Source organism: Bradyrhizobium sp. USDA 4510 (assembly GCF_054059095.1).
On record NZ_JBSSBT010000001.1, the window covers coordinates 5,105,787 to 5,163,457 of the forward strand.

The window sequence follows — 57,671 nt, forward strand, 5'->3', positions numbered from 1 at the left end:
GTCTCGATCAGGCTAAGCCCGTGACGGCCGATCTCGCGGTTGATCTCGACATCCTCATCGGCGATCTCGCGCGCGCGGGCATAGGCCGCCCCGGCGCGGGCCGAAGCCGCGAGCGGCGCCAGCGCGCGCTGCATCTCGTCAACGGCCCATTTCAGATTGATCGCGGTCGGCCGGGTCGCCAGCAACATCTTGCCGGCGCGCTCGAGCGCCGCATCCGAGGCATCGGCGCGCATCGCGAGCGCCATGCCGTAGGCGGCGGTGGCGCCGATCAGCGGCGCGCCGCGGACCAGCATCGAGCGGATCGCCTCGCCGGCCTCGTCCGCAGTGGTGAGCTTGGCGACGATGAATTCATGCGGCAACCGGCGCTGATCGATCGCGCCGACCGACCAGCCGTCGGGCTCGAGCCAGATGCTGCGAAAATGTCGTCCATCGACTTTCATGTCCTACGCCCTTCGCGTCGCGCGCTGGCTAGAGGACTTGCTCACGACCGTAACACCCGTCCGGCGACGGCATCGAGCTTGGCCAGCAGCTGCGGATCGCGGGCCCCGGGCGCCGTGATCAGCGCGGTATCAAGTGCCCGATCCGAACCGACCGGGCACGGCTCGTGCTCGCGAGGGAAATCCCGCGCCAGCCGCGCGACAAGCGCCTTTGCTTTCTCGGCGTTCGAATTCAGCACACGGATGATATCCTGCACCGTCACGGCATCATGCGCCGGATGCCAGCAATCGAAATCGGTGACCATCGCCACGCTGGCGTAGCAGATCTCGGCCTCGCGGGCGAGCTTGGCTTCCGGCATGTTGGTCATGCCGATCACCGAATAGCCCTGCGCCTTGTAGGTCAGGCTTTCGGCGAGCGAGGAGAACTGCGGCCCCTCCATGCAGAGGTAGGTGCCGCCGCGGGCGAACGCGATGTCTTCGGCCTCGGCAGCGGCGGCGAGATGCCTCGCCAGCAACGGCGAAACCGGATGCGCCATCGAGACATGCGCGACGCAGCCCTTGCCGAAGAACGAGCTCTCGCGCTTGTGGGTGCGATCGACGAACTGGTCGACCAATACAAACGTGCCCGGCGGCAGCTCTTCCTTGAACGAGCCGCACGCGGACAGCGCGACGAGGTCGGTGACCCCTGCCCGCTTCAGCACATCGACATTGGCGCGATAGTTGATGTCGGACGGCGACAGGGCGTGTCCATGGCCGTGGCGCGGCAGGAACACGATCGGCAGCCCCGCCATCTCGCCGCGTCGGAGCGGCGCCGACGGCTCGCCCCAGGGGCTTGTGATCGCCTCCTCGCGGACATTTTCCAGGCCCGGCAGATCGTAGATGCCGGATCCACCGATGATCCCCAACACGGCTTTGGTCATGATCGCTCCTCACGGTCCCGCAACGGCGCCGGAGGGGTGACCCAGCCCGATCGGGCTCGCCGGACGTTCGGCCATACTGCGGCGCAGTAATCACTGCGCCGCTGCCGCTTGCAAGGCAATTCCAAGTTAAGAGGAAAGCAGCCGGCCCAGTCATTCCGGGGCACCCGAAGGGTGAACCCGGAATCTCGAGATTCCCCGATGCGCACCGGAATGACGGCGGATCCGCTACTTCGCGACGAACCCTGCCGCGTTCATCAGCGACGCATTCTGCTTGTCGTCATCCTCGAGGAACTCGACCATGTCCTTGCCGGTGAGGAAGATCGGCTTCAGCGCCTGCTTCTCCATGTAGTCCTTGTATTCAGCCGTCTGCGTCACCTTCTGAAACAGGTCGACATAGAACGCCTGCTGCTCCTGCGTGACCTTGCCCGGCAGGAACATCGCACGCAGCATCAGATACTGCACGTCGAGTCCCTCCTCCTTGCAGGTCGGGATGTCGTTCCAGGATTGCGTGTCGGTGACCTTGGTCTTGTAGGAGATTCGCTCCTTGTCGAACACGCAGAGCGCGCGAACCTGTCCGGCGCGCCAGACTTCGAGGTTCTCGCTGGGATTGTTGACGTTGGACTCGGTGTGGCCGCCGACCAGCTGGGTCGCAGCCTCGCCGCCGGACTTGTACGGCAGGTAGGAGAACTTTGCGCCGGTCTTCTGCTCCATGAACACGGTCAGCACGTGATCCTCGCGCTTGGAGCCCGTGCCGCCCATCTTGAACGGCGCGCTCGCCGCTTTCGCGGCAGCGATGAACTCCTTCACGGTCTTCGGACCGGAGGCGTTGTCCCACAACACGAACTGGTCGAGCGCGATCACCGACACCGGGGTGAGGTCGCGCCAGTTGAACGGAATCTTGGCCGACAGCGGCAGCATGTAGATCAGCGAATAGGCGATCAGCACCTTGTTGGGATCACCCTCGCTGGACTTCATGTACATCAGCGCTTCCGCACCCGAGGCGCCGCCCTTCAGCGACACCACCATCGGCTGCTTCATCAGATTGTTCTTCTGGATCGCCGCCTGCATCATGCGCGCCATCTGGTCGGAGGCGCCGCCGGCACCGGCCGCGACCACGATTTCGACCGGCTTGCTCGGCTCCCAGCCGGCAAAGGCCGGCGTGCTCAGCAAGAGGGCCGCGATTGCAGCCGCGGTTTTTACAATCTGTCCCACGTGTTTCTTCCCTATCTATTTGTTCGGCTTGGCAAAACCTGCGAGGTGGCGGGTGCGGTCATTGTGCCGAGAATGAAGGTGAGTTCAAGCCGCGAACTGCCGCATGGCCTATGACTTTGGAATGAGGCGGGTGTCGTTTGCGAGCCACCGGATGCGCCACGTTGACCAGGATGGTTGAACTTGCGATTTCTCCAATCGTCGTCCCGGCGAAGGCCGGGACCCAACTCCGCGGCGGATGTTGTGAGTGGGACTCGTCGTGCAATAGCGCTTAACGATTGACATCGGTGGTTATGGGTCCCGGCTTTCGCCTGGCGAAAGCCGGGACGACGTCGAGCTTGCTGCGCGATCGATGAATCGCACATCCACGCTCTCGCGACATGATCTGTCCGAGCTTTGCATCTCATTCCGCCCTCTTCGAACAGAGGGCGCAGCCACGCACAGCGTCCACCGCATCTCAACCCACGTTCGTGACGACCGCGAAGCGCCCCTCGATCGGGTGAGACGGGCAATTCATAACACTGAGTTGACCTTCCGGTAAACCGAAATATTTTCTGCAAAAGGGGCTTGCGCCGTCGGGCAACCCAGTGGCACGCGCGCGAACCCCTGGCCCATCCGTCATTCCGGGGTGCGCCAACGGGTCGGCGCAAAGCGCCGCCCGGTGACAGACTCCGCGAGAGCCCGGAATGACGATGAGACCTCGGTTCGGCGAGCCCGCGGTCCTCCGCCGCCCAGCCGCCGTTACTTGCCTTTGAAGTTGGGCGCGCGCTTGTTGAGGAAGGCGTCCATGCCCTCGCGGAAATCCTCGCTCATATAGGCGCGCAGGATCAGGTCCTCGCCCTCCTCGCGCGACAGCGTGCGGCGGATGCGGCGGACCGCTTCCTTGGTCACTTCGAGCGTGATCGGCGCGTGGCCTGCGACAAGCTTCGCCGTCTCGTTGGCGCGGCGCTGCAACGTCTCCACATCGGGGACGACTTCGTTCAGGAGCCCGAGCGCCAGCGCTTCCGGCGCCTCGACGAGGCGCGCCTTGAAGATCAGATCCTTGGTCCGCGCCGGACCGATCAGCGACACCAGCCGCGAGATGTTGGACATCGAGAGGCAGTTGCCGAGCGTGCGCGCGATCGGGAAGCCGATCCGCGTCGCCTCGGTGCCGATCCGGATATCGCAGCAGGCGGCGATGCCGGCGCCGCCGCCGGTGCAGGCGCCGGCGATCGCCGCGATCACGGGCACGCGGCACTGCTCGAGCGTGCCCAGCACGCGGTCGATCCGCGCCTCATAGTCGAGCGCATCCTGGGCAGTCTTGAAGGCCCGGAACTGCGAGATGTCGGTGCCCGAGGCGAACGCCTTGTCGCCCGTGCCGGTCATGATCAGCGCCTTGATGGAGTGATCCTGATTGATGTTCTCACAGATCGCGGCCATCTGCTCGTACATCGCAAAGGTCAGCGCATTGCGCGCCTGCGGCCGGTTGAACGTGATGCGCGCGATCCCGTCCTCGACGGAGTAGATCAGGTCTTCGGTCGAAGTGACGGGCGCGTTCATGTCTCGCTCTTTCTGTTGTTTGCGATTCGGTTTCAGGCGACAGCCTTTTTAAGCGACAGCCTTCGACTGCGCGGCGTCGTGGCCCTTCAGGACCTCCATCGCCGCCAGCACGCCGCCGCTGCGATGCGGCACCTTGGCCAGATCGAGCCCCATCTCGACGCCGCACAGCGTGCCCATCAGCATCAGGTCGTTGAAGTGCCCGATATGGCCGATCCGGAACACCTTGCCCTTGACCTTGTTGAGCCCGGTGCCGAGCGACATGTCGAAATTCTCCAGCACGACCTTGCGGAAGTGGTCGGCGTCGTGGCCATCGGGCACCCGCACCGCGGTCAGCGCCGGCGAGTGTGCGCCCTGCTCCTGGCACTGCGTTTCGAGGCCCCAGACCTTGATCGCCGCGCGGGTCGCTTCGCTGTGGCGCTTGTGGCGGGTGAAGACGTTCTCGAGGCCCTCCTCCTCCAGCATCTTCACGGCCTCGCGCAGGCCGAACAGGAGGTTGGTCGCGGGCGTATAGGGCCAGGTGCCGGCCTTGTTGATGTTGATGACTTCCTGCCAGTCCCAATAGGAGCGCATGCCCGGATTGGCCTTGGCCACGGCGAGCGCCTTCTCCGACACGGCGTTGAAGCCGAGGCCGGGCGGCAACATCAGCCCCTTCTGGGAGCCGGCGATGGAAACATCGATGCCCCAGGCATCATGCTCATATTCCAGCGAGCCGAGGCCGGAGATGGTGTCGACCATCAAGAGCGCCGGATGCTTCAGCGTGTCGAGGATCTTGCGGACGTCGCGCGGATAGGTGACGCAAGCGGTCGAAGTCTCGTTATGGACCACGCAGACCGCCTTGATCTTGTGCGCCTTGTCGGCGGACAGCCTGGCCTCGATCTGCTCGAGGTCGGCGCCGTGGCGCCAGTCGCCCGAGATGAAATCGACGTCGAGCTTGAACTTGTCGGCAATGCCATGCCACAGCACCGCGAACTGCCCGGTCTCGCACATCAGAACCTTGTCGCCGGGCTGCAGCGTGTTGACGATCGCGGCCTCCCAGGCGCCGGTCCCCGACGACGGGTAGATGATCACGGGCTGCTTGGTCCGGAACACACGCTGCATCGCAGAAAGCACAGCAAAACCGATCTCGGCGAACTCGGGACCGCGATGGTCCATGGTCGGCATATCCATGGCCCGCAGCACCCGGTCCGGCACGTTGGTCGGTCCCGGAATCTGCAGAAAATGCCTTCCAGTATGCACGGTCATGAGCGTCTTTCCCGGTCTCGTCTTGGTCGTGGTGAGCCGCTCGCATATCACTATTCGCCGGGTTTGTCCTAGGCCCGGCGGGGGTCCGTCATGCATATCTGACGGCGCTCAGCCGGGCCGACAGCGCCTCATTCGGCGGCCACCACCTTGCCCGGCGCCGCCAGTTCGCCGGTCTCCTCGAACGGCCGCTCGGGGTGCATCAGAAACGCCGAGAAGCCGCCGACCAGCAGGAGGCCCATCGACATCAGGAACGGCAGGTACCAGTTTCCGGTGGCGTCGATGACGAAACCGGCGACCAACGGCGAGACGATGGCCGCGAAAGCCGAGCCGGTGTTCATGATCCCGGCGGCGGTGCCGGAATATTTCGCCGCGATGTCCATCGGGATCGACCACATCGGCCCGATCACGAGCTCGGCGCAGAAGAAGCCGGCCGACAGGCAGAGCGCCACCACCGTGATGTCGTGGACGAACAGGATCGGCATCAGCGACAGCAGCGCGCCGGCGAAGCCCACGACCGTCACGCTGAGTCGCGCCAGCCGTACATTGCCGGTGCGCTCGAGAATGCGGTCGGAGATGACGCCGCCGATGCTGTCCCCGACGACGCCGGCAAAGAACACGCCGGATGCGAACAGCGCCGAGTTCTTCAGATCGAGGCTGTAGTTGTTCTTGAAGAACAGCGGCAGCCAGTTGAGATAAAGCCACAGGCACCAGCCGTAGCAGAAATAGGTCAGCGTCACCGGCCACATCCGCTGCAGCAGCGGTCCCCACGGCACCTTCGGCCGCTCGCCTTTCGGCCGCGGCGGCAATGTCGCAAGCTCGGCCGCGGTGATCGAGCCATGGTCCCGCGGCTCGTTGCGGAAGTACCAGACCCACGCGATGCCCCAGATCAGGCTGACGACGCCGAGCACGACGAACGCGCCGCGCCAGGTCAGCCAGAGGATCAGCAGCGCGACCACCGGCGGGGTGATGGCATTGCCGAGCCGCGCGAATGAATGCGTCAGGCCTTGCGCGAAGCCGCGGCGGTTCGCCGGCGTCCAGTACTGCATCGCGCGCGTCGCGGTCGGAAACGTCGCGCCTTCGCCGAACCCCAGCGCCAAACGCGCGACAAACAGCGCGGCAAGGCCATGGACAAAGCCGGTCATGATGGTCGCCGCGGCCCAGATCATGCCGCACCAGAACAAGGTCTGGCGCGGCCCAAAGCGATCGCCGACCCAGCCGCCGATCACCTGAAACAGCAGGTACGGATAGGCGAATGCCGAGAACACCAGGCCGAGCTCGGTATTGGACAGGCCGAGCTCCTTCTGGATCTCGCCGGCCGCGGTGCCGATGTTCACGCGGTCCACATAGGTGATGAAGTACATCACGCAAAGCATGGCCAACACGACATGGGTGGCCTTGAACCGAAGCCTCATATCCCCTCCCCCGCGATTTTTTTTGAGTTTGTTGACGCGCTGGCTGCTAGGTGCCGACGACTTTCAGATGCGGCGGTGTATTGCGCTGGTCGCGCTGTTCGAGAAGCTTCATCGCCGCCTCGACGCCGCCCGAGCGGTGCGGCACACCGGCGACCGACAATCCCATCTCGACTCCGGTCAGCGCGCCAAGCAGCGTCAGCTCGTTGCACTCGCCGAGATGACCGATGCGGAACACCTTGCCCGCGACCTTCGACAGGCCGGCACCGAGCGACATGTTGAAATTGTCGAGCACGACCTTGCGGAACTGATCGGCATCATGGCCGGGCGGCATCATCACCGCGGTCAGCACCGGCGAGAATTCCGAGGGCTCCTGGCACAGCACCTCGAGCCCCCACTGATTGACGGCGGCGCGCGTGGCGGCGGCCAGCCGCTGATGGCGGGCGAACACGTTGTCGAGCCCCTCCTCCAGCAGCATCGCGATCGCCTCGCGCAGCCCGTAGAGCAGGTTCGTCGCCGGCGTATAGGGGAAGAAGCCCTTGGCGTTCGGCTTCAGCATTTCCTCCCAGTCGAAATAGGAGCGCGGCATCCGGTTGGTGCGCGACGCGGCGCGCGCCTTCTCCGAGATGGCGTTGAAGCCGAGGCCGGGCGGCAGCATGAAGCCCTTCTGCGAGCAGCTGACGCTGACGTCGACCTTCCACTCGTCGTGCCGGTAATCGACCGAGCCCAGCGAGGAGATGGTGTCGACCATCAGGAGCGCCGGATGCGCGGTGCGGTCGATGGCGGCGCGGATGTCCGCGATCCGGCTGGTCGCGCCGGTCGAGGTCTCGTTGTGGACGACCATCACCGCCTTGATGCTGTGCGTCGTGTCCGCGGCGAGCCTTGCTTCGATCTGGGCGGGGTCGGCGCCGCGGCGCCAGTCGCCGGCCATGAAATCCACCTCGATGCCGAAGCGGCCGGCCATTTGCCGCCACAGGGTGGCGAAGTGGCCGGTCTCGACCATCAGGACCTTGTCGCCCGGCGACAGGGTGTTGACGATCGCGGCTTCCCAGGCGCCGGTCCCGGATGACGGGAAGATCACCACCGGACCCCTGGTCTGAAACACCTTCTGGCTGCCCTCGAGGACGGCACGGCCGAGCGCGGCGAATTCGGCGCTGCGGTGGTCGATGACCGGCATATCCATCGCGCGAAGAATGCGATCCGGGACTGGGCTCGGCCCTGGAATCTGCAGAAAATGACGCCCTTGATGCATGAGAACCTCCCAATCGCCGGATTTCGGCTCCTCAGCGAGCTATTTTGCATTCATTTTTTGTCTTTTCAATCCAATTTTGGTATTCGATCGAGAGCATCGACGCGACCGCGCCGGCAAATTATTGTTCAGAATATGAAATCCGCGATTCCCGAAGCCGGGGTTCCAATCACCCCGCCCGCCGCCGGCAATGGCAGCGACCGCCAGGAGGCCTCGCTTCACGGCGAAATCCTGCTGCGGCTCCGCGACTATGTGGTGGAGGGCAACATTCCCGAGGGCGCCCGCGTTCCCGAGCGGCAGCTCTGCGAGATGCTGGGGATCTCAAGGACGCCGCTGCGCGAGGCGCTCAAGGTGCTGGCCGCCGAGGGCCTGATCGAGCTCTTGCCCAACCGCGGCGCGCGGGTGCGCCGGCTCAGCCGGCGCGACCTCGAGGAACTGTTCGACGTCATGGCCGGGCTCGAGAGCCTCGCCGGACGGCTGGCATGCGAGATCATCACCGACGAGGAAATCGCCGCGATCGAGCGCCTGCATTACGAGATGTACGGCCATTATCTGCACCGCAACATGCACGGCTATTTCCAGACCAACCAGCAAATCCACGAGAGCATCGTTGCGGCCGCGCGCAACGAGACGCTGAAGGCCACCTACGCCAACTTCGCCGGCCGGATCCGCCGCGTGCGCTATTCCGCCAATTTCGCCCGCAAGCGGCAGCGCTGGGCCGAGGCGATGCGCGAACACGAGGCGATCCTCGATGCGCTGCGCCGGCGCGCGGCAAGCGAGCTCAGCGACATCCTGTTCCAGCACCTGCGCAACAAGCGCGCAGCCGCCATCGATCACCTCGCGGAGGGGCCGGACAGCGGCCTGGAGACGACACTCCAGAACGACTAAAGGGGCCAACACAAGGACGGCTGGAGGGTAGCTATCCTTGCCATTATGAATTCATAATGTAATTCTCACGTCGAGAGAATGCATAATCCATGAGCAAACCCTTTGTTGCGTCATGGATCACATCGGATCTGGGATGAAGAACGCCTCCTCGCTCGAACAGCGCCTGCGGTCCGAACTGGCCGGCGACGTGTTTTTCGACGCCTTCAACCGCGGCCGCTACGCGACCGACGCCTCGTTCTACCAGATCGTGCCGGCCGGCGTGGTGGTGCCGCGAACCGTCGACGAGGCGCTGCGGACGCTCGCGATCGTCCGCGACGCCGGGCGGATCGTCACCCCGCGCGGCGGCGGCACCTCGCAATGCGGCCAGACCGTCAATGACGGCATCGTGGTCGACCTGTCCAAGCACCTGAACCGGGTCCTCTCGCTCGACGTCGAGAATCGGACCTGCGTGGTCGAGCCCGGCATCGTGCTCGACGATCTCAACCGGCAACTCAGGAAGCACGGGCTGTGGTTTCCGGTCGACGTCTCGACCGCGTCGCGCGCCACGATCGGCGGCATGGCCGGCAACAATTCCTGCGGCGGTCGCTCGCTGCGCTACGGCACAATGCGCGACAACACGCTGTCGATGGATGCCGCGCTCGCCGACGGCACGCTGCTGCATTTCGGCGAGGTGCCGCGCGACCTGACGCGGATCAACGGCTCCGACAGCGGACTGAAGCTATTTCGCGACATGCTCGATCTCGGCGAGCGCGAGGCGCTCGAAATCGCCGACAAATTCCCCAAGGTGCAGCGCCGCGTCGGTGGCTATAACCTCGACGCGCTGGTGCCACGCAACGCGCCGAACAATCTGGCGCATCTGTTGGTCGGCTCGGAAGGCACCCTCGCCTTCACCACGCAGGTCGAGCTGAAGCTGTGGCCGGTGATCCGCAACAAGGCGCTCGGCGTCTGCCATTTCGGCAGCTTCTACGAGGCGATGGACGCGGCCCAGCATCTGGTCAAGCTGCGACCCATTGCCGTGGAGCTGGTCGACCGCACCATGATCGCACTCGGCCGCGAGATCGCGATGTTCCAGCCGATCATCTCGGCAGCCGTGCGCGGCGATCCGGACGCCATCCTGGTGGTCGAGTTCGCCGAGGAAGACCAGGCCGACAATCTCGCCCGCCTCAGGCAGCTCGGCGAGCTGATGGGTGATCTCGGCTTCGGCTGGGACAAGCCGCAGCGCAAATGGGGCGGCGTGGTCGAGATCGTCGAGCCCGCGCTGCAGACTGGCATCGCTGATTTCCGCGCCGCCGGCCTCAACGTCATGATGTCGATGAAGCAGGAGGGCAAGCCGGTCTCGTTCGTCGAGGATTGCGCGGTGCCGCTGCCGCATCTCGCCGACTACACCGAGCGGCTCAATGCCGTGTTCGCCAGGCACGGCACCCGCGGCACGATGTATGCGCATGCCTCCGAAGGCTGCCTGCATGTGCGCCCGGTGCTCAATCTCAAGCTCGAGAAGGACGTCAAGGCCATGCGCGCCATTGCCGAGGAAGCCTTCGCGATGGTGCGCGAATACAAGGGCTCGCATTCGGGCGAGCACGGCGACGGCCTGGTGCGCTCGGAATTCCACGAAGCGATGTTCGGGCAGCGCATCGTGGCCGATTTCCGCGAGGTCAAGCAGCGCTTCGATCCGACCAACACGCTCAACCCGGGCAAGATCGTCGATCCGCCCAGGATGGACGACCGTTCGCTGTTTCGTTTTTCGCCGGATTATCGCGTCGGCGAATTGAAGACGGTGCTGGACTGGTCGGCCTATCCCGGCGCCGGCGGCGGCTTCCAGGGTGCCGTCGAGATGTGCAACAACAACGGCGCCTGCCGGAAGCTCGAAGGCGGCGTGATGTGCCCGTCGTATCGTGCCACGCGCAATGAGAAGGACGTCACCCGCGGCCGCGCCAATACGTTGCGGCTCGCGATCTCAGGCCAGCTGGGTGCGGACGCGCTCGCCTCCGACGAGATGATGGAGACGCTAAAACTCTGCGTTTCCTGCAAGGCGTGCCGCCATGAATGCCCGACCGGCGTCGACATGGCCAAGATGAAGATCGAGGTGCTGGCGGCGCGCGCGGCGACCCATGGTCTAACGCTGCGCGACCGGCTGGTCGGCTATCTGCCGCGCTATGTCGATCTCGCCTCGCGCTTTGCGCCGATCGCGAACTGGCGCAACCGCAGCCCACTGTTGCGCAGCCTGTTCGAGAGGCTCGCCGGGATCAGCGCTAAGCGCGCGCTGCCGGCGTTTCGCCGCGACACCTTCCGGCCGGACGCCGAGGTGCTGGGTCCAGCCGACGGCCGCGAAGTGGTGCTGTTCGCCGATACGTTCAACCGCGGCTATGAGCGGGAAAATCTCGACGCCGCGATCGAAATCCTGGTCGCCGGCGGCTATCGCGTGCATCTGCCGAGGCCATCGGACGGCGGGCGGCCGCCGTGCTGCGGGCGAACGTTCCTGTCGGCCGGACTGGTTGAGCAGGCTCGCGCCGAGCTTGACCGGCTGGTTGCGACCTATGTCCCGTTCGCGGCCCGCGGCGTGCCGATCATTGGTCTCGAGCCAAGCTGCCTGCTGACCCTGCGCGACGAGCTGCTGTCGCTGCGTTCGGATGAGGCCGCCAAGACCGTCAGCGCGCACGCGCTGCTGTTCGAGGAATTTCTGGTGCGCGAGGCCGAGGCCGGGCGGCTCGCTTTGCCGCTCGGCGCGGTCGCCGGCAAGGCCGTGGTGCACGGTCATTGCCACCAAAAATCCTTCGGCGCGTTCAAGCCGGTGGAGAAGGTGCTGCGCCTGGTACCGGGCCTCGACGTCAAGACCATCGAGTCGAGCTGCTGCGGCATGGCCGGCGCGTTCGGCTACGGCGCAGACACCTTTCAGGCCTCGATCGAGATGGCCGAGCTGTCGCTACTGCCAAATGTTCGCAGCGCCGATCCGGACACCCTGATCGTGGCCGACGGCACCTCCTGTCGGCACCAGATCAAGGACGGCAGCGGGCGCACGCCGCTGCATGTCGCCAGCGTATTGGCGATGAGCCTGAAACGTGCGAAATCGCAATCCGATCAATCATTGCCGACAAAGGAAAAGGCCCATGGCTGAGCTCACTCTCGAAACTGCCCGCAAGATTCTGGATGCCGCGCTGGCCAAGGGGGTCGAGAAGAAGTTCAAGCCGCTGGTCGTCACCATCCTCGACGCGCGCGGCGCGGTGAAGGTGACGGCGGCACAGGACGGCACCAGCCTGATGCGGGCCGAGATCGCCCATGGCAAGGCCTATGGCGCGCTGGCGCTCGGGATGGGATCGCGGGCGCTGTTTCAGCGCGCCCAGGAGCAGGCCTATTTCATCGATTCCGTGAACACGCTGGCGCAGGGCCGGCTGGTGCCGGTCCCCGGCGGCGTGCTGATCATGGACGGTTCTTCCCTGCTCGGCGCCGTCGGCGTCAGCGGCGACACCTCGGACAATGACGAGATCTGCGCCGTAGCTGGCATCGAAGCTGCCGGCCTGAAGGCCAACATCGGATGACAACAACTGTTTGGTCTTCGCCGCTCTCGCCGCTTGGTTCAAACAAGTACAGCTTCAATTTTAGGACGATGACCGACCGGATCGTCAATCCGGTTCCACGGGAGAAGTCCTCCTGGTGCCGGGAACTCTCCGCGCACCGATGACCTATCCACAGGGGCTGCGATGCCGGGCTCGATCCGATCGGATAGACTTGCGAGCTATCAAACAAGCTCAATCTTCTCACACGGCCCAATATGACCGTTCAACCGACTCTTGCCGAGATCGCTGGCATGCTGGAGCAGTCACCCGATTACCGGGTGCTGCGGCGGCTGGTTCCCCGCTCCGAATTTGCTCCAAGCGACGGGCAATCGACCAAGATCGCAATCCTGCTCGATGTCGAAACCACCGGACTCGATACGGCCAAAGACGAGATCATCGAGCTCGGGATGGTCAAGTTCACCTATCTTTCCGACGGAAGGATCGGCCGGGTCATCGATACTTTCAGTTGCTTCAATCAGCCGTCGATCGCAATTCCCATCGAGATCACTGCGCTGACCGGTATCACCGACGAGATGGTCAAGGACCACGGCCTCGATAAGGAGCGCATCAACGCCTTCGTCTCCGATGCGGTCGTGGTCATCGCCCACAATGCCGGCTTCGACCGCAAGTTCATGGAGCGCTATGCACCCCTGTTCACGCACAAGGCCTGGGCCTGCTCGGTGAGCGAGGTCGAATGGCGCGGCCTTGGCTTCGAGGGATCGCGCCTGTCCTATCTCCTGATGAAAGCCGGGCTGTTTCACGAGGCGCACCGGGCGGTCGACGATTGCCTGGCGCTGCTCGAAATCCTCGCCATGACCCTGCCCCAGCTCGATCGCACCGTGCTCTCCCTGCTGCTCGAGCGAGCCCGCCGCAAGACGATCCGGATCTGGGCTGAGCAGTCGCCGTTCGAGCTCAAGGACGAGCTCAAGCGCCGCGGCTATCGCTGGAGCGACGGCGCCGATGGCCGGCCGCGGTCCTGGTACATTGACGTCGATGAGCCCAATCAGACAGCCGAGATCGAATATCTGCAGAGCACGATCTATCAAAAGGAAGTTGAGGTGCGGATCCAGACACTCACCGCATTCGACCGCTTTTCGGCGAGGGCATAGGGCGCTTTCGAGCTCAAAGAAAACGCTCCAGCCCGAACGTTGACCATGTGGGAGTTATCAGGCGAAGCGCTATCGGATGCCCTTCCAGGGGCCGCCGGCGCCTGGGGTGGCAGCGACGGCTTCGGTCGATGTCCGGCGCGCAACGGGCTTCGCTGGAGGGCGTGCCGGGGTGGCAGGAGCCACCGCCTGCGAAAGATCCGTCAGTGCCAACATAAGGCCCCGCAAGCTCGCCATTATCGTGATGGGCTTGCCAACTCGCTCGAACACGATCGTGGCGCGGTCCTCACGTCCCAGCAACGAGATCAAAGCGGCGTCCGCGGGAAACGTTGCGGCGCATAGCGCCTGGTCGCAGATCAGCGGCTTGATGACGCGCGTGAAGCCGCCAAAGGAGACCGTGGCGCCGACCTCCACACTGCTGTCGCGTGGCAGCATGATCAGCGCCATCGATCGTCCATCCTTGGTGAGCGCGATACGCCAGTCCAATCGCGCGGCATCACCGTGCGAGATCGTTTCCAGATAGCAGATGCGCCGCGCGTTGCGGACCTCATCGCAAACCTGGATCCAATCGAGGAAAGGCCTGATCGTGCGGGTGTAATCGCCCGCCGCGGCCGATTTTCCTGGCGCGAAGACGCTCGCCCACTCGAATCCAAGCGAAGTTGCCTTTGTCGGCTCGGATACAATGCTGGCAGGGGCCGCTCCAGTCAGGCTCGAAGGCCGGGGTGCAGGGTCGGACGCGATCGCCGCCGACAAGCCGGCCAAGGCCAATGGCAAGAGCCAAGCAGCAACACGAGGCAAGCGTGATCTGGGCATGGCTTGTTTCCGGATTGATGGCGGCGGATTCAAGCGACAATGGCGCTGCGCGGAGGAAGTCAGAATCTGACGCCGATTGAACCGGAGGCTCCAACGTCACCCGTGTCCGGCGTGTAGGACACACTTGCCTTGAGGCGCACCGCATCGCTCGCGCGGTAGGCAAGGCCTCCCGCCAACGAGACCGAGTGCCGGAACGTGCCGACCGCGATTGCTACGGAGCGGTCGCCTTTGGCCTCATCCGAGAAGGCGAGTCCCGCCGCCGCCATCGCTGCCGAACCAGCCGCTCGCGCGCGCCGGTCCACCGCCGCCACCTTTCGATCTGTATACATCCGGTCTTCAATGCCCAGCGCGGCGAGACCATCATTCAGTTGCTTCAGGTTGGTCGCATCGTTCGCCGCAGTACCCGCGGCCACATTGTGCAGCGCTACAGCGCCGGGAGAGCCGCCCTGCAGAGTTACCGAATTCAGGCGATGACCGTCTGCTGCGACGTCATATCGAATGCTGTTCACAGACGCAGCATTCAAGGCAGAGGCGACGTCATGATAGGTGCTCCCGAGGATCGTATACGAGGGCTGCGACACGGTTCCGTCGGAATTGACGTGCGAGCCCCCGCCAAGCCAGGTCGCGACCGAATCGGCCGACCGGTACAGCTGCTGCCCCGTGAGCGCATCAGACGATTGCGCTGAGACAATGCCATTTGTGATGCCCGTCAAGGTCCGACGGCCGTCGCTGCCGCTCAGATCGACGCGCTTGCCACCCGTCTTGGCAGCTATGGTCACGGCCGCTGTTGGGTCCGTCTGCCGGACCAGCCCGACCGCGCCGCTTCCGATGTCGTTGATCATGGAGGAGCTCATCGTGGCAATCTGCTGCTCGATCGCTTCGAGCGCGCCGCCGACATTGGTGGAGGGCATTCCGTTCACGAGTGTCGAAAAGTGAGTAACCTGCCCGGTCGTGGGGTCAAAGATGGCCCCTCCTCCGAAGGTCGAAGCTGTCGATCTGCCGAGATTATCATTATTGGACATGACAATGTCCTTCGGGCTTGGAGGTTGGATCACCGGCTGCGGCGTCGACACCGGCTGCGGGGCCGGGATCGATTGTGCAGTCGCGGGTGGGGCCGGCACCGGCACCGGCTTCTGTTCGGCGCAGTCCAGTTCGCCGCCCATCGCCTTCCACTGCTGCCTGAGCTGGTCTGTGCAGCCGCCGGGCGGCCGAAATTTCTGCACTGCCGGTGTTACCACGCCGTGTTGGACCTGCGCCATTGCCGGTGCAGAAATTTCTTCGAGCCACCAACGTGGGCTCGCAATGAAGGCTGCCCTGTCACAGCTGAAGCACTGGGAGAAGACTATGCAACTGACCGGGTCACCGGAGGCGGTCGCCCGCCCCCGGTTCCCACAGAACGTGGCGTGCGGATTTCCCGCACCGACGCTCTTCGACAGTTGGTTCACAGCACTGCAAGCGCTTGCAGCTCCCGATAAGGGAGGCGCAGCTTAGGCTTCAGCAACGGTGTCCGTTCTTTGATTTGGTTGAAGGCGTCCCAAGTGAGGCGTCGGCCTGCCCAGCTGCGGCTGCGCAGCATTCCGCGCCAGTAACGCTCCACGGCCCGATAGACTTTTACGAGGCTCCGGAGATTTCCGGCGACGCCGTAATAGCCATAGTGGCCGCGCAGGACGAGGTTGATTTCATCGGCCTGGTCACTGATCTTGTAATGCCGTATTTGCCGCATCAGCTCCTGCAGAGACATAAGGCTGCGCTTTAGCCGAGATTTCTCGGTGCGCATCCCAACCTTGAAGTTGCCTTTTTGGTTTCGCGTGCAATAGAGCGTCAGCCCCAGAAAGTAGATTGTTTCCGGGCGGTTTCTGCCGCGTTTGCCCGCATGTCTTTGCGCGAACCGACCAAACTCGACCAACTTGGTCTTGGTCGGCTCTAGAGTGAGGCCGAACTTCCCCAACCGAAGACGCAAGGCCTCCTGTACGCGGGTGGCGTCCGATCGATATTGGAAGCAGATCACAAAGTCGTCGATATAGCGCACCAGTCGGGCTTCGCCCCGCAACCGACCCTTCACCACGCGTTCGAACCAGAGGTCGAGAACGTAATGAAGGTAGAGGTTGCTCAAAAGCACACTGATCGATCCGCCTTGTGGCGTTCCTTGTTCGCTCGGGTGCACCGCTCCGTCTTCCAGGATGCCCGCTTTCAACCAGCGCCGGATCAAGCTGATCAGGCGCGGATCACCGACTCGATGTTCGACAAACCGGAGGACCCGATCATGATCGAGACTCCCGAAGAAGTTCTTCAAATCCGCCTCCAACACCCAGCTGATCATGCCGCCGGCGATCACCTCATTGAGGGTCGCCAAGGCATGATGGGCGCTGAGCTTCGGCCTGCCGCCGAACGAGCAGGGTAAGAAGTCCTGCTCGTAAATAGCGGCCAGCACCTCAGCCGTGCTGCGCTGGAGCGCCCGGTCGGCGACAGTTGGAACCCCGAGGGGGCGCTTCTCCGTCTTACCGGGCTTGGGGATATAGACCCGCCGAATGTTCGGCGCCCGATATCCCTGGCGATGGATGGATTGGAGCATTGGCCCTATCCAGTCCTCGAAGCTCTCCTTCGCCGCCTCCACCGTCTGTCCGTCCACCCCGGCGGCGGAGCGCTTCGGAATCTGTAATAGATTCTTTTGCACTCGGTCGCGCGTGATGTGATGGGCCAACGAGGTGAAGCGAAGATTTGTCTCGCGCCGAGCTTTCACTGCTATTTGTTCAAGTTTCGTTTCCATGGTCAGCTGATCTTCTCTTTGCATAGAAGGCCGTAACTCCCGTTGAATGGAGCCCATGTCGCCCAAGAACAATTCAACTACCGCTGACCGCTTCCCCATGTGGCCGGCTCTCCCGTCCTCGGAGTACTATCGGTCAGTCTGACTTCCACCCGGTCGTCAGACCCTTCTCACCTCAGCGGCTTGGCAGGTCTTACAAGCTTGCGCTTGAACCGGATGGATCTCCCTTGTTCACGCTGCTTCCTTTGATTGCATGCTGGCGGTACGAACCCCGGGAGCACCTCTGACCGCTCGCGTTGTCGCGGCCTGCGGTTCCGCCTTCCCCTTTGAGAGACAGGGTCGGCTACTCCGATCACGTTCGATTTCGGGGCTATTTTCCCGTTCACTTCATTCCGGCCTACAACCTCCCTGTCTACGCTTCGCAACGGCCGTTACCGGACGCCACGCAAGACTCGGTTCGCGGCTGCTCGCTAGGCTTTGCCGCGGCCGTCATCTCAGACGGCAGACTTCAACGCGCTTGCAAGGCGCAACTCTCAACAGAACCAAGAATATTCTGCTGCCTGCCTTCGACAGCTGGCGTTCGGGCGGATTGACCGACATGGTCCCGGCGTCTCCCGTGCCTGGCACTTTTGATTGGCTTGTCGGCGTTTTCAAAGCCAACCACCGATGGCGTGAAATCGATTTCAAGACCCAACGCTTATACGACCAAGGCCTGGCGCTATTCGCCAACCACGAATTGAACGACGGTAGCCGCGCGGGCTCGAAACAGATTGCTGATTTTTCCAAAGCATTTGTCGATGCGGTTTATGCAAATCTGCTCGTCGTTCAATACAAGGACGCGGACGGAAACATCGTCAAGCGCGAACGTCGGCGTTTCGCAAACGCTGCCATGACCGCATGCAGGCGCGCCTGGTTCGTTGGTCAGCGCGCCCAGGAAACGAAAGTGCCAGCCATCAACCCATTCTCGCGGATGGGCTTGAAATCGCGGGCCCCTGGTCAGGCCCTGCGAGAGACGCCTACCGCAACCTGGGAAGAGCTTGTCGCCTTCAGGCAAGCCGCAAAGAGGCTGGGGTACCACTCGGTCGCAACCGCTGCATTGCTGACCTGGGAGTGGCTGCAGCGCGAGGAACATATATTCGGAGTCTTCGAAATTGAGCACTATCGACCGAAAGAACGCCCCAACAGCGTGAGGATTATGCACCCCAAGAATGGCGAAGAAGCCTGGTGGCCTTTGGTCGATGAGAACAGTGTGCTGCTCTTCCCCGAGTTGATGGCGGAGCTTGATGCTCTCAAAGACTCAGTCGCTTCAGGACTGGCGTTTCGCCGCGATCATGCTCATCGCAGGTCGCCTACTCCTCTGCCGTGGATCACCGAGCGCAAGGATCTGCGCTACCTTCGGCATGTCGTTAAAAAGATAATCATAGCAGCGGGACTTCGGAACGAGCTCTCATTTACGTCCTTTCGCCACGGCGGCTTCACCGAAGGCGCAGACAGCGATCTTACGGACGCTGAACTGCGTGCCGCCGGCCGCCATCGCTCGAGACTACAACTACCCACCTACGCCAAACGCACGCGGAAGCAATTGATCGTGGCCGCCAAGAAGCGCCGCGAGGAGCGAGCCAGGACGACCCTCTTGTCAGAAGGCGTGCTCGCGCCTCATTCTTCAATCGTTTCGAGCAATCGACACGCTTGATTTTCATAATTCACGCCGGCGCGAGATACCGGGCGGAAGACCAGGATTAGGTTTCCACCTAACGCCCGGTCCATGTCGGCTTGCGCTTCTCGCCGAAGGCCTTGAGGCCTTCCTTGGCGTCCTCGGTCATCGCGAGCAGCGCGATCTGGCTTTCGGTGTAGGCGATGCTCTCGTCGAACGACATCGAGGCGATCGCCCGCATCGCGTATTTGCCGCGGCGGATCGCCGTCGGCGACTTGTCGGCGATGCGGCCGATCAGCCAATCGACCTTGGCATCGAGCTCGGCTGCCGGCACGACGTAGTTGAGAAGACCCGCAGCCTTGGCCGTCGCGGCATCGAACGGCTCGCCGGTCAGCGCCCATTCGTTGACGAGGCGCGGCGGGGCGATCGATTGCAGCAGGCTCAGCACCTGCATCGGGAACACGCCGACCTTCACCTCAGGCAGACCGAAGATCACGCCATCGCCGGCGACCGCCATGTCGGTCATGCACAACAGTCCCATGCCGCCGGCCATGCAGACGCCGCCGACCCGCGCGATCGCGGGCTTGGTCGCATTCTGCGACAGCCGCAGCAGATCGGCGTAGTCGACATTGGGGCGCGAGAAATCCATCGAGAACGCCGCGCCGCTGTTCTGCAGATCAGCGCCGGCGCAGAACGCCTTGTCGCCCGCACCGGTCAGCACGATGACGCGCACGTCCTTGTCGTCATGCGCCTCGCGATAGCCCTTCGCGATGCCGGCGATCACGCCGGCATTGAGCGCGTTGCGCTTGTCCGGGCGATTGATCGTGATCCAGAACGCCTGCCCGCGCTTTTCGAGAAGAACGCTGTTGTCGGTCATGTGTCCTGCCTGTTTTCTTGGCCAATGTGCCGTGGTCAGCCGACATTGCGGCAGGATCGGCGCCGACTGCAAGCAGGATTTATGCGGCCATCGATACCTTCCGGATCCAGACCTTGTTGTCGTGGAACGCGGCGCCGCCAAGCGGCGCGACGGCCTCCGCCCCAGTCAGCATGTTGATGCCGCGCCCGCCGATATGGGACTTGTTCGGATGGATCGACTCGGCGATCAGCACGCCGCGGCGAACGCCATCGAACAGTTTCGCGGTCAGCGTGGTCTCGCCGCGCATGTTGCCGAGCGTCACCGCGTCGCCATCGGCGATCAAGAGCGTCGCCGCATCGTCGGGATGAATCATCACGGTCGGCGCGCCCTCGCGGGCTTGCGACGACGGCGTTTCGTTGAAGCTGGTGTTCAGGAAGCTGCGCGAGGGTGACGTCGCGAGCCGGAACGGATGCTGTGCGTCCGCCTCCTCGATGATGGTCCAATGGTCGGGCAGCGAGGGCATCTTGTCCCACGCCCCCATCAGCCCGCCGCTGCCGACGGGCACCTTGCCCCAATCGACCTTGAAGTGGAACTTCTTGTCGGCATGGGCAAAGCCGTCGAGATAATGCGAGGTGCGGAAATCAGGCTGCAGGTCGCGCCACAGCTCGGCTTCGAGCGTGTCGATATCGCCGTGCCCGCTCTTCTTCAGCGTCGCATCGATCAGCTGGCGCGGCGTCATGTTGAAGCCGGGATGCACGGCGTTGAGCCTGCGGCCGAGCCCCTGCATCACCTCGTGATTGGAACGGCACTCGCCGGGCGGATCGATCAGCTTCGGGCCGACCGAGATGTGCTGATGACCGCCGCCGTAATAGAGGTCGTCGTGCTCCATGAACATCGTCGCCGGCAGCACGATATCGGCCATCTGCGCCGTCTCGGTCATGAACTGCTCGTGCACCGCGACGAACAGATCCTCGCGAGCAAAGCCCTGGCGTACCAGCGCCTGCTCGGGCGCGACCGTCATCGGATTGGTGTTCTGGATCAGCATCGCCTTGACCGGCCCGCCGCCGCGGAGCGCCTCGGCATCGCCGGTCAGGATGCGGCCGATCTTGGACTGATCGAGCACCCGCGTCGAGGGATCGATCGCGTCGTGGCCTTCGATGATCGATTCGTCGAAACGCCAGATTGCGGCATTGTTGAAGAACGCGCCGCCGCCCTCATATTGCCAGGCGCCGGTGACCGCGGGGATGCACGAGGCAGCGTGCATCTGGGCGGCACCGTTGCGGCTGCGGGTGAAGCCGTAGCCAAGACGGAAGAACGAGCGCTTGGTCTGTCCGACCAGCCGCGCGAACGCCTCGATCTCCTCGACTGGCACGCCCGAGATCACTGAGGCCCATTCCGGCGTGCGGGTCTTCAGATGCGCTTCCAGCTCGTCGGGGCAATCGGTATAGCGCGCGAGATATTCGCGATCGGCAAATCCCTCGCGGAACAGCACGTGCATCACGGCGCAGGCAAACGCGCCATCGGTGCCCGGCCGCAGCAGGATCTTGATGTCGGCCTGCTTCATGGTCTCGTTGTTGTAGACGTCGACCGCCGCGATCTTCGCGCCGCGCTCCTTCCGCGCGCGCGATGCATGCGTCATTACATTGACCTGGGTGTTCACCGGATTGGTGCCCCAGATCACGACGAGGTCCGAGACGCCCATCTCGCGGGGATCGACACCGGCGATCTTGCCGGTCCCGGCCGCAAAGCCGATACGCGCGATGGTTGCGCAGATCGTGCCGTAGAAGCGCGAATACTTCTTCACATGCGACAGCCGGTTGAGGCCGTCGCGCATCACGAGCCCCATAGTGCCGGCGTAGTAATAGGGCCAGACCGACTCGGCGCCGAATTCCCGCTCGGCCGCATCGAACCGCGCCGCGATCTCGTCCAGCGCCTCATCCCAGGAGATCCGCGCGAACTGGCCGGAGCCCTTCGGCCCGGTCCGGCGCAGCGGGACCATCAGCCGCTCGGCATGATGAATCCGCTCGGCATACCGCGCGACCTTGGCGCAGACCACGCCGGCGGTGTAGGTCTGCTGTTTGGAGCCCCTGACGCGGCCGATCGAGCGTCCCTCGATCACCTCGACGTCGAGCGCACATGCCGACGGGCAGTCGTGCGGACAGGTGGAATGGCGGATGTCGACCTTGGCATGCTGGTTCATGGCCAAATTGGTAACATCAAATATCCCCCGCGCCGAGGGGCATTATTGACCCAGCCAGCGCGAAATCTGCTCACGTGCCATGCGGCAGGCGCCGGGACGGGCAGCTATTGGCCTGAGCCGTCCCATCAGACGCGGAAGATGCGGGTGTAGTGCGATTTGATCGATTCCCCTTCCCGCTCCACCGCCACCGGATCGTCCTTCATCGTCTTGATGTCCTTTAGCGGCCTGCGTCCAGCCTTCTCCTTGGCCTGTGCATGGACGGATCTGAGGCCGCCGATCTCGACATTGAGCTGCTGGCCCTCACGCCCGAGCGCGAAGGACTGGAACAGCCTCGCGGCATTCGGATGCGGAGCGTCCTTGAAGATCCCGTTCGGGCCGACAATGATCGGCGACCCCTCGGTGGCATAGACCGGCTCGACCGGGCGGCCGGCCTCCTTCATCTGAAAGATGTTGTATTCGTTGCCGTCGGCCATCACAGCACGCTCGCCGAGATCGAGCTTCTTGGGTGGATCCGTCGAGGATTGCACCTGCATGATGTTCTGCTTGGCGAGTTGCTCGAAAAAGCTCCAGCCGAGATCGCGCTGCATCTGATAGGTCGCGGTCATGATGGTGCCGCTATAGCCGGGATGCGCCTTCACGATTTTGCCCTTCCATTTCGGATCGAGCAGATCGGCAAAGCTCTTCGGCGCCTCCTCGGCCTTCACGAGATTGGTGTTGTAGGCAATGATCGAAAGCCAGACCCGGAAGCTTGCGAATTGCCCGTCCGCGTCGCGATGCTCCTCGGGGTAATATTTTGCGACCTCCTCCGGAACATAGGGCGCGAGAATACCGTCGCGCTTCCACACGATGAAATGCGCGGCGTCGGACGAGTTGACGACGTCGACGGCATGAATGTTGCTGGCGTATTCCTGGCCGACCCGCTGGAACACGCGCTCCGCGCCGGTGCGTTCGACGCGCACCGTGATATCGGGATATTTCGCTTCGAACGCCCTCGCCAGCTTCTCCGCGACCGGCAGATCGGTGGAGGTGTAATAGACGACCTGTCCCTCTTTCTTCGCTGCCTCGATCAGCGTCGGCGTCACCGGTTCCGCCGGTGGCGCGGCGGCCGTCACGCGCGTTGAAAGGGCGGCCCCGGTGAGCACGGCGCCCGAGCCCTTCAGCATGTCGCGGCGCGATAGCCCAGGATGTTTCCTCATATGATTCCCCGCACGCGATGGCGAAGTTGTACACCGTCCTCCCGCTCTTATTCCAATGCGCGAAAACGGAGTCTGTCGTCGACAGAGGCTTCAGGTTGCAGCTAGACTTCTGATCAAGAAACAAGACTAAACTTGGGGGATTCAGTCAATGGCAAGCCTGCGATACGCCTTGGTGTTTGTCGCGGCGTTGCTGACCGTGTCCATGTCAGGCTCATATGCTGACGCCGAAGACTATCCCGCGCGGCCGGTCAGGATCATCGTTCCCTTCGGTCCCGGCGGTCCGGCCGACGTCGTCGCGCGACAGATCGGCGGCATCTTGCAGGAAAGCCTCGGCCAGCCCTTCGTGGTGGAGAACCGCACCGGCGCCGGCGGCGTGATCGGCACCCTCGAGGTCGCCAAGGCGCCGGCCGACGGCTACACCCTCCTGATGATGTCGAACACCCAGACCGCGAACGAATCGCTGGTGCCGCAGCGCAAATATGCGCTGATGCGCGACCTGACGCCGATCGCGTCGTTGAATACCTCGGATCTCGTGATCGTGGTCCACCCCGCCGTGCAGGCAAAGACCTTGCAGGAGTTCATCGCCCTCGCAAAGGCGCAGCCCGGACAGCTGAACTATGCCTCGTCAGGTCAGGGCACGCCGTATCACATGGCGGGCGAGCTGTTCAAAGCCATGGCCGGCATCGACGTCGTGCACGTGCCCTATCGCAACAGCGGCGAAGCCCGCGGCGGCGTCATCGGCGGCCAGGTCCAGATGATGATCGATGCCGTTCCGGCGATGGCGCCGAATGTCGCCGAAAACCGGGTGCGCGCACTCGCAACGACCGGCAAGATTCGTTCGACGGTGCTGCCCAACGTTCCGACGGTGACCGAGGCGGGCGTGTTCGGCTATGAGGCAACGATCTGGCTCGGCCTGATGGCCCCGGCGGACACGCCGACGCCGATCATCGACAAGCTCAACGCGGCAGTGAACGCCGCAATCAAGCGGCCAGAGGTCGAGAAGCTCTGGGCCGCGCAGGGCGCGGCGCCGATGACCATGACGCCGGCGGCGTTCGACGCATTCCTGCGCGCCGATATCGTGAAGTGGGCAGACGTCGTCAAGAGATTGGACAAGCCCCAATAGGCACGCACCGGCGAGTCCGCGAGTGAAGGAACAGTGCGCATGAAGACGTTGAACATCCTGAGCGGCGGTGCGGCGCAGGGCCTGGTGCGCAGCCTCGTGCCAGCATTTGAAGCTGAGACCGGGCTCAGCATTGCCGGCGATTTTGGCGCGGTCGGCGCCATGGCCGACAAGTTACGCACTGGCGCTGCAACCGACATTGTCATCCTGACCGCCGCTCTGATCGCGAAGCTGGCCGACGAAGGGCTGGTTTTGCGCAGCTCGATCACGGACATCGGCCGGGTTGAAACCGCCCTCGCCGTCCGGGCCGGCGATCCATTGGTCAGCGCCAACGACGCGGCCAGCCTGCGTGCGGCGCTGCTCGCGGCGGACGCGATCTTCGTGCCCGATACGAAGGCGTCGACGGCCGGAATTCATGTCGGCAGGGTGCTCGCGCAGCTCGACATCGCTGATGTCGTCGCGGACCGCCTGAAGATCTTTCCAAACGGTACGACGGCCATGCGACATCTGGCCGAATCCGGAGATCGGCGGCCGATCGGCTGTACGCAATCGACCGAGATCATCAGCACCAAGGGCATCGTGCTGTCGGGCAGCCTGCCGCCGGAGTGCGGGCTCGCGACGATGTATACGGCGGCCATTCCGACACAGGCATCGTCGGCGTCGCAGGCGCAACGCCTGATCGCATTGCTGACGTCGCCGGAAACATCTGCGCTACGCAGCCAGACTGGCTTTGTTTCTGGCCTGACGTCGTAGATGAGACCAGACCACCTAAAGTGCGATGAAATATGTTCAACCGTTATCGCTAGGTCGACAGAATGCATCAGCACGATGCATCGCCTATGGATGCATAAGAGGACCTGCAAATTCGCTGCAATCACATTCTTAAGAAGAATTGCGTCGTCGACATCCAGAGGCAATTGTCGTGAAAGCAGTCTGCGGGTCACCCTGCACGCTGCTCGCGTTGATACAGTAGTCATTGGTTGCAGAGCGATAGCCAACGAATCCCAGATGGATCCTATCTGCGGCCGCCGCAGCGGACCCATGTGCAACGGTCGCCGCGGCCCCCACAACAAGAGCGCGAAGCCGCGACGACCACTGTCCGGTCATCGGCCTCAAGTACGGATGCAGCCGATTGGATTCGACTAACCATGATTAAAGACCGAAACCAACGGGCGCCGACGGCTGCGGAGCGCGAAGCAAACAAAGCATTCAAAACTGTCAGGCCGACGGAAGCCATGACGGATTACGCCAAAGCGCAAAAAGCGATCCACGATAATCGGGAGCGCCTAAAAGCCGAACGGCTGGCGCCGGAGGCCGAAGCGGCCAACTGCACCAAAGGAGGTTGAGCGTCCCATGTGGACGATCGCGGACGACCAAAGTTTGTGGCGGGTGATATGGCCCTGCACTTTCGCCGAGTCGATACTGAACTGGAGATATGGATCGCAAGCAGCGGCGACTGTTCATTCGTCATCAGCAACGAGAGTGTCAAGCGCCATCCGGAACTGCCCCCCTTTTGCGTCATGAAGAACTGCCCCCACCGTCTGGATTATGATCTTGGTTGAAGGTTGTTTCCGACGTTAATGGGCCGGAGGGAGGCGGAGCCGACCGGAGCCGTCACCGTCGGGCGGCGGCTTGATGAGGCCGGTCTTGCGCTTGGCGCGGAGACGATAGCTGTCGCCGCGGATCGTCAGCACGTGGCTGTGGTGCAGGAGCCGATCGAGGATGGCGGTGGCGACCACGGGATCGGCGAACACGGCGCCCCATTCGGCAACACTACGGTTCGACGTGATCAGCATGGCGCCGGTTTCGTAGCGGCGGCAAGGACGACGCGATCGGTGGGCTCGGAACATGGCCGCGTCTCCGGAGTTGCCATTGGCGTGAATAAATAAGGGTGGACGAGGCGTTTTGCTTTGGCTTTTGGGCGTGCCAATTCCTGTGATCATCCTGCTGTGGTTGTTTTTTGGGCACTGACTACGGCGTAATTGCCGGGCGACGTACACCAACGCAGTCTGCCGGCGCAGCTAATTAGGATCCATTTCGGGCGGCACGTCGAGCGATCGAATGATCGAGCCCTGCAAGGCCGTGCAATTAAATCAAGATCGGATAGACACATCCCGTCGTGCTATCGCTGCGCCTAGCCGGACATTGTGGGAGCGCCGATAATCTTTGCAGAGAACAATGTGCGAGTTGCGCCTGCTTGTCGCATTTTGCCGAGCGTGATTTTGGTCGGATCGTCCTTCATACGCGTGATTTCACCGCTCGCTGCGCCCCGCGATCCCGCAAGCGTTAGCGCAAGGATGGCAGCTTGGCGCACAAGACGTCGGTCAAAACCCATCATTGCACTCGCACCGGCGATGCGGGCCAATAAGATTTCAGCCATCGCCTATCCGTCAAAACATGGCGGCTGGAAGAGCGGGAGCTTCTGCATGCCTCCGCCGCAGTAATCCGTTTGGAAGATGAACCATGGCACCCACGCCGGCTGCGCGTATTTTAAACTTGGCAGTGTTGTCGTAATTTCATGCCAATGCCATGCCGATCAACCGAAAGCTGCTGGAAATCCCGCCCGAGGTCGCCCACCGGTTCGCCGCGGACATGAAGGGTTATCACGCAGAACAGGACAACATCTAACGCGATCGGGTCGCGGTCGGCACGAAGCATATGCTGCTGGGGCAGATGCCGTGGGGCACCAAGCTGCGGGTTGACCGAGGTCAAGGATTATTTGAGTTGATGCGATGAAAACTGTCTGGATCTACACGGACACGGCCAAGAAAATCGGCGACGAGGACCACATCAAGGTCTTCGCTTCGATCGAGGCCGCCGAGAAATGGTTCGAGGAAAACGCCCCCGAGGGCGTGGCATTTGAGTACGCTGTCCTGGAGTGAAAATGGCAAAGGCCTTGCTGCTCTCATTGCAATTGCCGCATTGGCTGATAATCGCAGGGGCCGCGCTGATAGCGGTCGGCCTGATTGGCCTTGTGATTAGCCGCCGGCGCCGGACCAATGTCCAGGACGAAGCAACCACAGAGCCAAGTTCCGAGCCACGCCCCCAACTGTCACCGCTGCCGGATCTTCTTAACTCACGACCACGAAAGGATCGGCGTGAGATCTAAGGGTCGCACGAGCGAAAAAGATGGAGGTGTGGCAGGATCACTGGCTTGTAGCTAGCCACCGTCGGCGCATAGTCAACAAATGATCGAGCAGCGACCAGCTTTCATGGCTTGCAAAAATCCCGGCCCCGGCTGGAGGATCGACATTCTGTGGCCCGATGGCGAAACGGAAGTCATCAAGGGTTTTACTACTGAGCACGACGCCGCGAAGTGGATTTCAGAGCACTCGAAGACGTGGCAAGAAATCCCTGACCAACCGCGCTAGAGCGGTTCGCTGGCGTCCACTCATCGCGACGTCTAGCGGCTTCTCAGCGTGCGACGGCCCGATTGATCGAGGCACGCCCTGACGTCCGTCATTTCGCGTCGCCGCTTTGGCTTCAAAAGAGCGGACCCTGCTTTTGCGTCGGAATGAAGCCTCGTCCGCGTTGGTAGAGGTTTCTCGCTCGGACCTCCCTCCCCTATTGAGCAAGCCGGCGTTCGCGGGCTCGGCGGCGCATCCGTCCACGGATCGCGACCTTAACGTTAAACCGAAAAACGATGAGCGCGCCCGGCGTGGCAGTCTCTGAGATATTTCATTCTCTCTTCGTCAAAAGCCAATTTCAAAGTTCAGCGATTTGAATCGATGATCCTGGAATTCGGTATCGTGACCACGATCGTGGGATCTATGCTCGCCTTGTATGCAAGCCGGCGTCGTTCGATCATCCTGGAGGCGTGCGCAGGCGTGCTGCTGATTGCTGGCCTTAGCTGCCTTGGCGCGGGGCTCCCGCGTGTTTGACCGCTTCGCAGACTGGAGCGCGCCGCGCTCAAGCCATCGGATATGCCTTCGTGGCCTGGGCCCGAGCGCTAGATGCTCTGGGAATTGCGATGGAGCTATTTCTTTGACGCAGGACCATATTTCGCAATCCGAACAACTGGCGAGCGTCGCAGCTCTGACGCCGAAGGCGGTTGACTTGCTAAATCTTCAAAAGAGGATTTCCGCTGTCCGGTTCGGTTAGGATCGCGGTGTCACTCGATGGCTGCGAGGCGGATACCTTCGACGAGAAGCACATAACCGTCAGGCCGCATCCACGGTCGCTTTTCCGGCCAACGCTCAAGCTGCTCCAGCGACTGGGCGCGCCTCGTCAAACGCCCAGGATAAGCGGCGCGGCAATGGATTGGAAGGTAACTACATAACCCGGATGCAGGCGAGCAACTTGGCGCATTGCCTGCAGCGCAGGCCCGTGGAAGGAACTGCAAGAGCCCACGCCAGATCAACCAAGGCCACATCAGCAGATCGTGCGGGCTGGCACGGATCGCCTGCTACAATCTTTCGAGTGCTCTCTCGATATCCGCCGCCCCTCAGCAACCTCTATTACTTTCCGCGCGTGGAACAAAAACATCGGCAGGAGAAACGGGCCTCAGCGAGGATACCGAGCTTGCCGCTTTCCCCGGATTCCTACGGACGCGTTAACCACTTGCTGTTCGCAGCCTAAGCAACTCGTTAACAGGGAGGTGCGATTATGCGGTCTTTGAGCGGAGAAATAGTGAAATGCCCAAGGGCATGGTCAAGCTGTTTAAGGAAGACAAAGGCTTCGGATTCATAAAGCCGGATACCGGTGGGGAAGATATCTTCTTCCATGTCACGTCCCTTCTGCCTGGAGTAACACCTAGGCCAGGTGATCGTGTTACTTTCGAACTCGGGGTTGATCGAAGAACCGGACGTAGCCGGGCCGACAAGGTTATGATGGGCTAAGACCCTCACTCCAATGCGAACAACCGATCTGCGCAAAAATCGAAAGTCTCTACCAAAACTTGCCGTACCCATTTCACGACTCGGGGATGCGCACCCTTCTCTCCCATGAGTGCGCATGGGCAGCCCCGCCCGCACAAGACATTGATTTCATTTCGGATAACACGCCCCTAAAAACGCAAAATTTGGCAGTTCGGACCACATCAAGCTGACGATCGGCTGTCCTCCGAACGCGCAATGAGGCCGCGCCAGCGAAGTCGCGCGGTGAGCCCGTCAAGAGGGACGGGTTTGAAGTTCGGTCACTCAGCGCCGCTCGAATCGTGACTGATCACGAGTTCATAACCCGGCAGGGTCTGCCGGCTGACGACATGGCGCAGGTCGTACGCAAACTGTTTGAGCAGCGAGAGCAGCCATTCTTCGTCGGCGACTGCTATTCCTGGCGGCTGGGTGGACCGGTCGTGGCCGAGACATTTCCGCAGTTCGCGCAGAAGCCGGTCGAGGTGAAGCAGAGTTCGTGAGCCGCTAGCGCTCGCGCCAAGCGCGCATCAGCTGATCGGAGAACGGCTTGAAGAGGTAAGACATCACTGTGCGCTGCCCGGTCTGAATAAAGGCTTCGACTGGCATGCCCGCGATCAGCTTCACGTCGCCGAGGCGGGCCATCTCCGCCTCCGTCACCGCAATGCGGGTGACATAGAAGCTGGTTCCAGTCTTTTGGTCGTTCGTGACATCAGCGGACACGTGGTTCACTTCACCGTTGAGCTGCGGCGTGGTCCGCTGGTTGAAGGCGGTGAAGCGCAGCAGCACCGGCTGGCCGACCGATACGCGATCGATCTCATGCGGGGCGATGCGCACTTCGACGACCAGCAGGTCGTGGGCGGGGACGATCAGCATGATCGGCTCGCCGGCGGTGACGACGCCGCCTATCGTGTGCAGCGCGAGCTGCTGCACGGTGCCATCCTGCGGCGCCCGGATATCGATGCGCTTGAGCTGATCGTCGGCGGCCACCCGCTTCTCGACCAGTTCCGAGGTCTTCGCGCGAATCTCGGCAAGCTCCTTTCCCACCTCGGTGCGGAGATCCTGATCGACCTGAATGATTTGCAGCGCGGTCTCGGTGATCCGGCCCCTCGCTTCGGCAATGGAGGCGACCAGAGCGCCGCGTTCGCCGTGCAGGCGCACCGCATCGCGCTCAAGTGTGGTCACGCGCGTGATCTGGACCAGGTTCTTGCGCCACAGATCGCGCACGCCGACGAGCTCCTGGTCGACAAACCTCGTCTCGCCGTCTTTCGCGGCGATCTGCTCTTCCAAACCGCCGATCTGCTCTCGCAATTGGCCGATGCGCTCGTTGAGCTGGGCCTTCTTGCCTGCTCGGGCGGTGCCGCGGAGCTCGAACAGCTTGTGCTCGCCGACGAGCACGCGCGCCACATCCGTGTCGGAGATACGCGCGATGAGGTCCGCCGGAAAGTCGACGCGCTTTTGGTCGTCGCGCTCCGCCTCGAGCCGGGCCTGGCGCGCCGCTAACTCGTCGAGGCTCTTGAGAATGACCAGAAGGTTGGCCCGCGTCACCGTCTCGTCGAGGCGCAGCAGCACGTCTCCAGCCTTCACCCTCGAGCCCTCTCGGACATTGAGTTCGCCCACCACGCCGCCGGTCGGGTGCTGCACCTTCTTGCTGTAGCTGTCGACCACCAGCGTACCTGCGCCGATGACGGCGCCCGCGAGTTCCGTCGTGGCAGCCCAGCCGCCGACGGCGCCGGCGAGAAGGATGACACCCACCAGTCCCGCGCCGAGGTGCCGGCGGATCGAGAGCGGCACGACGTTGACCGGCTCGCGGTTCATGGGCTCGTTCATGGGCTCGCTCCCTCGCTCACGACCTTGAGCGGTACCGGAGCCGGCCGCGGCTGCATCATCTTGGCCAGCAGCGCATCCTTCGGCCCGAGCGCCTGCACACGTCCCTGCGACATCACCATCAACTGGTCGACGCCGGAAAGCGCGCTGGTTCGGTGCGCGACGACGATGACAATGCCGCCGCGTGCGCGCACGCCCATGATGGCTTGCGTCAGGGCCTGGTCGCCCTCCATGTCCAGGTTGGAGTTGGGCTCATCGAGAACCACCAGGAACGGATCGCGGTATAGCGCACGGGCGAGCGCGATGCGCTGGCGCTGCCCGGCCGAGAGCGCCGCTCCAGCCTCGCCGATCTGCGTGTCGTAGCCATCAGGCAGTTGCAGGATTGTTTCATGCACACCGGCCGCTGTCGCGGCGGCGATGGTCGCCGGCACGTCGGGTTCGGGATCAAATCGGGCGATGTTCTGGGCCACCGTGCCGGCGAACAGCTCGACATCCTGTGGCAGATAGCCGATGTGCCTGCCGAGTGCTTCCGAATTCCATTGTTCGAGGGCGGCACCGTCGAGCCGCACCTTGCCGCTTGCCGGCGTCCACACACCGACGATGGCGCGCACCAGCGATGATTTACCCGACGCACTCGGGCCGACAATCCCTAGCCCTTGTCCGGGCTTTAGCGTGAAGGAAACCTCGAGCACCACCGCGCGCCGATCGCCCGGCGGCGCCACGGAGATGGTCTCGACCGCGAGGCCCTTGCACGGCGGCGGCAGCGGAGTCTTCTCCGACTCGTCCGGGAGCTGCGCCCAGTATTGCTGCAGACGTTTCCAGCTCTGCCGGGCGGCGACCAGGCTTTTCCAGTGCGCGATGGCGAGCTCGACCGGAGCGAGCGCGCGCGACGTGAGGATGGCGCCGGCAATGATGATCCCGCCACTCGCCTCCTGTCGGATGACCAGATAGCCACCGACGCCGAGCACCGCCGATTGCAAGGCCATGCGCAGCACCTTGGAGGCGGAGCCGAAGCCGCCGGCGATGTCGGCGGCGCGCCTCTGGCTGGCCATGTAACCGTCGTTGGCCGCCGCCCAACGCGCGGCGAGGCGCCCACGCATGCCCATGGCGTGCAACACCTCGGCATTGCGGCGGCTGGCCTCGGCCAGGGCATTGCGCTGTGCTACCCGCCCGGTGATGTCCCTGGCGTGCGCACGCGTCAGCCGATCGGTGACTAGCGTCAGCAAAACGAGCAGCAGCGCGCCGATCAACGCGGTGAGCCCCAGCAGCGGGTGGAACAGGTAACAGATTGTGAGATAGAACGGGATCCACGGCAGGTCGAACAACGCGGTCGGCCCGAGCCCCGAGAGATAGCTGCGGACCTGATCGAGGTCGCGCATCGGCTGCAGCCCGTCGCCGCTGATGCGCGCCCGCAGCGGCCAGCGGGCAACAATGTCATAAGCCCGCTCCGAGAATGCGCGATCGAGCCAGTCGCCGATGCGGATCAGGATGCGCCCGCGCAAGATGTCAAGGAATGCATGGAAGAGGTAGAGGCCGCAGGCCAGGACGACGAGGCCGACGAGCGTCGGCACGCTGTGGCTCGGCACCACGCGGTCATAGACTTCCAGCATGAAGAACGAACTGGTGAGATATAGCACGTTCAGCATGGCCGTGATCAAGCCGATGCCGATCAGCACGCCGCGGCAGGCCCGGAGCAGCGACGGAAGATCGTGTGCGGTCGGTGACCCGTCGTGATCGCCGGCGGGAGCAGGCCGCGCGCGCCCCCGCCGCCTTCGCGCCAGCCGGAGAAGGATGATTGCCGCCACGATAGGCAGCGCCGCGCGGAGCATGAAATCGCGCGGCCCGTCGAGAGCCGGGCCGAACCAGGCTTGCGCGTTGGCGGCGACTTGAGACCAGCACTCCGAGAGAATGTCCAACACGCGTATCGATTCCTAGGGGCTCTCGACCTCACGAGACTTTGGCGCGGAGGCGCATCCATGTCGGATGCGTCTCCGCGCGACGGAACTAGGCCAACGGCCAGTGGCTCACGGTCGTCGAGTCCGGGTTGTCCACCAGCACGTTGAAGGTGGCCTTGGCGGTATCGCCATCGGCGTCGGTGTTGACGATCCGGAACTGGATGTCCTGATCGTTCACCGGGGCGGCCACCTGGGTGGTGAAGTTGATGATGCGGACACCCGCATTGGTGTCGACCGGGGTGAAGAAGAACCGGATGTAGCCGGTCGAGAATGTTTCTCCGGCGGCATCGTGATTGCTGCCGGGCACGATAGTATTGCCCAAGTCCGCAACGGTGACGTGGACGTTGCCTTGCTTGAGACCGCTGATGGTTGGGTTCTCGTAGTCGATCAAATCGCCGGCGGAGTTGAACAGCCAATACTCCGCCTTGATGCTGGTGACGTTGCCGATTCCCGCCACGTCGAAGGCCAGATTCTTGAGGTTGAGGCCGCTGCCTTCATTGAAGAAGAAGCCCTCGTTCATGTTGATCTGCGACGCCTGCCCGTTCTTCACTCCGAATCCGATATTGTCGGGGTTGAGGTCGTCGGCCGGGTTCGAGGTGCCGAGATCCGCGGTCAGCAACTGGGCCTGGGTTTGCAGTCCGAGGGCACCTGTATCGGCGGCGGGGAACAGCAGTCCGTTGAAGACGATGTTGTGGCCGCCGCTGGTGCTGACATTGAGCGTCTCGACCGGGCTCCCCGACTTGATGGCGCTGAAGTTGAGCGTCTCCGGCGGGTTGGCGAGCGTCTGCAGCACCGTGAAGGTGTAACCTGTGTCGGATACGCTCAGCTGGTAGACACCGTTGCCGCCGGAATCCTTGTAGGTCAGGACTGTATGATCGGTGTTGTATGACTGCGTGAGCCCGGTGATGGCAGCGGCGGCATCGATCGTGACCTTGGCCCCGTCGGCGCCGTCGGGTGACGTGAACGAGTCCGATCCCGAGGAGCCGGCAGTGAAGCCGACGGCCGGATGCTGGGCGTCCTGCCCGGAGAGGCTCTGCACCCCGCTGAGGCTTGGACCATCGTCGAGCAGCTGGAACTTGTTTCCGATGTTAGCCGCCGCGGCGGCGCTCGTGTCACCGTCCTTGTCGGTGGCAGTGGCCGAGAGCGTGATCAGGTCCGCGGCCATGCTGGCGCTGGCTTCGGAACTGTCGCCGACCGCCCCATCAGTGCTGGTGGTATCGGCGGTCGCTTCCTTGACGGCCCGAAACTCCGAGAACGTGACGGTTCCTGCCGAATCGACGTGAACACCGAAAACGAGATCACCACCCGAGCTCGTCTTGCCGACAACGTCCCCGGTGACGATGTTGTGGCTGGGGTCGTTGGCACTCGCAATGCTGAGCAGAACAGCCTGTCCAGACAGCGAATCGACCAGCCCGGAATCGACATTGGCAGACTTGACGCCGAGCGTATAGCCGCCGACGGATCCAGCCCCGTCGGCGCCGTAATTGGGCGTGAACAGGCCGCTGAAGCTGCCAGACGTGCTGGTGTTCGCCGGGGTGGGGGTTGAGCCGGCCGCGAGATAGCTCTCGTCGAGCTGCAGCGCGGTGGCGGTGCCGTTCGCAAGCAGAGTCGGACCGTCATCCTCAAACAACAGGTTGCCGCCGACGCCGGTGTGCTCCGTCCCACTGGTCGTGTTCGCCACAGTGAATAAGAAATTGCCGAGATCGAAGGTGACGTTGGAGCCGGCCCCGCTCACCGGTTGATTGTTCTTGACCACGAAGCGGTCCATGTGACTGCTTTCCGCGACCGTGAATTCGACGGTGTAATCGTCCTTCAGGCCGGAAATGATGTAGGATCCGTCACTCTGCTGAGTGGGATTGTTGATGGTTTGGACCACGGTCGTTTTGGTCAGGTCCGAATACACCTTGATCGAGGTGATTGGCAGCTTGGTCTGGTTGCCGCTCAAACCGTCGGCACCGAGGTTCGTCGTTGAGAAAAAGGCTGCGTTTTGAGCGTCCGCCGTATCGTCGAGGGCCCACAGTTTCAGGCTTGTGGTGGTGTCCGCGTTGCCCGGATTCACCTGTACCAGCGAAAAGCTCGCCTTAACGACCGAGGTAACGTGCTTCTCAGTGTTAGCATCCGAGCCGTCACTGTAGCTGAGCGCGGCTTGATCATGCACGTCCGTACTGGTTAGCGGGAAGTGCGGATAGTTCACGTGATCAACCAAGTCGACTCGCAGCCCCTCCCCGGGATCGATGTGCTGCGCATTGTTGCCCAAGCCGGTTGTAGAGACATTGACCGTTGACCCCGGCAGCAAGCCGCTGACGATGATATCGGGATCGTTGGTGTCCGTCCCTGCGGTCACAGTCTGCTCGATCGCCGCCCAGGCGTCCTGCCCGGAGGGCACGTTGCCGAAATTGCTGAAGGCGACTTCCGTCGTTGTTGTGAAGAAGGCCTTGACATCGACAAGGCCGGAAAGGTTAAGCGTATCGGCGTCGTCGATCCCGCTGGTGTTGGTGTGCTTCAGCGCCTCGTACTGGATGGTCCAGACGTTGCCGCCTGTCACGTTGCCGGAGGTGATGGTCTCGTCCAGCACGATAGCGAAGGCGACGGTGCCTGTGGAACTGGCTTGCCAGGTCTGGCCACCGTCCGACGTTGTGCCCTCGCGCCCGAGCAGGATGTGGCTGTTGGAATCGGTGTAGAGGAAGATCTGCGCGCCGTCGCCGGTGGCGAAAATCTGGGTCGGCGTGCCGTTGGTGATCGTCCCCCCCGTGGAGTTCGAGAATTGCAGGTCGGTGACGGTGGTCGTGCCGAGCTGGATGAAATCGGTGCCGGCACTGCCGATCGTCCGCGCCGCAGCTTGCGGAAACACCACGCTCGTATCACCCGACTCTTCGCCGGCGGAGCCAGCCACAATGCCCAGACTGGTCTTGAGAGCCGCGCTCATGTTCGCAAGCAGGAAAGACCAGGCAACTTCGTTGTCGGGCCCCGCCTGAACACCCGTGTCATTGTCAGTGCCGCTGGTCTGCAAGCTCGCGGCTTCGTCGATGATGAGATTGCCGTTGATGGTCAATACTGATGCCATGATTTCCTCCCTTCGAAAGGCGGCGCTCGTTCGTACCTTCTTCGGAACAGGCGGTCGCCGCCCGGGCTCGCAATCGCCCAACGGTTTCGCTGCAAAACAATGCGCAATCCAAGCGTCAGCTCTTCGGCGATCTGTGGCGCTCGCCGGGAGGGGACGTCAGTTTCTGGAAGTCCGTTAAGATGGGGCGCAGCGGAAGCCTGTCGTTACTTCGCGCACGCCCCTCCGACGCTGCCTGAATAATCAGTCGCGGAGAGAAGTACCTGCAATCGAATGATCGGATGCTTTTGCATGCTATTCTCCCTCGATCTGCTGCAAACTGCTGCGAACGCAAGTGGAGAAGCAAACACCGTCCAACAAATTTCGAGGCCATGCCTCCCAATGGAACTTTGCCAGTAAAGGAGTGAGAAAATTCAAGGTAAAGGGTGAAGAAGCAGTACCACCTATGGGGTAACGCGCATCCCGCACACCTATTTTGATAGGACAATGACAATATCGCCCTTTACGTGTGGACACGGCGGGGATGCTGCCAAGAGCGTGCGGACAAGCCGGCGCGATGATCATGCAAGAAGTGCTCTGGAAGCTGGGCCGGAAGGTCAGCTCCTAACGCTGGACGACTCCTCCACAGGCACGAGAGTGCCAAGGAGTGGGCGCCGTTTGAGGTTCCCACGATTCGGACTAGCAGCCTATGCAGTCAATTTCGACGATCGGTCTGGATATCGCGAAGTCGGTCTTCCAAGTGCACGGCGTTGATGCAGCCGGCCAGGTGGTCATACGCCGACAGTTGAAGCGCCGGCACGTCCTGACATTTTTCCAGAAGCTGCCGCCACGCCTGGTGGGGATCGAGGCTTGCGCATCATTGCATCATTGGTCACGCGAGCTGCGGACGATGGGGCATGCGGTGCGGTTGATGGCTCAGGCCTATGTGAAGCCCTACGTCAAGCGGCAGAGCCTTTCGCTCGATCCGGGACCGGGTAGTAAGACGGCATGTGATCGAAGCCGTCGAGGCGATGGCGGATCGCCGCGAGGCTCCCGACGACAATGCCGACACGGTGAACATCGCGGACAACCAAGATCGAGCCACCATCCGGCCAGAACACGGCCATGAAGGCGAACAATGATCGCGATGTCAGCAGCGGCGAGGCAGCGCGATCTCGGCCTGGTTGACCCCTATCCCCAAGGTCGAGATCGCACCTTCGTAATGCCAGGATCAGTTGTCGTACCATTCACTGGAATTCCCCGCGTGTTCTTTGCGTCGCTCGAGGGTGGCGGCATGAGTATGTTTCTTGTTTTCGGACATGCCTTCAGCGCGTCCATTGAGCCGAAGATCGTGCATCTTCTGCACGATCGCGAGGCCTTTAAGAAGGCATTCGTGGCTGGGTTTGAGGAGGCAGCTGCTGCCGGATTTGATGCCGTGGATAAATTGCCGGTCGTGCTCGATGACACGCTGATCAGAACAACCTTCCAAGTGCTGGAAGATAAGTTCAATCGATCAAACGACACATCGGAGCGGCGTAAAATCGTCGCCGAAATACTAAATCTGGCAGAGTTGGCAAAATGATCGCCCCTCGACATCGAATTGCGCGCCCTCTTGCTGCCCGAATCGGAGCCGCTCATGGCGCGGCCGGAAACTCACACTTCGGCATGTCCTGACGGCCCGGCCCACCCCAGAGCTACCCCAAGGCCGGGCCGCTTTTTTCTAATTTTCAGCAGGAATATTACAGCGCATTGGGGCGCACGACTTCGCCCACCGATCATATCCCATCTCAAAGCTAATGTTGCCGCGGAGCGCAGCCGACCAACAGTGGTGTCGGGCTGGACCATTTCCGCTATTCACGACTTAGGGAATACGCCAGCGCGGAGCGCAAGTCCCTGATGCTTCTCCGCCAACTCCGAATATCAGGGACCGCGTAGTTTGCGCCGGTTTGCGGAAACGGCTTGGTATGATCCAAACGATTTAGCAATCTACGGCTTCAGAGCACTGCTCATGCTCTCTCTGCTTGAGGGATGAGTTGGATTTTCCGAGCGACGACTGAGCATTGTTGCTGCGTCCGGCAAGACCTTTGTCAGTACCGCTGTTTCTCACACTATCGGCGTCTATCAGGCGGGACCACGGGCCACGGCTGGGACCTTGGTTAGAAAAAACGAGTTTGGCTTCAAGAGGGGTCTAAGAAAAATTCTGGGTTCGATGCAGAAATTTCTGCGTCGGGCGCTTACCAAGCACCTAGAAGAGGGAGCCCCACCACGGTGCGCCCCGAAACCCTATTTTTGAAATGCGTGGGAGCGCTTCAGGCGGCGTCGCGAATCTCCGTGTCTTCGGCGAACGAGCTGGCGTCAGCACACGCGTCTTCTGATGCCTTTGTAGTTAATGACGTTGAACGCAGGCGAGCAGTTTCAAATGCGGAGATATGTCGTGCCGCGCAGTTGGCTCCTGCCGCGGCCATGCTGTTCGCGCCATCAGACAAAGAATGAATGGCGTTAGCATCGTACAGTCAAGCGCCTGAGCCGAAAGTGTGCTTACCGTTCCTTCGAATGTTGTCTGGACTTTTCAGACAGGCTCCTCCTGCCAGCATCGCGGACTGTACCTTTTCAAATGACCGTTGCTCGATTTGGCGGACGCGCTCGCGCGATATTTCGTACTCCAAGGCGAGCGCTTCGAGCTTCGGGGGATCTTCACTCAAATAGCGTGCTGTGAAGATATGCCTTTCACGGGGGCTTAGCTTCTCAATGGCTGCTGTCAATGCTTGGCGCCGTTGAGCCAGTTCCTGGTGCTCGGCCAACGTCACGTCATGAGTAGGCGACGGATCTACCAGTCGTTCGAGGGCATCGCCGACGTCGCCGGCATCGTTGTGTCGTAAATTCAGGGACAGGTCGCCACGCAGGCGGCGGTCCATATTCACGACTTCACGTTCGGGTACCTTGAGGTGAGTGGCGATCGTCTTGACCTGTTCTGGCCTCAGATCCCCGTCCTCCAAGGCGGCGATCGCACTCTTCGATTGCCTCAGTTTGAAGAATAACTTCTTCTGGGCAGCGTCCGCCGTGATCTTCACCAGCGACCAGGAGCGAAGAACAAAATCCTGGATCGTTGCCTTGATCCACCACATGGCATAGGTGGAAAGGCGGATGCCCCGCTCCGGATCGAATCGCCGCACGGCCTGCATCAGGCCGACATTGCCCTCGGAAATGATATCGGCAATGGGTAAGCCATAACCTCGATATCGCATGGCGATTTTCGCAACCAGACGCAGGTGGCTTGTCACCAGGCGATAAGCCGCTTCACGATCGCCGTGGTTTCGCCATCGCCGACCAAGGGTGGTCTCTTCCTCCTGAGTGAGAATCGGAAATTGTCTAATTTCCGTTAAATACTTCGTCAGCCCGGTGCCGAGCGACGGCAATTTCTGAGAGACAGTTTGAGACATTTCCCCCTCGCAGCGCTCAACAAAGTCCCGCCTCTGCCGCGCTCGTCAGAGTCGCGGCAGAGCAACAAAAGCATCGGTCTACAGGGCGGGACTATCGTCCGCCTCATGGCTGCCAAAACGTCGGCCTTTTCGGTTGGACCCATCGGTCCTTCGATCCGAATCGGACTCCAGAAGGCACAGGGCATCCACGATGTCGTCGAAGCTCACGGCTCCATCGATTGTCTGGTTCAATTCTGGATCGTCTTTCACGGCGCAAGCATCCGCGGCCCAAAGCGATAGAATGGCCCGTTTCTCGTACGATGTGAGGTCGAAATCTTCGACAACGTCCATTGGATGAGCGAACGCCTCGGCTGGATGCAGCAGCCCGGCCATCTCCAGGTTCGTTGTTCGTCGGCGATCCGTCTGCAGCGAGAGGCGATCGGGAAACGTCTCGTGCAAAAGAGCCTCCACGGAACGCTGCTCTTCGCTCATCCGGCGTGCGATATACGCTCGCTCCAGGTCCGACAGCCGCGTCTCGAGGAGCCTGCGGTAGCGCCGAATATTGGCGCAATGGGCACGCAGGCGTTCAAGATTTCCCTCGATCATCATTCGTCCCCTTCCGGCTCAGGCGGCCAAGGCACGCTCGGTTGAGCGCAACCGACAAGGCTTTCCACCCGGAGGATTCCGGGGTCCGCCGTCGAGTTCGCACAGGGCCTCGAGGATTTCGTCGATCGATACGGGCTTCTTCAGTCCGGCGGGCGAGCGGAGCGACGGGCATGATGTTATCGCCGATGCGTCGGACGCCCAGGATGCCAGAATTGCCCGCTTCTCGGCCGTCGTCAGGCCGGCGTGGCACACGACATCCCTGGGATGTTCGAAAGCGGTGCCGGGATGCAGGAGCGCGTTGAAGTCAAGCACGTTGTCGTCAGCGGTCGTCGGCCGCATGGTATCCTCCTTTGCATTGACGACGAGCGGCAGCCGCGCGAAGCCTCGCGCGGCGCCGGTCGGAGCCTGCTTAGGCTGCCTTGGCTTCCAATTTCTGGACATTGTCGGCCGATACGCCGTTGATTGCGATACGGCGCGGCTTCATGGCTTCCGGAATTTCCCGGACCAGCTCGATCTTGAGTAAGCCGTTGTCGAATGCGGCGCTCTTGACCTGAACGTAATCCGCCAGGTTGAACTGCCGCTTGAAGCTGCGGGTGGAGATGCCGCGATAGAGAAAATCGCGCTCAGCCTTCTCCGACTTGCTGCCCTCAATGGTGATCACGTTCTGTTCGGCCGTGATCGCGATCTCGTTGGGCGCAAAACCTGCAACCGCCAACGAAATCTGGTAGCGGTCCTCAGACAGCCGTTCGATATTGTAGGGCGGATAGTTGTCCTCGCCGGCCCGCTGGGCCATTTCCGCGAGGTCAAAAAGGCGGTCGAAGCCAATGGTCGAACGCCAAAGGGGCGAGAAATCATAAGTGCGCATAGCCAAATCCTCCAAAGAGCAAGATGGTTACGAGCGGCACCGGACACGACCGGTGCCCGTCTCAACGGCCGGACCCCTGAGGCGCCCGGACACCACCGTTCGGTGGCGACAAAAAAATTAGCAAAGTCGTTTTTGGTTTCAAGAGGGGGCCAAAAATTTTTCAGGGCTTTTGGTCCCCAGTAACCTGACCTGACGTCCGTTTCGTTAACAAGCGAGTTATGCACCCGGGCCCGCAATTCGGACAGCGCGGTTGAGGCGCAGGTTCGCCGTCCTCGAGCGCCAGGGAAGCTGCGTGACCCATAGACGGGCCGCGCGTGGAGCATTAGCTCACTTGGGGTGCAGTCCCTTCCAGGTCGGACGGAAGACGAAGGACGTTGGGTTCATTGCTGTCTGGCAACAGCAGCGTGTCCATCTTGAACAGCGGCGGGCTCGGTTTCCAGCTCATCCACTGCATCGAATCCAGATAGGGGATGGGCGGAAGCGGCAGAGGGTGGTTCGCGCGCTCGGGGATCCGCCTTGGGGGACCGTCCAGGCCCCAGGCACCCGCCGGGAGCAGCATTGCCGCATAAGCGAACGCGCCCGCAATCATCATTCGGGCCCGGCGGGCTGAAGTCTCAGCACGAGCGGAAAGGGTATCATTTCCTGTCATCTCATCCTCCTAATTTCGGCAAGCCGATCCAAGCGATGGTGAGAAGGCTGAGGGCGAACATGAGCCAATGCATTACAGCCGCCCCGCCGTTGGGTGGTGGAGATTGCATGCGCCTGCTCATCTGAAGCTCCTTGGTGCTACCGTTGCTTTCTCGTGGTGGATCGGATGAGCCCGGCCGTCGCCGACCGGGCTCAGGGTTGATCAGAAGTCCATGGACGGCGCGGCAGGCGCCGTCTCCGCCTTCTTCGGCTTGTCGGCCACCAGGGCCTCCGTCGTGATGAGCAAGGCGGCGACTGAAGCCGCGTCCTGCAGCGCGGTGCGGACGACCTTGGCAGGATCGATCACGCCCGCTTTGACCATGTCCTGGTACTCTCCCGTGGCTGCGTTGAAGCCCCAATTGTAGTCGGCGTTCTCGAGCAGCTTGCCGACGACGAGCGAGCCGTCTTCACCGGCGTTCTGGACGATCTGCCGGGCAGGAACCTGGATGGCGCGACGCACGATATCGATGCCGGCCTTCTGATCTGCATTAGAAGCTTTGAGACCATCGAGCGCCTTCAACGCGCGCAGGAGCGCCACGCCGCCTCCGGGCAGGATACCCTCCTCGACCGCGGCGCGCGTTGCGTGCATTGCATCGTCGACGCGATCCTTTTTCTCCTTGACTTCGACCTCGGTGGCACCGCCGACGCGGATCACGGCGACGCCGCCAGCGAGTTTCGCCAAACGCTCCTGGAGTTTCTCGCGATCGTAGTCGGAGGTAGTCTCCTCGATCTGCGCCTTGATCTGGGTGACGCGGGCCTCGATGTCCTTCTTGGCGCCTGCGCCGTTGACGATGGTCGTGTTCTCCTTGTCGATGACGACCTTCGTGGCGCGCCCGAGCATGTTGAGGGTTACGTTATCGAGCTTGATTCCGAGATCCTCCGATATCGCCGTTCCGCCGCTGAGGATCGCAATGTCCTCGAGCATGGCCTTGCGGCGGTCGCCGAACCCGGGCGCCTTGACGGCTGCCACTTTCAAGCCACCGCGGAGCCGATTGACGACAAGAGTCGCGAGTGCTTCGCCCTCGACGTCCTCGGCGACGATGAGCAGTGGCTTGCCCGACTGCACCACCGCCTCCAGCAGCGGCAGCATGGTCTGGAGCCCGGAGAGCTTTTTCTCGTGGATCAAGATGTAGGGATCCTCGAGCTCGACCCGCATCTTCTCTGCGTTGGTCACGAAGTAGGGCGAGACATAACCGCGATCGAACTGCATGCCTTCGACCACTTCGAGCTCGGTATCGAGGCTCTTGGCTTCCTCCACGGTGATCACGCCTTCATTGCCGACCTTCTGCATGGCATCGGCAAGGAAACGGCCGATCTCGGTGTCGCCGTTGGCGGAAATGGTGCCGATCTGCGCGATTTCCTCGTTGGAGGTGACCTTCTTGGCATGCACCTGCAGGTCCTTGACGATGACTTCAACCGCTAGATCGATACCGCGCTTGAGGTCCATCGGGTTCATGCCGGCGGCGACCGATTTTGCGCCTTCCTTGACGATGGCTTGGGCTAGCACGGTCGCCGTCGTGGTACCGTCACCGGCGAGGTCGTTTGTCTTCGAGGCGACTTCGCGCACCATCTGTGCGCCCATGTTCTCGAACTTGTCTTCGAGCTCGATTTCCTTGGCAACAGTGACGCCATCCTTGGTGATGCGCGGGGCGCCGAAGGATTTTTCGATGACGACGTTGCGTCCCTTGGGACCAAGCGTCACCTTGACCGCATTGGCGAGCGTATCGACGCCGCGCAGCATCCGCTCGCGGGCCTCAGTTGAGAATTTCACGTCTTTGGCAGCCATATTATCTGCTCCTTTCTCGAATGACTGTCAGCTTCCAGCTTGCTCAAGCGGCCTTCTTGAGCGAGCCGGCTTTGTCGACCACGCCCAGAAGATCGCTTTCCTTCATGATGAGGTAGTCCTGGCCGTCGATTTTCACTTCGGTGCCAGACCACTTGCCGAAAAGCACGCGGTCGCCGGGACCAACGTCGAGCGGCACCAATTGTCCTTGCTCATTCCGACCGCCAGGGCCCGCGGCGACGATTTCGCCTTCCTGCGGTTTCTCCTTTGCGGTGTCGGGAATGATGATGCCGCCAGCGGTCTTTTCTTCGGCATCAATGCGGCGCACGAGCACGCGGTCGTGCAATGGACGGAAATGCATGCACATCCTCCTGATTAGGTCAGCGATGTCAAAAATCCGGGTCCGGAAACCGGCCCCCGGGCGGAAGCGACTTAGGTAACGGACAAAATCCGTTCAAGAGCTTCTACGAAAATTTTGGCGGCTCATCCGAACGATGCACTGAGGGCTCTTGAACAGTCGACTTGAGCCAACCAGTTAATCGCCGCCACCGCCCCGGAGGACGGGGCGATAAACGCGTGTGCTACCGGAGAGAAATGATGCGATACTTGCGTGGGCTTGCGCGACTCGGGCTCGGCTCGACGCTGGCATTAACCCTTTCCGGACCGCCAGTTCTCGCCCAAATTCCAGACGTTAACACCGGCCGCGTGCCAACCCTTGCGCCGTTGGTCAAGGAGGTGACGCCGAGCGTCGTCAACATCTCGGTGCAGGGAAGCGTGCGCGAGGACAATCCGCTGTACCAGGATCCGTTTTTCCGGGAGTTCTTCGACGTTCCGAAGCAGCTGGAGAAGGAAATCAACGCCACCGGATCGGGCGTGATTGTCGACGCCCAGCGCGGCTATGTATTGACGGCAAACCACGTTGTTGCCAACGCGACCGCGGTGCAAATCAGAACCAAGGATGGCCGAAAGTTTGCCGGTCGCGTGGTCGGCCGCGATGCGCCGACCGATATCGCGCTACTACAGGTCAAGGGGCCCGTCGGGTTGAAAGCCATCGCGCTGGGCGACAGCGACGCGCTTCAGGTCGGCGACTTCGTCATTGCGGTGGGCAATCCCTTCGGCCTGGGCCAGACCGTCACGTCAGGCCTTGTCAGCGCGCTCGGGCGCACCGGCCTTGGTAAGCACGGCTATGAAGATTTCATCCAGACTGATGCTGCGATCAACCCCGGCAACTCCGGTGGCGGCTTGATCAATCTGCGCGGCGAACTCGTTGGCATCAACACGGCGATCATCTCTCCGGGAGGCGGCAATGTGGGAATTGGCTTTGCGGTACCCATCAACATGGCCCGCAAGGTGATGGAGCAGCTCGCGCAGACAGGGCGGGTCGAGCGTGGCCGCATCGGCGTTGCGCTGGAGGATCTCGAGGCGCCCGCTGCGGGTGTGACGCAGGGTGCCCGTGTCAAGGAGGTCAGCCCCGGCTCGCCCGCAGAGCGCGCGGGCCTTCGCCGCGGCGACATCATTCTGAAGGCCAACGAAATCCCGATCCGCAGCGCCACGCAAATGCGCAACCTCATCGGGCTGACCGCGGTCGGTCAGCAAGTGCGGCTGACTATTGAGCGAGAGCGCGCCACAGAGAGCGCCACGGTCGAGGTCGCACCGTTGGCCGAGCCCAAGCCGAGAGGGCGCGGGCCGGGGTGACGAATGTCTGCATATGGTCGATTCTGTTGAAAAAGGCTGGCAGTATTTCGTTTTAGTAGCTCCGCCGCGACGTGGCCGAACTGCTCTACCGACCCTATGCGAGCCTCCGGGTGGGCATCGGGATCAGCTTGGCCATCTTTCGAAGGTTTGTGGGCGGTGGCTGCGAGGATGAACTCGTCGCGCGCGCCGTTTGGACCTCGCAAACGCAAACGGTCGAGCTTGAGAATGCGCTTGAGGTGCGCGAACAACGTCTCGATTTTCTTGCGAAGCCGGCGCGAGGTGCCTCCCTCCCACGATCTCGCGATCTGGCGCGCCATGTCGCGAGCGCCCTCATAGATTGAGCGCGGCACTCTCCGTGAAGCCTGTTTGGGGCAACACCGAGCCTTCAATGCGCATCGATCACAATCGCGCTTGCTGGCGAGGTAAAGCATGGTGGCACCATCATTCACCAACGTTCCCGTCGTGGTAAGAACTTTGCCACCAGGGCAACGATAGATGTCCCCAGCATGGTCATAGGTGAAGTCTTCCCGCGAGAAGATCCCGTCTGTGCGGGGCCGACTTGTCGAAGACTGTAACGTGCGGCTTGATGCCGTGCTCATAGACTAGCCAGGCGAGCATCTCGGCCGAGCCATAGCCGCTGTCGCCGAGGAGCCGGCTCGGATAGAGATCAAAGCGCTCCAGCGAGCGCTCAATCATGCGCTTAGCGGTCAATATCTCCGCCTGCCGGATTGCCGTCGTTGCCTCAACATCGACGATGATCGCGTTCTCGATGTCGACCAGGTAGTTCGTCGAATAGGAGAAAAACGCTTGGCCGCCGTGCGCCCCGTCCAGCGCGCCGCCGGATCGGAGAGCGATATGAACTTCGGGGTGACCTCGGTCGCGGCTCCGAAAGCGGCATAGCCAGACGCTCATCGATTGCTCGACCGGCAGCATCCGGCAGAAGTCCCTTATCGCCTTCGATCCCCTTCTGCCGATTGGCATCGGCCTTGATCAGGCTCGCATCAACTGCAAATCCTTCACCGCCGACCAGTCGCTCCTCGATGCAGCGGCACAAGATGCTCTCGAACACGTGACGGAAGAGGTCGCTCTCCCGGAAGCGGCCATGCCTGTTCTTGGAGAATGTCGAGTGATCCGGCACCGCCCCATCCAGACCGAGCCGGCAGAACCACCGATAGGCCAGATTGAGGTGGACCTCATCGCACAGCCGCCGCTCCGATCGGATCCCGAAGCAGTAACCGATCAGGAGTATCCGGATCATCAGCTCGGGATCGATCGAAGGTCGGCCGATGCTGCTGTAGAAAGGCGCCAGCTCCTGCCTGACCCGTTCAAGGTTGACAAACCTGTCGATCGACCGGAGCAAGTGGTCGGCGAGGATATGCCTTTCGAGCGAGAACTCATAGAACAACGCAGCCTGGTCGAGTTGCCGATGTCCCATCATGATCTTCAGTCCTGCCAATTAGACAGACTGAATCACTGATACCTCTGCGTCGCAACAGCCGCCATTTTCAACAGAATCGGCCATAAGCAAAAGTTGTAGCGGCGAGAGCAGCGAAGCTCGATTGGCATCTCACGTCGGAACGGCGATTTCGCAAACCAGCCCTTCCGCGCGCCAGTCAAACAGCACCTTCCCGCCAAGTGGATTGATCGTCCCTTCGATGAGCCGACTACCAAAACCCTTACGTTGGGGCGCCTTTACCCTCGGTCCGCCCAGTTCGGTCCAGCGGAGCACCAGCTGTCCATCCTCGGCGCGCGACCAGGCCAATTCTATCCGGCCTCTTGTGTTGGATAGCGCTCCATACTTGATAGCATTGGTTGCTAACTCATGCAGGACAACAGCAATCGCCTGCGCAGCGATGGGTTCTAACACCGTCTGCAGCCCCTCCATCACAATCCGCTTCTGGTGACTCTCTTCGAGGTAAGGGGCAAACTCCTGCTTGGCGATCGCCGAGACTTCGGCTCCTATCCACCGCGTTTCAACAAACAGCGAGTGAACATTTGCCATCGCTTGGATGCGCCCGCTGATCACTTCCTTGAGGCCCTCGGAGGTGTCGGACTGAGAAAGGTTGATAATTGCCTGTACGTTAGAAAGGATGTTCTTGCTTCGATGCTCCGCCTCGCGAGCCAGAATGCTAATCTGCTCCTGAGTTCGCTTCTGCTGGGTAATATCTCTAGCAATTTTTGATGCGCCGACGATGTTGCCGTGGGCGTCTTTGACAGGAGAAACAGTTAGCGAAACGATGATTGAGCTACCATCCCGACGTCGCCGGACAGTCTCGAAATGGTCGATGCGCTCACCTCGTCGGATGCGGGTTAAAATCTCCCGTTCTTCGCTGAGCCGGTCTTGCGGAATCACGAGTGTAATGGGCTGACCAATAGCCTCCGTGGCCGAGTAACCGAAAATGCGCTCGGCCGCCTTGTTCCAACTCGTAATAATGCCATCTAGATTCTTGCTCACAATTCCATCGTCGCTGGACTCGACGATGGAGGCCAGAAGATTGGCCAATCGCTCAGCGCGCTCCAGAGCCCGCTCGCTGGCCAACGGCTTGAGTTGAAATCCCGACTCGTTTTTAGGCCCCAATGGCCGCTCCCCGAAACCCAGATGCTGCACCGCCGTTGGTGCCCAATCATAACACCAAATGCAAAGAGCTGCGACGTTTCCGCTGGGTCAAAAGCCGCCCTTGGCGGTCAGACCGGGCGACTTCCGCTTTATGACCGCAAGCCAACGTTTATGAGTACACGCCTCAGATCGAGCACTTTGCGATGTTCACGTGCGCTAAAGGGCCGCGACTGCTGTCCCCCTCGATGTGCTAGCTTCACACGGAAGCGAGCGGGGGACGTGGCTATCAAGGATAGGCCATGGTTGACCAAGGACAATGGCAAGTAGCTGGAAATGCCGCTGAGACATACGAGGACGCCCTTGTTCCGGCTGTCTTCGCACCTTGGGCACCGCTCGTAGTTGCACTCGCAGACCCGCGAGCAGGTGAGCGCGTATTGGACGTCGCATGCGGTACCGGCGTGGTGGCGCGGCTCGCCGCGCAGCGAGTAGGCCCCGCCGGGAGCGTGACCGGTCTCGACCTGAATCCCGGTATGCTGGCGGTCGCCGCCTCAATCGCAGCTGCCCGCCCGACCACAAGCGCACCGATCACGTGGCAAGAGGCCAGCGCGACGAATATGCCTCTGCCTGCGGGGACATTCGAAGTCGTGTACTGCCAATTGGGACTCCAGTTCTTTCCAGATCGACCCGCCGCACTGCGCGAGATGTATCGCGTGCTGGTGCCTGGCGGCCGCCTCGGCTTTATGGTGTGGCAGGACATCCAATACAGTCCTGGGTTCAGCGCCTTAGCCGGTGCGCTTTCGCGGCACGTCAGCACTGAGGCGGCGAGCATAATGCGCGCTCCTTTTGCGCTCGCCGATGCCAAACAGCTGCGCGCGCTTGTGGCTGCGGCAGGTTTCAGCGACATAACGATTGAGTCGGCTGCAGGAACCGTTCGTTTTCCGTCAGTTTCGCGGTTCGTGCAGGACTATGTGCGCGGATCGCCGCTCTCAGGCCATGTGGCCAAAGTCTCGGATGAAACCCGTAGGGTCTTGGTCAGCGAGGTAGAAGACGCGCTGACGTCTCATGTCGCCGATGATGGGTTAAAGTTTCCGATAAAGGCACACCTCGCCAGTGCGGTGAAGGGAGCATAGTGGTCGGACATAGCCGATGTTCAAATGAAGGTTTCGCTGGCGCTTGCGGGTTGGGGCCGACGTCCGGGATGGTCAAAAGCCGACCACGACGCCCCGCTCGACTTTGGTCGGCTTCCCTCCCGGCTGCGGACATTGGGGGCATTCTAAGAAAGGTCGGCTAGCGTCCACTGTTCACGATCCGCCTGCTTCACGAAGCGCCTCATCAGCTTCCCCCCACACAATGACCAGGGAATCTTAGAAAAGCATCGACGTTTTCACACGGCCAGGGCCACAAGACGAGCCCATTCGGTCAGGGCTGCGAGTCTGCTCTGCCTCAAGGGCGGACATCCCGGATTTATGAGTGCGTGCGTAGAGCGCGATGCGATCAGGTTGAATGGTCATAGCGAAGTCGGTGGGCTCCCGCTCGCAAGGAGTGCAGCGCGGCGGTCGAGAGACCGATTCAACCCGACCTCATCATGCTCCAGCAGGCCGTCGTCACGCCCGCGGTTCGCCGAGCGCGTGCATCAGCCGGTTGGTCTAGCCAAACAGCGCCGCCGACAACACCAGATCGAGCTATTCCAGCGTTTGAACGGCCTTGCCGAAATCAGTGCGAACATTGCCCTGCCTACTAGCGCTCCCGCAAAGTTTCCTGCCGATAGCGGCGGAGCGGCGACAACAGATAGCTCAGGATGGTCCGCGATCCCGTCTTGATCTCCACCGTGACGGCCATGCCGGGCGACAGATTGACCATTCTGTCGTCGATCTGCATTTGGGTAGAATCGAGCGAGATTCGCGCGCTGTAGTTCAGTTCCTGGCCTTTCGGCTCGCTGCTCTCGCGTGCCGTACCCAGCGCCCGATCGCCGGCGCGATCCTGCGGGCGGTCGCGGATCACGGCGTCCTGTGACACCGACAGCACCTCGCCATGCAACAGGCCGTAGCGGGTGAAATTGAAAGTATCGACCTTGATTTCGGCTTGTTGTCCGGCATGGATGAAGCCGATATCGCCGTTCGACACCATGGCCTCGATCTCGAGCCGGCTCTCGCTCGGCACCACCACAAGCAGCTGCTGCGCCGGCGTCACTACGCCGCCAACGGTGTGAACCGCCAGCTGCTGCACCACGCCGTCCACCGGCGCCGTCAACTGCTGCAGCTTCGTTCTTTGCTCGGCCTTGATCAGGTCCTGGGTGAGCCCGCTCGCTTTCTGTTCGGCCTTGGCGAGGTCGTCGGAGATCGTGTGCCGATACTCCGCTGCCACTTGGCTGCGCGTCTCGCGAATCGCTGCGATGGCCGCTTCCGTCTCGTGCAAGCGACTGGTCTGAACCACGAGTTCCTCCTGCTGCTCGACCAGGAGCTGGAACACCTCGAAATAGGTCAGCTTCGAGCCCAGTTCCTTCTCCACAAGCATCTTGCGGATATCGACGCGTGATTGAATGACCGGAATGATGGTCTCCAGCTTGTGGATCGTCGCCCCTGTCGTGGCCAGTTCGGCTTCCTTCTGAGCTTGCTGTCGCGCGAGCGCGGCGATCTTGGCGCGATGCTCCGTCACCTGATTGAGCAGCAGCTGACGCTGCGTGTTGATCAGCTCCGGATCTACGCCGGCCGACGGCATGAAATCGGCCGCTGGATTCTCCGAAAGCGCCGCGCGCAAACGTGCGATATTGAGCCGCTCGGCAAGGAGGTCGTTGCGCAGATGATCTCGCTCCGCCTCGTTCGCGGTCGGATCGAGCTCGATCAGGACATCGCCGGCCCTGACCACCTGGCCGTCCTGTACCCGAATGGAGCGCACGACGGCGGTCTCGAACGGCTGGATGATCTTGACGCGACTGCTGGGAAGGACTTTTCCCGTGGCCGACGCGACGATATCGATCGTGCCCCACCAGGCCCAAGCCAGAGCCAGGCAGAACAAGACGACGATCGTACTGCCGATCGTGCGACCGAGCGGCGATGGCGGCGTCTCCACGATTTCAAGCGCGGCGGGGAGAAACGCCAGCTCTTCGCGGCGCCTCCCTCGCGGACTGCGGAACGCGATCACGTGTTGCGTTGACGGTTTAGGCGCCGCGAGTTCAGCCGACCTCATGGAATCCTCCCTGCAGCCGATGCAGCGACGCATAGCGGCCGCCGGTCTTGATCAATGTGTCGTGGCTGCCATCCTCGACCAGGCGGCCGCGATCGAGCGTCACGATGCGGTCCGCGGTCCGCACGGTCGACAGCCGGTGCGCGATCACCAGCACGGTCCGCCCGTTGGCGATATCCTTCATGTTCTGTTGAATGATTCGTTCGCTCTCATAGTCCAGCGCGCTGGTCGCTTCGTCGAAGATCAGGATGCGCGGGTCGGTGACGAGGGCCCGCGCAATGGCGATCCGCTGGCGCTGGCCGCCGGATAGAGTCGAACCGCGTTCGCCCACCATGGTGTCATAGCCTTCTGCGAGTTCGAGGATGAATTCATGCGCGCCTGCAAGCCGCGCCGCCGCGATCACGCGCTCCATCGGCATCGCCGGATCGGCAAGCGCGATGTTGTCGCGCACCGAGCGGTTGAACAGCATGTTTTCCTGCAGCACGACGCCGATCTGGCGGCGCAGCCAGGTGGGCTCGGCCATCGCGAGATCCATTCCGTCGACCAGCACGCGTCCGCGTTCCGGAACGTAAAGCCGCTGGACCAGCTTGGCGAACGTGCTCTTGCCGGACCCGGAAGGTCCGACAACGCCGACGATCTGGCCTGCCGGCACCTCGAACGAGACGTCGCGCAGGACTTCCTGCCCGTCCACGCGATAGCGGAACGAGACGTGGTCGAACTTGATGTCCCCCCGAATCGCCGGCAGCCGCGCCCGCGCCGCCGAATAGGTCGGCTCGGCGGCGGTGTTAAGAATATCACCGAGCCGTGCGATCGACAGGCGCGTCTGGTGGAAATCCTGCCAGAGCTGAGCAAGACGCAGCACCGGCGTACTCACCCTGCCGGCGAGGATATTGAAGGCGACCAGCTCGCCCACGGAAAGGCTGCCGTCGATCACGAGCCTTGCGCCACAGTAGAGGATACTTGCGGTGACGAGTTTGCTGACGAGCTGCACCGTCTGGCTTACACTGTTGCCGAGGCTCAGGACCCGGAAACTCGCAGCCACATAGCCCGCCAGCTGCTCTTCCCAGCGCCGCTGCATCTGCGGCTCGACCGCCATGGCCTTGACCGTCTCGATCCCGGTGACGCTCTCGACCAGGAAGGCCTGGTTCTCGGCGCCGCGGCGGAATTTCTCGTCCAGCCGCTGCCGGAACAGCGGCGTCGCTCCGGCGGAGATCGCGATATAGAATGGGAACGAGCCCAGCACGATCCAGCTGAGCAGCGGCGAGTAGAAGAACATCACGCCGACGAAGACGAAGGTGAAGAACAGGTCGATGAGCAGCGTCAGCGCCGAACTGGTGAGGAAGCTCCGGATGTTTTCCAGCTCGCGAACTCTGGCCACCGAATCGCCGACGCGACGCGCCTGAAAATAGGCCATCGGCAAAGCCAGCAATTGCCGAAACAGCCGTGCGCCGAGTTCGACGTCGATGCGGTTGGTGGTGTGCGCGAACAAATAGGTCCTCAGAATTCCCAGCACGGTCTCGAAAGCCGAGATCGTCACCAGCCCGAGCACGAGGACATCGAGCGTGCTCAGCGATCGATGCACCAGCACCTTGTCGATGACCACCTGGAAGAACAGCGGCGAAGCCAGGCCGAGCAGTTGCAGGAAGAATGAGGCGATCAGCACTTCACCCAGCAGATGCCGGTATTTCTGGATCGCGGCGACGAACCAGCTGATGTCGAATCGCCGCGCCATGTCGGACAATCCGGCACGTCGGGTCATCAGGATCAGCTGCCCATCCCAGATGGCGAGGAGTTCGTCCCGTGACATCAATGCTGGCCGAGGCGCAAGCGGCGACTGCACCAGCACCCGGTCCGCATCTGCCTTGGCAAGGAGAAGGAATCCGCCATCGCGCAGGGACGCGATGGCGGGCAAGGGCGTGCTGCCGAGCCGTGACCAATCGGTTCGGTAGGCACGGGCCTTGAGGCCGAGATCCCTGGCGCAGCGGAGCATATCCGCTGCGCCGATCCTGTCCGTTCCCAGCCGATGCCCGATCTGTCCGGCATCGGCCGCAACGCCCTGGAGATGCAGCAGCGTTACGAGGATTTCGAGACCCGGGTCGGTCGGTCTCGCACCATTGGTTTCGATGCTCATGGTTGTTCTCCAGGACGACGCCGTCGGCCTCAGGCGGCGTGCGGCTGAGCGAGCTGCGGCTGCTGGCTCAACGGCGGCTCGGCGACGGGCATCGCGCCGTGATCCGCTCCCGCCGAGACGAAGCTCGACGCCATGAACTGGCCGAGCAGGCTCGCGCTTGCCGCCGCCGTATGCGCGAGGCCTGGCGCCGCGCCCGGGATCACGACGTTGTGTCCCGCACCGCCATCGAGGACATTCTGCGGGCTGCCGCCGAGCAGAATGTCATCGTCCGCGCCGCCACTGAGGATCTCGCTGCCGTTCCCGCCGATCAGGACATCGTCGCCGCCGCCGCCATTGGCAGTGAGCAGGATGCCGTTGCGCAGTCCGGAAGCCGAGATCACATCGTCGCCGCCGAGGCCGTTGATGACGAGACGGTCGCCGGCGCCGACATTGGAGATGGTCACGTCCGTCGCAAGTCCCGTCACCGTGATGACGCCGTTGCTTTCCGTGACATTGATCGCGTCGTCACCGTTGGTCGCATTGAGCACAACCGTGTCCGGCTGCGCGTCATTACCGTCGAGGTCGATGTTGACCTGACTGACGCTGGTGCCGGTCAGGTCGTTGACGGTGATGGTGTCCGCACCAGCTAGCGCATTGACATCGATGGTCTCGATGCCGGCGAGGTTCATCGAGACCGTGCCGACGTCGCGGGTTAGGGTGGCGCCGCTGCCCTTGGCCGAGACGGTCATGTTCTCGGTCACATTGGCGCCGTTGAACACCAGGGTGTCGTTGCCGTCACCGCCGTCGACTTTGTCGCTGCCGTCACCCGGATTCCAGACGAAGGTGTCGTCGCCCGCGCCGCCGAACAGCTGATCGTTGCCGCGGCCGCCGCCGATGATGGTGTCGTTGCCGTCACCGCCGAGCAGCGTGTCGTTGCCGTCGCCACCGGTGATGGAGTCGTTGCCCGCACCGCCGTCTACGGTTAGCTTGATCAAGCTGGAAAGGCCGTTTCCGGCGGTGAAGACGTCGTCGCCGCCATTCATGTTGAGCACGATGTTCTCGGTGGTGCCGATATCGAGCGAGAACGGCGCCGGGCTGATGCGATCGAATCGTACGCGGGAGCCGTTGGCGGTGAGGATGAAGTTTTCGGCGCCGTTGCCGCCGTTGACCTGGGCGGTGTCGATGCCGTCGCCACCTTCCATCAGGTCGGTGCCATCGCCCTGATTCCAAACCATGAGATCGTTGCCGGCGCCGCCGAACATCTGGTCGTCGCCCGCGCCGCCAACCAGCGTGTCGCTGCCTCCGCCGCCGAACAGCAGGTCGTTGCCGCCCTTGCCGATCAGGGTGTCGTCGCCCGCGCCGCCGAACAGCCGATCGTTGCCGGAGCCGCCGGTGATGACGTCGTTGCCGGCGCCGCCGAACAGCTGAGCTGCCGGGAGTGCACCGTTGGCCTCGTCCAGCGCGATTGTGTCGTTGCCGCCGGTGCCGAACACCTGGATCAAGGAGGTGTTAGCGACCGTCGAGGTGCCCCCCGTGACCGGGACCGCGCCGCCATTCACGAGGATCGTTCCGGCCGCGGAGCGACTCACGGTGATCGAGTTGTTGAGATTGTCGTCGAACACCGACAGCAGGCCGGTGGTCGGAGAAAAGCCAGCTTTGATAGCCATGGTCGTCATCCTTCCAGAGGTTTCATGCCCCTTGACCGATACTTAGCCGCGAAGAGGATGACAGGCTTGAAGCCGGTCTTGAGAACGCCGTGATTTGCCTGAAGAAGCCCTGCTGATTTCCTGATTGTGCTATTGTGATCGGGCCGTGATCGGGCCGTGATCGCCTGAGCCCCCAGTCGGACGCGGCAAACACGCGCCGCGGCGCACCAAAGACGGTTGCAACCACGGTCGATGCGGTCCAAATCGCGACAGGCCGTTGCGGCAGTCCGGTCCAGGATACGAGCATGCAGTTTCATTTCGCCGATTACGTGCTTGATACCAGCGCCCGCGAGCTGCGGCTCAGGTCTGAACTGATTGCAGTCGAGCCCCAGGTCTACGACCTTCTGCTCTACCTGATCGAGAATCGCGATCGCGTCGTCACCAAGGACGATCTGGTTGCTTCGGTGTGGGGCGGCCGCGTCACCTCGGATGCGACGCTGACCAGCCGCGTCTATGCCGTGCGCAAGGCGGTCGGCGACAGCGGCCAGCAGCAGAAGCTGATCCGCACCATTTCGCGCAAGGGTCTGCGCTTCGTCGGCGAAGTGCGCACGCCGCCGATGGACGACGAGCTCGGAGAGCTTTGCGCGGAGCCGGACTTGAACGAATCCAGCGAGCGAATTGCGGCATTACCTCTGCCTGACCGTCCCGCCATCGCCGTGCTGCCTTTTGCCAACATGAGCGACGATCCGGACCAGGATTATTTCTCCGACGGCATCAGCGAGGACCTCATTACCGCGCTCTCGAAGCTGCGCTGGTTCTTCGTGATCGCGCGCAACTCGTCGTTTGCCTACAAGGGCAAGTCCGTCAACATCAAAGAGGTCGGGGCGACCCTCGGCGTCGGTTATGTCATCGAAGGCAGCGTGCGCAAGGAAGGCGATCGCGTGCGCATCACCGCGCAGCTCAACGACGTCGCCACCGGCAGCCACCTGTGGGCGGAGCGTTACGATCGCAGCCTCGCCGATGTGTTTGCCGTGCAGGACGAGATCACCGAGGCGATCGTTGCGTCGATCGAGCCGCAGCTCTATGCGGCGGAGCATTTTCACTCCAAACGCAAGACCCCGGACAGCATGGACGCCTGGGGTCTGGTGATGCGGGCGATGTCGCATTTCTGGCGGATCACGCCAGCCGACTATGTCAAAGCGCAGGAGCTGCTGGAGAAGGCGATTGCGATCGATCCGTACTACGGACAAGCGCTTGCCGTTCTGTCCGCCAGCCACACCTTTTGCGCCTACAATGGCTGGAGCGAGATGGCGACATCGGTGCCGATTGCCGAACGCGCGGCGCTGGCGGCAGTCCGCGCCGACAGCGAGGATCCCTGGGCGCATCATGCGCTGGGTTGCGTTCATGTGCTGCTGCGACGTTTCGACGAAGCGCTTGGCGAGTTTGAGCTGGCGCTGAAGCTCAATCCAAGCTTTGCGCTGGCACTTAGCGTGTACGGCCTGGCGCTGACGTTCAGCGGCCACTGGGAGGAAGCCGGCGTCGCCACCACGAAGGCGTTGCGCCTCAGCCCGCGCGATCCATTTGCGGCGATCTACAACGGCATCGCCGCCCATGCCCAGTTGGTCGGACGAAATTACGAGGAGGCGATGCGCCTGGCCGGAGCCAGCATTCGGCTTCGCACCGATCATGTCTCCGGCTACCGCATGCTGACTGCGGCGGCTGCGATGGCCGGACGAGGCGAAATCGCCACGGCTGCATTGCAGGAACTGCTCCGCAGACAGCCCGATTTCTCCCTAGCCTGGATCGGGAAGAACTTGCCGTTCAAATACGAGGCCGACCGCGAGCACTATCTAGAAGCCTTCCGCCGGGCCGGCTTGAGTTAGCTTGTGCTCTTCCTGGGCTCAAAGTACCACAAATCAGGATGACCGACAAAATCCCCTCCCCGCCAGCCGCAATGTCGCAGATGGGTCAGAGGACTAAACCGCTCGCGCGGTAGGACGCCGCGGCTGGCGGCACGGCCAAGACGATAGCGCAACGGGGCGTCCTGTCTTGAGATCGAGGGGTTCGACAACCTCACTCAAGACAGGAGCATCGCCATGACCGACGAGGCAATGAGCCCGTTGCGCCGGCGCATGATCGAAGACATGACGATCCGCAAGTTGGCCCCGAAGACCCACATGACTACGTGCAAAGGGTCAAGAACTTCGCCGCATTTCTCGGGCGATCACCGGATACGGCGACCTTCGAGGACGTGCGCTGCTATCAGCTACATCTGACGGCAAGCGGCGTTGGCGCGCCGACCATCAACCAGACCGTCTCGACGCTGCGGTTCTTCTTTCGGGTCACACTCAAGCGCCACGAGATCGTCGAGCATACCCATGTCATTCACGAGCCGCGCAAGCTGCCGGTGGTACTGAGCGTGGAGGAAGTGGCACGGCTGCTCGATGCTGCACCGGGGCTCAAATACAAGGCGGCGCTGAGCGCGGCCTACGGTGCCGGGCTGCGTGCCAACGAGGTCGTCTCGCTCAAGGTCTCCGATATCGACAGCAAGCGGATGATCATCCGCGTCGAGCAGGGCAAGGGCGGCAAGGACCGCAATGTCATGCTGTCGCCCAGCCTGCTCGCGCTGCTACGGGCCTGGTGGAAGATGGCTCGGCCGCAAGGCTGGCTGTTCCCTGGCCGTGACCCGGCCCAGCCAATGACCACACGCCAGCTCAACCGTGCCTGCCACGCCGCCGCCCAGATGGCGGAGATCAACAAGCGCGTCTCGCTGCACACCTTGCGGCACAGCTTCGCCACCCACCTGCTTGAGCAGAACATCGACGTCCGCGTCATCCAGATGCTGCTCGGCCACGCCAAGCTCGACACCACCCCGCTCTATACCCGCGTCGCCACCAAGACGATCAGCGAGGTCATGAGCCCGCTGGAGCATATCACGCTGAAGCTCAAGGAGGTCCGACCGCCCGGCTGACGGCGCTTGTGTCGCGCCCGGCCTTGGAGGTTGCGGATATTTTCCGCAGCCATGGCGTAGCATGGCGCAAAGCCCATGCCGGCCATGTCAGCCTCGACCAGTTGAAGGTGATGTCGGCGATCGAGCGCTGCCGCACGGTGGCGCTCGGCGGCCATGTCGCGCGCTGCGCGGACTGCGCCTACACGACGATCGCCTACAACTCCTGCCGCAACCGGCATTGCCCGAAGTGCCAAGGCGCCGCCGCAAAGGAGTGGCTCGCCGATCGCGAGGCCGAGCTGTTGCCCGTGCCGTACTACCACCTGGTGTTCACACTCCCAGGAGCGA

Annotated in this window: 44 protein-coding genes and 5 pseudogenes (2 of these 49 cut by a window edge); 19 read left to right on the forward strand and 30 right to left on the reverse strand. The window is 62.3% G+C overall.

The window, feature by feature from the left end; translation table 11 throughout:
* From mtnA to ACVMDN_RS23755, 7 genes are all read right to left on the reverse strand, one after another.
* A protein-coding gene (mtnA, locus tag ACVMDN_RS23725) for an S-methyl-5-thioribose-1-phosphate isomerase (RefSeq protein ID WP_456834888.1) crosses the window boundary here: on the reverse strand, nt 1–440 show its 5' portion. It extends 661 nt beyond the left edge of the window; the window shows 440 of its 1,101 coding nt (coding positions 1–440); its start codon is at nt 438–440; its stop codon lies beyond the left edge, outside the window.
* A 41-nt stretch (nt 441–481) separates the two neighbouring features.
* Nucleotides 482–1,357 carry an S-methyl-5'-thioadenosine phosphorylase gene (locus tag ACVMDN_RS23730; protein WP_456834887.1) on the reverse strand — a complete coding sequence of 292 codons (876 nt, stop codon included), beginning with the start codon at nt 1,355–1,357 and terminating at the stop codon, nt 482–484.
* Nucleotides 1,358–1,582: 225 nt separating this feature from the next.
* The gene (locus ACVMDN_RS23735) at nt 1,583–2,560 is read right to left on the reverse strand and encodes a Bug family tripartite tricarboxylate transporter substrate binding protein (protein ID WP_430641979.1); all 978 of its coding nucleotides are present in this window, start codon (nt 2,558–2,560) and stop codon (nt 1,583–1,585) included.
* 747 nt (nt 2,561–3,307) lie between these two features.
* A complete protein-coding gene (locus ACVMDN_RS23740; protein ID WP_456834886.1) occupies nt 3,308–4,105 on the reverse strand; it encodes an enoyl-CoA hydratase/isomerase family protein in 798 nt (265 codons plus the stop codon).
* Nucleotides 4,106–4,153: 48 nt separating this feature from the next.
* Nucleotides 4,154–5,347 carry a pyridoxal-phosphate-dependent aminotransferase family protein gene (locus tag ACVMDN_RS23745; RefSeq protein ID WP_456834885.1) on the reverse strand — a complete coding sequence of 398 codons (1,194 nt, stop codon included), beginning with the start codon at nt 5,345–5,347 and terminating at the stop codon, nt 4,154–4,156.
* A 128-nt stretch (nt 5,348–5,475) separates the two neighbouring features.
* Complete coding sequence (locus ACVMDN_RS23750) at nt 5,476–6,759, reverse strand: MFS transporter (RefSeq protein WP_456834884.1); 1,284 nt, start codon at nt 6,757–6,759, stop codon at nt 5,476–5,478.
* Nucleotides 6,760–6,805: 46 nt separating this feature from the next.
* Complete coding sequence (locus ACVMDN_RS23755) at nt 6,806–8,008, reverse strand: pyridoxal-phosphate-dependent aminotransferase family protein (RefSeq protein ID WP_456834883.1); 1,203 nt, start codon at nt 8,006–8,008, stop codon at nt 6,806–6,808.
* 132 nt (nt 8,009–8,140) lie between these two features.
* On the opposite strand from ACVMDN_RS23755, the gene ACVMDN_RS23760 reads away from it, so the two are divergent.
* From ACVMDN_RS23760 to ACVMDN_RS23775, 4 genes are all read left to right on the forward strand, one after another.
* On the forward strand, nt 8,141–8,893 hold the full coding sequence (locus ACVMDN_RS23760; protein WP_456834882.1) for a GntR family transcriptional regulator: 753 nt from the start codon (nt 8,141–8,143) through the stop codon (nt 8,891–8,893).
* 133 nt (nt 8,894–9,026) lie between these two features.
* Nucleotides 9,027–12,005: an FAD-binding and (Fe-S)-binding domain-containing protein gene (locus tag ACVMDN_RS23765; protein ID WP_456834881.1), complete on the forward strand. Its 2,979-nt coding sequence runs from the start codon at nt 9,027–9,029 to the stop codon at nt 12,003–12,005.
* Complete coding sequence (locus tag ACVMDN_RS23770) at nt 11,998–12,426, forward strand: GlcG/HbpS family heme-binding protein (RefSeq protein ID WP_076833912.1); 429 nt, start codon at nt 11,998–12,000, stop codon at nt 12,424–12,426. Before ACVMDN_RS23765 ends, ACVMDN_RS23770 begins: the two co-directional genes overlap by 8 nt.
* 233 nt (nt 12,427–12,659) lie before the next feature.
* Nucleotides 12,660–13,553, forward strand: a complete 894-nt coding sequence (locus ACVMDN_RS23775) for a 3'-5' exonuclease (protein WP_456816337.1) — start codon at nt 12,660–12,662, stop codon at nt 13,551–13,553.
* Nucleotides 13,554–13,622: 69 nt separating this feature from the next.
* Here the strand turns inward: ACVMDN_RS23775 and ACVMDN_RS23780 are convergent, their stop codons facing one another.
* The 3 genes from ACVMDN_RS23780 to ltrA all read right to left on the reverse strand — a co-directional run bounded on the left by ACVMDN_RS23780 (nt 13,623) and on the right by ltrA (nt 17,187).
* Complete coding sequence (locus tag ACVMDN_RS23780) at nt 13,623–14,318, reverse strand: invasion associated locus B family protein (protein ID WP_456834880.1); 696 nt, start codon at nt 14,316–14,318, stop codon at nt 13,623–13,625.
* Between the two features lie 104 nt (nt 14,319–14,422).
* Complete coding sequence (locus ACVMDN_RS23785; RefSeq protein ID WP_456834879.1) at nt 14,423–15,622, reverse strand: YadA-like family protein; 1,200 nt, start codon at nt 15,620–15,622, stop codon at nt 14,423–14,425.
* A 182-nt stretch (nt 15,623–15,804) separates the two neighbouring features.
* Complete coding sequence (gene ltrA / locus ACVMDN_RS23790; RefSeq protein WP_456835857.1) at nt 15,805–17,187, reverse strand: group II intron reverse transcriptase/maturase; 1,383 nt, start codon at nt 17,185–17,187, stop codon at nt 15,805–15,807.
* Nucleotides 17,188–17,644: 457 nt separating this feature from the next.
* Here ltrA and ACVMDN_RS23795 point away from each other — a divergent pair, with 457 nt between their 5' ends.
* Nucleotides 17,645–18,820 carry a hypothetical protein gene (locus tag ACVMDN_RS23795; RefSeq protein ID WP_456834878.1) on the forward strand — a complete coding sequence of 392 codons (1,176 nt, stop codon included), beginning with the start codon at nt 17,645–17,647 and terminating at the stop codon, nt 18,818–18,820.
* Nucleotides 18,821–18,878: 58 nt separating this feature from the next.
* Here ACVMDN_RS23795 and ACVMDN_RS23800 read toward each other — a convergent pair whose 3' ends face one another.
* From ACVMDN_RS23800 to ACVMDN_RS23810, 3 genes are all read right to left on the reverse strand, one after another.
* A complete protein-coding gene (locus ACVMDN_RS23800) occupies nt 18,879–19,658 on the reverse strand; it encodes an enoyl-CoA hydratase/isomerase family protein (protein ID WP_076833963.1) in 780 nt (259 codons plus the stop codon).
* A gap of 79 nt (nt 19,659–19,737) precedes the next feature.
* Nucleotides 19,738–21,837 (reverse strand): molybdopterin oxidoreductase family protein, encoded by a 2,100-nt coding sequence (locus ACVMDN_RS23805; RefSeq protein ID WP_456834877.1) that lies wholly within the window; start codon nt 21,835–21,837, stop codon nt 19,738–19,740.
* Between the two features lie 125 nt (nt 21,838–21,962).
* A complete protein-coding gene (locus ACVMDN_RS23810; RefSeq protein ID WP_456834876.1) occupies nt 21,963–23,033 on the reverse strand; it encodes an extracellular solute-binding protein in 1,071 nt (356 codons plus the stop codon).
* 202 nt (nt 23,034–23,235) lie between these two features.
* Between ACVMDN_RS23810 and ACVMDN_RS23815 the strand changes: the two genes are divergently transcribed.
* From ACVMDN_RS23815 to ACVMDN_RS23825, 3 genes are all read left to right on the forward strand, one after another.
* On the forward strand, nt 23,236–24,156 hold the full coding sequence (locus tag ACVMDN_RS23815; protein WP_456816565.1) for a tripartite tricarboxylate transporter substrate binding protein: 921 nt from the start codon (nt 23,236–23,238) through the stop codon (nt 24,154–24,156).
* Nucleotides 24,157–24,195: 39 nt separating this feature from the next.
* Nucleotides 24,196–24,906 (forward strand): molybdate ABC transporter substrate-binding protein, encoded by a 711-nt coding sequence (locus tag ACVMDN_RS23820; protein ID WP_456834875.1) that lies wholly within the window; start codon nt 24,196–24,198, stop codon nt 24,904–24,906.
* Between the two features lie 395 nt (nt 24,907–25,301).
* Entirely contained in the window at nt 25,302–25,499 is a 198-nt protein-coding gene (locus tag ACVMDN_RS23825; protein WP_456834874.1) for a hypothetical protein, read from the forward strand.
* Between the two features lie 200 nt (nt 25,500–25,699).
* On the opposite strand, the pseudogene ACVMDN_RS23830 reads toward ACVMDN_RS23825, so the two are convergent.
* Nucleotides 25,700–25,970 (reverse strand): annotated as a pseudogene (locus tag ACVMDN_RS23830) (ATP-binding protein); the annotation flags it as partial.
* A gap of 317 nt (nt 25,971–26,287) precedes the next feature.
* Nucleotides 26,288–26,533 carry a hypothetical protein gene (locus tag ACVMDN_RS23835; RefSeq protein WP_456834873.1) on the reverse strand — a complete coding sequence of 82 codons (246 nt, stop codon included), beginning with the start codon at nt 26,531–26,533 and terminating at the stop codon, nt 26,288–26,290.
* Between the two features lie 352 nt (nt 26,534–26,885).
* On the opposite strand from ACVMDN_RS23835, the gene ACVMDN_RS23840 reads away from it, so the two are divergent.
* The 3 genes from ACVMDN_RS23840 to ACVMDN_RS23850 all read left to right on the forward strand — a co-directional run bounded on the left by ACVMDN_RS23840 (nt 26,886) and on the right by ACVMDN_RS23850 (nt 29,506).
* Entirely contained in the window at nt 26,886–27,035 is a 150-nt protein-coding gene (locus ACVMDN_RS23840) for a hypothetical protein (RefSeq protein WP_168856000.1), read from the forward strand.
* Nucleotides 27,036–28,787: 1,752 nt separating this feature from the next.
* A complete protein-coding gene (locus tag ACVMDN_RS23845; protein WP_038383590.1) occupies nt 28,788–28,991 on the forward strand; it encodes a cold-shock protein in 204 nt (67 codons plus the stop codon).
* Nucleotides 28,992–29,356: 365 nt separating this feature from the next.
* The gene (locus ACVMDN_RS23850) at nt 29,357–29,506 is read left to right on the forward strand and encodes a hypothetical protein (RefSeq protein ID WP_253589764.1); all 150 of its coding nucleotides are present in this window, start codon (nt 29,357–29,359) and stop codon (nt 29,504–29,506) included.
* Nucleotides 29,507–29,510: 4 nt separating this feature from the next.
* Here the strand turns inward: ACVMDN_RS23850 and ACVMDN_RS23855 are convergent, their stop codons facing one another.
* The 3 genes from ACVMDN_RS23855 to ACVMDN_RS23865 all read right to left on the reverse strand — a co-directional run bounded on the left by ACVMDN_RS23855 (nt 29,511) and on the right by ACVMDN_RS23865 (nt 35,849).
* The gene (locus ACVMDN_RS23855) at nt 29,511–30,821 is read right to left on the reverse strand and encodes an HlyD family type I secretion periplasmic adaptor subunit (protein ID WP_141341773.1); all 1,311 of its coding nucleotides are present in this window, start codon (nt 30,819–30,821) and stop codon (nt 29,511–29,513) included.
* An 8-nt stretch (nt 30,822–30,829) separates the two neighbouring features.
* Nucleotides 30,830–32,746 carry a type I secretion system permease/ATPase gene (locus ACVMDN_RS23860; RefSeq protein WP_310885760.1) on the reverse strand — a complete coding sequence of 639 codons (1,917 nt, stop codon included), beginning with the start codon at nt 32,744–32,746 and terminating at the stop codon, nt 30,830–30,832.
* Nucleotides 32,747–32,834: 88 nt separating this feature from the next.
* On the reverse strand, nt 32,835–35,849 hold the full coding sequence (locus ACVMDN_RS23865) for a DUF5801 repeats-in-toxin domain-containing protein (RefSeq protein ID WP_456834872.1): 3,015 nt from the start codon (nt 35,847–35,849) through the stop codon (nt 32,835–32,837).
* A gap of 685 nt (nt 35,850–36,534) precedes the next feature.
* Between ACVMDN_RS23865 and ACVMDN_RS23870 the strand changes: the two are divergent.
* From ACVMDN_RS23870 to ACVMDN_RS23880, 3 genes and pseudogenes are all read left to right on the forward strand, one after another.
* Nucleotides 36,535–36,792, forward strand: a pseudogene (locus ACVMDN_RS23870) (IS110 family transposase); the annotation flags it as partial.
* A gap of 43 nt (nt 36,793–36,835) precedes the next feature.
* Entirely contained in the window at nt 36,836–36,967 is a 132-nt protein-coding gene (locus tag ACVMDN_RS23875) for a hypothetical protein (RefSeq protein ID WP_256522273.1), read from the forward strand.
* Nucleotides 36,964–37,407, forward strand: a complete 444-nt coding sequence (locus tag ACVMDN_RS23880; RefSeq protein ID WP_253623540.1) for a hypothetical protein — start codon at nt 36,964–36,966, stop codon at nt 37,405–37,407. Before ACVMDN_RS23875 ends, ACVMDN_RS23880 begins: the two co-directional genes overlap by 4 nt.
* Before the next feature lie 931 nt (nt 37,408–38,338).
* Here ACVMDN_RS23880 and rpoH read toward each other — a convergent pair.
* From rpoH to groES, 7 genes are all read right to left on the reverse strand, one after another.
* Nucleotides 38,339–39,265, reverse strand: a complete 927-nt coding sequence (rpoH, locus tag ACVMDN_RS23885) for an RNA polymerase sigma factor RpoH (protein WP_076828143.1) — start codon at nt 39,263–39,265, stop codon at nt 38,339–38,341.
* Nucleotides 39,266–39,343: 78 nt separating this feature from the next.
* Nucleotides 39,344–39,853, reverse strand: a complete 510-nt coding sequence (locus tag ACVMDN_RS23890; RefSeq protein WP_200844541.1) for a hypothetical protein — start codon at nt 39,851–39,853, stop codon at nt 39,344–39,346.
* Nucleotides 39,854–39,868: 15 nt separating this feature from the next.
* Nucleotides 39,869–40,189, reverse strand: coding sequence for a hypothetical protein (locus ACVMDN_RS23895; protein WP_076828166.1), 321 nt, complete (start codon nt 40,187–40,189; stop codon nt 39,869–39,871).
* Nucleotides 40,190–40,259: 70 nt separating this feature from the next.
* A complete protein-coding gene (gene hspD, locus ACVMDN_RS23900) occupies nt 40,260–40,715 on the reverse strand; it encodes a small heat shock protein HspD (protein ID WP_018272795.1) in 456 nt (151 codons plus the stop codon).
* Between the two features lie 322 nt (nt 40,716–41,037).
* Nucleotides 41,038–41,364, reverse strand: a complete 327-nt coding sequence (locus tag ACVMDN_RS23905; protein WP_253623538.1) for a hypothetical protein — start codon at nt 41,362–41,364, stop codon at nt 41,038–41,040.
* A 201-nt stretch (nt 41,365–41,565) separates the two neighbouring features.
* Nucleotides 41,566–43,188 carry a chaperonin GroEL gene (gene groL, locus ACVMDN_RS23910; RefSeq protein ID WP_456834871.1) on the reverse strand — a complete coding sequence of 541 codons (1,623 nt, stop codon included), beginning with the start codon at nt 43,186–43,188 and terminating at the stop codon, nt 41,566–41,568.
* A gap of 43 nt (nt 43,189–43,231) precedes the next feature.
* On the reverse strand, nt 43,232–43,546 hold the full coding sequence (gene groES, locus ACVMDN_RS23915; protein ID WP_076828150.1) for a co-chaperone GroES: 315 nt from the start codon (nt 43,544–43,546) through the stop codon (nt 43,232–43,234).
* Nucleotides 43,547–43,782: 236 nt separating this feature from the next.
* Here groES and ACVMDN_RS23920 point away from each other — a divergent pair, with 236 nt between their 5' ends.
* Nucleotides 43,783–44,880, forward strand: a complete 1,098-nt coding sequence (locus ACVMDN_RS23920; RefSeq protein WP_456834870.1) for a trypsin-like peptidase domain-containing protein — start codon at nt 43,783–43,785, stop codon at nt 44,878–44,880.
* A 94-nt stretch (nt 44,881–44,974) separates the two neighbouring features.
* Here the strand turns inward: ACVMDN_RS23920 and ACVMDN_RS23925 are convergent.
* Nucleotides 44,975–46,318: pseudogene (locus ACVMDN_RS23925) on the reverse strand (transposase).
* Between the two features lie 129 nt (nt 46,319–46,447).
* Nucleotides 46,448–47,383: a PAS domain S-box protein gene (locus ACVMDN_RS23930; RefSeq protein WP_233475395.1), complete on the reverse strand. Its 936-nt coding sequence runs from the start codon at nt 47,381–47,383 to the stop codon at nt 46,448–46,450.
* A 353-nt stretch (nt 47,384–47,736) separates the two neighbouring features.
* On the opposite strand from ACVMDN_RS23930, the gene ACVMDN_RS23935 reads away from it, so the two are divergent.
* Nucleotides 47,737–48,567: a methyltransferase domain-containing protein gene (locus ACVMDN_RS23935; protein ID WP_076828152.1), complete on the forward strand. Its 831-nt coding sequence runs from the start codon at nt 47,737–47,739 to the stop codon at nt 48,565–48,567.
* 607 nt (nt 48,568–49,174) lie between these two features.
* Here the strand turns inward: ACVMDN_RS23935 and ACVMDN_RS23940 are convergent.
* Genes ACVMDN_RS23940 through ACVMDN_RS23950 form a run of 3 tightly spaced genes read right to left on the reverse strand, consistent with a single transcriptional unit; the run spans nt 49,175 to nt 54,397 of the window.
* Nucleotides 49,175–50,623 carry an HlyD family type I secretion periplasmic adaptor subunit gene (locus tag ACVMDN_RS23940; protein ID WP_076828154.1) on the reverse strand — a complete coding sequence of 483 codons (1,449 nt, stop codon included), beginning with the start codon at nt 50,621–50,623 and terminating at the stop codon, nt 49,175–49,177.
* Nucleotides 50,610–52,751 carry a type I secretion system permease/ATPase gene (locus tag ACVMDN_RS23945; RefSeq protein WP_076828156.1) on the reverse strand — a complete coding sequence of 714 codons (2,142 nt, stop codon included), beginning with the start codon at nt 52,749–52,751 and terminating at the stop codon, nt 50,610–50,612. The genes ACVMDN_RS23940 and ACVMDN_RS23945 overlap by 14 nt, the downstream gene beginning before the upstream one ends.
* A gap of 29 nt (nt 52,752–52,780) precedes the next feature.
* Nucleotides 52,781–54,397, reverse strand: a complete 1,617-nt coding sequence (locus ACVMDN_RS23950) for a calcium-binding protein (RefSeq protein ID WP_456843656.1) — start codon at nt 54,395–54,397, stop codon at nt 52,781–52,783.
* Nucleotides 54,398–54,681: 284 nt separating this feature from the next.
* Between ACVMDN_RS23950 and ACVMDN_RS23955 the strand changes: the two genes are divergently transcribed.
* The 3 genes and pseudogenes from ACVMDN_RS23955 to ACVMDN_RS23965 all read left to right on the forward strand — a co-directional run.
* Nucleotides 54,682–56,259 (forward strand): winged helix-turn-helix domain-containing protein, encoded by a 1,578-nt coding sequence (locus ACVMDN_RS23955; RefSeq protein WP_253623534.1) that lies wholly within the window; start codon nt 54,682–54,684, stop codon nt 56,257–56,259.
* A gap of 213 nt (nt 56,260–56,472) precedes the next feature.
* Nucleotides 56,473–57,347: pseudogene (locus tag ACVMDN_RS23960) on the forward strand (tyrosine-type recombinase/integrase).
* Nucleotides 57,348–57,355: 8 nt separating this feature from the next.
* Nucleotides 57,356–57,671, forward strand: a pseudogene (locus ACVMDN_RS23965) (IS91 family transposase) (it continues 883 nt past the right edge of the window).

Coding starts and splice junctions, on each gene's coding strand:
- ACVMDN_RS23730 (WP_456834887.1), bottom strand. CDS start 1,357: ATGACCAAAGCCGTGTTGGGGATCATCGGTGGATCCGGCATCTACGAT.
- ACVMDN_RS23740 (WP_456834886.1), bottom strand. CDS start 4,105: ATGAACGCGCCCGTCACTTCGACCGAAGACCTGATCTACTCCGTCGAG.
- ACVMDN_RS23745 (WP_456834885.1), bottom strand. CDS start 5,347: ATGACCGTGCATACTGGAAGGCATTTTCTGCAGATTCCGGGACCGACC.
- ACVMDN_RS23750 (WP_456834884.1), bottom strand. CDS start 6,759: ATGAGGCTTCGGTTCAAGGCCACCCATGTCGTGTTGGCCATGCTTTGC.
- ACVMDN_RS23755 (WP_456834883.1), bottom strand. CDS start 8,008: ATGCATCAAGGGCGTCATTTTCTGCAGATTCCAGGGCCGAGCCCAGTC.
- ACVMDN_RS23760 (WP_456834882.1), top strand. CDS start 8,141: ATGAAATCCGCGATTCCCGAAGCCGGGGTTCCAATCACCCCGCCCGCC.
- ACVMDN_RS23765 (WP_456834881.1), top strand. CDS start 9,027: ATGAAGAACGCCTCCTCGCTCGAACAGCGCCTGCGGTCCGAACTGGCC.
- ACVMDN_RS23770 (WP_076833912.1), top strand. CDS start 11,998: ATGGCTGAGCTCACTCTCGAAACTGCCCGCAAGATTCTGGATGCCGCG.
- ACVMDN_RS23775 (WP_456816337.1), top strand. CDS start 12,660: ATGACCGTTCAACCGACTCTTGCCGAGATCGCTGGCATGCTGGAGCAG.
- ACVMDN_RS23785 (WP_456834879.1), bottom strand. CDS start 15,622: ATGGCGCAGGTCCAACACGGCGTGGTAACACCGGCAGTGCAGAAATTT.
- ltrA (WP_456835857.1), bottom strand. CDS start 17,187: ATGGGCTCCATTCAACGGGAGTTACGGCCTTCTATGCAAAGAGAAGAT.
- ACVMDN_RS23800 (WP_076833963.1), bottom strand. CDS start 19,658: ATGACCGACAACAGCGTTCTTCTCGAAAAGCGCGGGCAGGCGTTCTGG.
- ACVMDN_RS23805 (WP_456834877.1), bottom strand. CDS start 21,837: ATGAACCAGCATGCCAAGGTCGACATCCGCCATTCCACCTGTCCGCAC.
- ACVMDN_RS23810 (WP_456834876.1), bottom strand. CDS start 23,033: ATGAGGAAACATCCTGGGCTATCGCGCCGCGACATGCTGAAGGGCTCG.
- ACVMDN_RS23815 (WP_456816565.1), top strand. CDS start 23,236: ATGTCAGGCTCATATGCTGACGCCGAAGACTATCCCGCGCGGCCGGTC.
- ACVMDN_RS23820 (WP_456834875.1), top strand. CDS start 24,196: ATGAAGACGTTGAACATCCTGAGCGGCGGTGCGGCGCAGGGCCTGGTG.
- ACVMDN_RS23825 (WP_456834874.1), top strand. CDS start 25,302: ATGATTAAAGACCGAAACCAACGGGCGCCGACGGCTGCGGAGCGCGAA.
- ACVMDN_RS23835 (WP_456834873.1), bottom strand. CDS start 26,533: ATGGCTGAAATCTTATTGGCCCGCATCGCCGGTGCGAGTGCAATGATG.
- ACVMDN_RS23840 (WP_168856000.1), top strand. CDS start 26,886: ATGAAAACTGTCTGGATCTACACGGACACGGCCAAGAAAATCGGCGAC.
- ACVMDN_RS23845 (WP_038383590.1), top strand. CDS start 28,788: ATGCCCAAGGGCATGGTCAAGCTGTTTAAGGAAGACAAAGGCTTCGGA.
- ACVMDN_RS23850 (WP_253589764.1), top strand. CDS start 29,357: ATGGCGCAGGTCGTACGCAAACTGTTTGAGCAGCGAGAGCAGCCATTC.
- ACVMDN_RS23855 (WP_141341773.1), bottom strand. CDS start 30,821: ATGAACCGCGAGCCGGTCAACGTCGTGCCGCTCTCGATCCGCCGGCAC.
- ACVMDN_RS23865 (WP_456834872.1), bottom strand. CDS start 35,849: ATGGCATCAGTATTGACCATCAACGGCAATCTCATCATCGACGAAGCC.
- ACVMDN_RS23880 (WP_253623540.1), top strand. CDS start 36,964: ATGATCGCGATGTCAGCAGCGGCGAGGCAGCGCGATCTCGGCCTGGTT.
- rpoH (WP_076828143.1), bottom strand. CDS start 39,265: ATGTCTCAAACTGTCTCTCAGAAATTGCCGTCGCTCGGCACCGGGCTG.
- ACVMDN_RS23890 (WP_200844541.1), bottom strand. CDS start 39,853: ATGATGATCGAGGGAAATCTTGAACGCCTGCGTGCCCATTGCGCCAAT.
- ACVMDN_RS23895 (WP_076828166.1), bottom strand. CDS start 40,189: ATGCGGCCGACGACCGCTGACGACAACGTGCTTGACTTCAACGCGCTC.
- hspD (WP_018272795.1), bottom strand. CDS start 40,715: ATGCGCACTTATGATTTCTCGCCCCTTTGGCGTTCGACCATTGGCTTC.
- ACVMDN_RS23905 (WP_253623538.1), bottom strand. CDS start 41,364: ATGACAGGAAATGATACCCTTTCCGCTCGTGCTGAGACTTCAGCCCGC.
- groL (WP_456834871.1), bottom strand. CDS start 43,188: ATGGCTGCCAAAGACGTGAAATTCTCAACTGAGGCCCGCGAGCGGATG.
- groES (WP_076828150.1), bottom strand. CDS start 43,546: ATGCATTTCCGTCCATTGCACGACCGCGTGCTCGTGCGCCGCATTGAT.
- ACVMDN_RS23920 (WP_456834870.1), top strand. CDS start 43,783: ATGCGATACTTGCGTGGGCTTGCGCGACTCGGGCTCGGCTCGACGCTG.
- ACVMDN_RS23935 (WP_076828152.1), top strand. CDS start 47,737: ATGGTTGACCAAGGACAATGGCAAGTAGCTGGAAATGCCGCTGAGACA.
- ACVMDN_RS23940 (WP_076828154.1), bottom strand. CDS start 50,623: ATGAGGTCGGCTGAACTCGCGGCGCCTAAACCGTCAACGCAACACGTG.
- ACVMDN_RS23945 (WP_076828156.1), bottom strand. CDS start 52,751: ATGAGCATCGAAACCAATGGTGCGAGACCGACCGACCCGGGTCTCGAA.
- ACVMDN_RS23950 (WP_456843656.1), bottom strand. CDS start 54,397: ATGGCTATCAAAGCTGGCTTTTCTCCGACCACCGGCCTGCTGTCGGTG.
- ACVMDN_RS23955 (WP_253623534.1), top strand. CDS start 54,682: ATGCAGTTTCATTTCGCCGATTACGTGCTTGATACCAGCGCCCGCGAG.